This is a genomic window from Halomonas lysinitropha (assembly GCF_902500215.1).
In the GTDB taxonomy this organism is placed as follows: Bacteria; Pseudomonadota; Gammaproteobacteria; order Pseudomonadales; family Halomonadaceae; genus Halomonas; species Halomonas lysinitropha.
The window spans coordinates 171123-216315 of sequence record NZ_CABVOU010000014.1 but is presented as its reverse complement, the minus strand read 5'-3'; the positions used below and the strand labels follow the sequence as shown (position 1 = coordinate 216315).

General features: G+C 63.2%; 46 protein-coding genes and 2 pseudogenes (1 of these 48 running past the window's edge). 19 read left to right on the top strand and 29 right to left on the bottom strand.

Annotated features, from left to right (window positions below):
* Nucleotides 1-135: 135 nt before the first annotated feature.
* The 20 genes from HALO32_RS01085 to HALO32_RS00985 form a co-directional block, all read right to left on the bottom strand.
* Nucleotides 136-654: a DUF4823 domain-containing protein gene (locus HALO32_RS01085; RefSeq protein ID WP_151441926.1), complete on the bottom strand. Its 519-nt coding sequence runs from the start codon at nucleotides 652-654 to the stop codon at nucleotides 136-138.
* A gap of 669 nt (nucleotides 655-1323) precedes the next feature.
* Nucleotides 1324-1503, bottom strand: coding sequence for a hypothetical protein (locus HALO32_RS01075; RefSeq protein ID WP_192576405.1), 180 nt, complete (start codon nucleotides 1501-1503; stop codon nucleotides 1324-1326).
* Between the two features lie 93 nt (nucleotides 1504-1596).
* Nucleotides 1597-2856 carry a beta-ketoacyl-ACP synthase gene (locus HALO32_RS01070; protein WP_151441925.1) on the bottom strand — a complete coding sequence of 420 codons (1260 nt, stop codon included), beginning with the start codon at nucleotides 2854-2856 and terminating at the stop codon, nucleotides 1597-1599.
* Nucleotides 2856-3581, bottom strand: a complete 726-nt coding sequence (gene fabG, locus HALO32_RS01065) for a 3-oxoacyl-ACP reductase FabG (RefSeq protein ID WP_151441924.1) — start codon at nucleotides 3579-3581, stop codon at nucleotides 2856-2858. Before fabG ends, HALO32_RS01070 begins: the two co-directional genes overlap by 1 nt.
* Nucleotides 3578-4066, bottom strand: coding sequence for an ApeP family dehydratase (locus HALO32_RS01060; RefSeq protein WP_151441923.1), 489 nt, complete (start codon nucleotides 4064-4066; stop codon nucleotides 3578-3580). The genes fabG and HALO32_RS01060 overlap by 4 nt, the downstream gene beginning before the upstream one ends.
* Nucleotides 4063-5253 (bottom strand): beta-ketoacyl-ACP synthase, encoded by a 1191-nt coding sequence (locus tag HALO32_RS01055; RefSeq protein WP_151441922.1) that lies wholly within the window; start codon nucleotides 5251-5253, stop codon nucleotides 4063-4065. The genes HALO32_RS01060 and HALO32_RS01055 overlap by 4 nt, the downstream gene beginning before the upstream one ends.
* Nucleotides 5238-5807: a DUF3261 domain-containing protein gene (locus HALO32_RS01050; protein WP_151441921.1), complete on the bottom strand. Its 570-nt coding sequence runs from the start codon at nucleotides 5805-5807 to the stop codon at nucleotides 5238-5240. Before HALO32_RS01050 ends, HALO32_RS01055 begins: the two co-directional genes overlap by 16 nt.
* Nucleotides 5804-7096: an NAD(P)/FAD-dependent oxidoreductase gene (locus HALO32_RS01045; RefSeq protein WP_151441920.1), complete on the bottom strand. Its 1293-nt coding sequence runs from the start codon at nucleotides 7094-7096 to the stop codon at nucleotides 5804-5806. Before HALO32_RS01045 ends, HALO32_RS01050 begins: the two co-directional genes overlap by 4 nt.
* 13 nt (nucleotides 7097-7109) lie before the next feature.
* Nucleotides 7110-9416 carry an MMPL family transporter gene (locus HALO32_RS01040; RefSeq protein ID WP_151441919.1) on the bottom strand — a complete coding sequence of 769 codons (2307 nt, stop codon included), beginning with the start codon at nucleotides 9414-9416 and terminating at the stop codon, nucleotides 7110-7112.
* Nucleotides 9413-9970 carry a LolA family protein gene (locus tag HALO32_RS01035; RefSeq protein WP_151441918.1) on the bottom strand — a complete coding sequence of 186 codons (558 nt, stop codon included), beginning with the start codon at nucleotides 9968-9970 and terminating at the stop codon, nucleotides 9413-9415. The genes HALO32_RS01040 and HALO32_RS01035 overlap by 4 nt, the downstream gene beginning before the upstream one ends.
* Nucleotides 9970-10410: an acyl-CoA thioesterase gene (locus HALO32_RS01030; protein ID WP_151441917.1), complete on the bottom strand. Its 441-nt coding sequence runs from the start codon at nucleotides 10408-10410 to the stop codon at nucleotides 9970-9972. The genes HALO32_RS01035 and HALO32_RS01030 overlap by 1 nt, the downstream gene beginning before the upstream one ends.
* The gene (locus HALO32_RS01025; protein WP_151441916.1) at nucleotides 10400-11971 is read right to left on the bottom strand and encodes an HAL/PAL/TAL family ammonia-lyase; all 1572 of its coding nucleotides are present in this window, start codon (nucleotides 11969-11971) and stop codon (nucleotides 10400-10402) included. The genes HALO32_RS01030 and HALO32_RS01025 overlap by 11 nt, the downstream gene beginning before the upstream one ends.
* Entirely contained in the window at nucleotides 11955-12896 is a 942-nt protein-coding gene (locus tag HALO32_RS01020) for an LpxL/LpxP family acyltransferase (protein ID WP_151441915.1), read from the bottom strand. Before HALO32_RS01020 ends, HALO32_RS01025 begins: the two co-directional genes overlap by 17 nt.
* A complete protein-coding gene (locus HALO32_RS01015) occupies nucleotides 12893-13654 on the bottom strand; it encodes a glycosyltransferase family 2 protein (RefSeq protein WP_151441914.1) in 762 nt (253 codons plus the stop codon). Before HALO32_RS01015 ends, HALO32_RS01020 begins: the two co-directional genes overlap by 4 nt.
* Entirely contained in the window at nucleotides 13647-15347 is a 1701-nt protein-coding gene (locus HALO32_RS01010) for an AMP-binding protein (RefSeq protein ID WP_225809624.1), read from the bottom strand. The genes HALO32_RS01015 and HALO32_RS01010 overlap by 8 nt, the downstream gene beginning before the upstream one ends.
* Nucleotides 15344-15850 (bottom strand): COG4648 family protein, encoded by a 507-nt coding sequence (locus HALO32_RS01005; RefSeq protein WP_151441912.1) that lies wholly within the window; start codon nucleotides 15848-15850, stop codon nucleotides 15344-15346. Before HALO32_RS01005 ends, HALO32_RS01010 begins: the two co-directional genes overlap by 4 nt.
* 33 nt (nucleotides 15851-15883) lie before the next feature.
* On the bottom strand, nucleotides 15884-16147 hold the full coding sequence (locus tag HALO32_RS01000) for an acyl carrier protein (RefSeq protein ID WP_151441911.1): 264 nt from the start codon (nucleotides 16145-16147) through the stop codon (nucleotides 15884-15886).
* Nucleotides 16137-16409, bottom strand: a complete 273-nt coding sequence (locus HALO32_RS00995) for a phosphopantetheine-binding protein (RefSeq protein ID WP_151441910.1) — start codon at nucleotides 16407-16409, stop codon at nucleotides 16137-16139. The genes HALO32_RS01000 and HALO32_RS00995 overlap by 11 nt, the downstream gene beginning before the upstream one ends.
* Complete coding sequence (locus HALO32_RS00990) at nucleotides 16378-17169, bottom strand: lysophospholipid acyltransferase family protein (RefSeq protein ID WP_151441909.1); 792 nt, start codon at nucleotides 17167-17169, stop codon at nucleotides 16378-16380. The genes HALO32_RS00995 and HALO32_RS00990 overlap by 32 nt, the downstream gene beginning before the upstream one ends.
* Nucleotides 17166-17834: a beta-ketoacyl synthase chain length factor gene (locus HALO32_RS00985; protein ID WP_225809622.1), complete on the bottom strand. Its 669-nt coding sequence runs from the start codon at nucleotides 17832-17834 to the stop codon at nucleotides 17166-17168. Before HALO32_RS00985 ends, HALO32_RS00990 begins: the two co-directional genes overlap by 4 nt.
* Before the next feature lie 301 nt (nucleotides 17835-18135).
* Between HALO32_RS00985 and HALO32_RS00980 the strand changes: the two genes are divergently transcribed.
* On the top strand, nucleotides 18136-18798 hold the full coding sequence (locus HALO32_RS00980; RefSeq protein ID WP_151441907.1) for a YajG family lipoprotein: 663 nt from the start codon (nucleotides 18136-18138) through the stop codon (nucleotides 18796-18798).
* A 367-nt stretch (nucleotides 18799-19165) separates the two neighbouring features.
* Here HALO32_RS00980 and HALO32_RS00975 read toward each other — a convergent pair.
* The 3 genes and pseudogenes from HALO32_RS00975 to HALO32_RS00965 form a co-directional block, all read right to left on the bottom strand.
* Nucleotides 19166-20469, bottom strand: a pseudogene (locus HALO32_RS00975) (IS1380 family transposase).
* Nucleotides 20470-20556: 87 nt separating this feature from the next.
* On the bottom strand, nucleotides 20557-21507 hold the full coding sequence (locus HALO32_RS00970; protein ID WP_151441906.1) for an AEC family transporter: 951 nt from the start codon (nucleotides 21505-21507) through the stop codon (nucleotides 20557-20559).
* Nucleotides 21508-21534: 27 nt separating this feature from the next.
* The gene (locus HALO32_RS00965) at nucleotides 21535-22326 is read right to left on the bottom strand and encodes an IclR family transcriptional regulator domain-containing protein (protein WP_225809620.1); all 792 of its coding nucleotides are present in this window, start codon (nucleotides 22324-22326) and stop codon (nucleotides 21535-21537) included.
* 241 nt (nucleotides 22327-22567) lie between these two features.
* Between HALO32_RS00965 and HALO32_RS00960 the strand changes: the two are divergent.
* The 3 genes and pseudogenes from HALO32_RS00960 to HALO32_RS00950 all read left to right on the top strand — a co-directional run.
* Nucleotides 22568-22720: pseudogene (locus HALO32_RS00960) on the top strand (3-oxoadipyl-CoA thiolase); the annotation flags it as partial.
* 13 nt (nucleotides 22721-22733) lie between these two features.
* Nucleotides 22734-23522: an alpha/beta fold hydrolase gene (locus HALO32_RS00955; protein ID WP_151441905.1), complete on the top strand. Its 789-nt coding sequence runs from the start codon at nucleotides 22734-22736 to the stop codon at nucleotides 23520-23522.
* 77 nt (nucleotides 23523-23599) lie between these two features.
* Nucleotides 23600-24430: a BKACE family enzyme gene (locus HALO32_RS00950; protein WP_151441904.1), complete on the top strand. Its 831-nt coding sequence runs from the start codon at nucleotides 23600-23602 to the stop codon at nucleotides 24428-24430.
* Nucleotides 24431-24489: 59 nt separating this feature from the next.
* Here HALO32_RS00950 and HALO32_RS00945 read toward each other — a convergent pair whose 3' ends face one another.
* Genes HALO32_RS00945 through HALO32_RS00930 form a run of 4 tightly spaced genes read right to left on the bottom strand, consistent with a single transcriptional unit; the run spans nucleotide 24490 to nucleotide 28298 of the window.
* Nucleotides 24490-25230, bottom strand: coding sequence for a trimeric intracellular cation channel family protein (locus tag HALO32_RS00945; protein ID WP_151441903.1), 741 nt, complete (start codon nucleotides 25228-25230; stop codon nucleotides 24490-24492).
* Nucleotides 25231-25289: 59 nt separating this feature from the next.
* Nucleotides 25290-26615 (bottom strand): amidohydrolase, encoded by a 1326-nt coding sequence (locus HALO32_RS00940; RefSeq protein WP_225809618.1) that lies wholly within the window; start codon nucleotides 26613-26615, stop codon nucleotides 25290-25292.
* A gap of 17 nt (nucleotides 26616-26632) precedes the next feature.
* Nucleotides 26633-28093, bottom strand: a complete 1461-nt coding sequence (locus HALO32_RS00935) for a sodium:solute symporter family protein (protein ID WP_151441901.1) — start codon at nucleotides 28091-28093, stop codon at nucleotides 26633-26635.
* On the bottom strand, nucleotides 28086-28298 hold the full coding sequence (locus tag HALO32_RS00930; protein ID WP_151441900.1) for a hypothetical protein: 213 nt from the start codon (nucleotides 28296-28298) through the stop codon (nucleotides 28086-28088). Before HALO32_RS00930 ends, HALO32_RS00935 begins: the two co-directional genes overlap by 8 nt.
* 159 nt (nucleotides 28299-28457) lie before the next feature.
* On the opposite strand from HALO32_RS00930, the gene HALO32_RS00925 reads away from it, so the two are divergent.
* Nucleotides 28458-29348, top strand: a complete 891-nt coding sequence (locus HALO32_RS00925; protein ID WP_151441899.1) for a LysR family transcriptional regulator — start codon at nucleotides 28458-28460, stop codon at nucleotides 29346-29348.
* Between the two features lie 341 nt (nucleotides 29349-29689).
* On the opposite strand, the gene HALO32_RS00920 is transcribed toward HALO32_RS00925, so the two are convergent.
* Nucleotides 29690-30592 (bottom strand): LysR family transcriptional regulator, encoded by a 903-nt coding sequence (locus tag HALO32_RS00920; protein ID WP_151441898.1) that lies wholly within the window; start codon nucleotides 30590-30592, stop codon nucleotides 29690-29692.
* Nucleotides 30593-30696: 104 nt separating this feature from the next.
* On the opposite strand from HALO32_RS00920, the gene HALO32_RS00915 reads away from it, so the two are divergent.
* The 8 genes from HALO32_RS00915 to HALO32_RS00880 all read left to right on the top strand — a co-directional run bounded on the left by HALO32_RS00915 (nucleotide 30697) and on the right by HALO32_RS00880 (nucleotide 38417).
* Nucleotides 30697-31815, top strand: coding sequence for a muconate/chloromuconate family cycloisomerase (locus HALO32_RS00915; RefSeq protein ID WP_151441897.1), 1119 nt, complete (start codon nucleotides 30697-30699; stop codon nucleotides 31813-31815).
* A 68-nt stretch (nucleotides 31816-31883) separates the two neighbouring features.
* Nucleotides 31884-32174 carry a muconolactone Delta-isomerase gene (gene catC / locus HALO32_RS00910; protein ID WP_151441896.1) on the top strand — a complete coding sequence of 97 codons (291 nt, stop codon included), beginning with the start codon at nucleotides 31884-31886 and terminating at the stop codon, nucleotides 32172-32174.
* Between the two features lie 66 nt (nucleotides 32175-32240).
* On the top strand, nucleotides 32241-33215 hold the full coding sequence (gene catA / locus HALO32_RS00905) for a catechol 1,2-dioxygenase (RefSeq protein WP_151441895.1): 975 nt from the start codon (nucleotides 32241-32243) through the stop codon (nucleotides 33213-33215).
* Between the two features lie 80 nt (nucleotides 33216-33295).
* The gene (locus HALO32_RS00900) at nucleotides 33296-34675 is read left to right on the top strand and encodes a Rieske 2Fe-2S domain-containing protein (protein ID WP_151441894.1); all 1380 of its coding nucleotides are present in this window, start codon (nucleotides 33296-33298) and stop codon (nucleotides 34673-34675) included.
* Nucleotides 34676-34705: 30 nt separating this feature from the next.
* Nucleotides 34706-35194 carry a benzoate 1,2-dioxygenase small subunit gene (benB, locus tag HALO32_RS00895; RefSeq protein WP_151441893.1) on the top strand — a complete coding sequence of 163 codons (489 nt, stop codon included), beginning with the start codon at nucleotides 34706-34708 and terminating at the stop codon, nucleotides 35192-35194.
* A gap of 24 nt (nucleotides 35195-35218) precedes the next feature.
* Entirely contained in the window at nucleotides 35219-36262 is a 1044-nt protein-coding gene (gene benC, locus HALO32_RS00890; protein ID WP_151441892.1) for a benzoate 1,2-dioxygenase electron transfer component BenC, read from the top strand.
* Nucleotides 36259-37059 (top strand): benzoate diol dehydrogenase BenD, encoded by an 801-nt coding sequence (benD, locus tag HALO32_RS00885; RefSeq protein ID WP_151441891.1) that lies wholly within the window; start codon nucleotides 36259-36261, stop codon nucleotides 37057-37059. Before benC ends, benD begins: the two co-directional genes overlap by 4 nt.
* A gap of 98 nt (nucleotides 37060-37157) precedes the next feature.
* Nucleotides 37158-38417, top strand: a complete 1260-nt coding sequence (locus HALO32_RS00880) for a benzoate/H(+) symporter BenE family transporter (protein ID WP_151441890.1) — start codon at nucleotides 37158-37160, stop codon at nucleotides 38415-38417.
* Nucleotides 38418-38731: 314 nt separating this feature from the next.
* On the opposite strand, the gene HALO32_RS00875 is transcribed toward HALO32_RS00880, so the two are convergent.
* The gene (locus HALO32_RS00875) at nucleotides 38732-39631 is read right to left on the bottom strand and encodes a LysR family transcriptional regulator (RefSeq protein ID WP_151441889.1); all 900 of its coding nucleotides are present in this window, start codon (nucleotides 39629-39631) and stop codon (nucleotides 38732-38734) included.
* Between the two features lie 195 nt (nucleotides 39632-39826).
* Here HALO32_RS00875 and HALO32_RS00870 point away from each other — a divergent pair, with 195 nt between their 5' ends.
* The 6 genes from HALO32_RS00870 to HALO32_RS00845 all read left to right on the top strand — a co-directional run.
* A complete protein-coding gene (locus HALO32_RS00870; protein WP_151441888.1) occupies nucleotides 39827-40792 on the top strand; it encodes a TAXI family TRAP transporter solute-binding subunit in 966 nt (321 codons plus the stop codon).
* Nucleotides 40793-40813: 21 nt separating this feature from the next.
* Entirely contained in the window at nucleotides 40814-42709 is a 1896-nt protein-coding gene (locus HALO32_RS00865) for a TRAP transporter permease (RefSeq protein WP_151441887.1), read from the top strand.
* Nucleotides 42706-44109 carry an acyclic terpene utilization AtuA family protein gene (locus HALO32_RS00860; protein ID WP_151441886.1) on the top strand — a complete coding sequence of 468 codons (1404 nt, stop codon included), beginning with the start codon at nucleotides 42706-42708 and terminating at the stop codon, nucleotides 44107-44109. The genes HALO32_RS00865 and HALO32_RS00860 overlap by 4 nt, the downstream gene beginning before the upstream one ends.
* Nucleotides 44096-44446, top strand: coding sequence for an AtuA-related protein (locus HALO32_RS00855; RefSeq protein ID WP_225809617.1), 351 nt, complete (start codon nucleotides 44096-44098; stop codon nucleotides 44444-44446). The genes HALO32_RS00860 and HALO32_RS00855 overlap by 14 nt, the downstream gene beginning before the upstream one ends.
* A 9-nt stretch (nucleotides 44447-44455) precedes the next feature.
* Nucleotides 44456-44731, top strand: a complete 276-nt coding sequence (locus HALO32_RS18275) for a diguanylate cyclase domain-containing protein (protein ID WP_151441885.1) — start codon at nucleotides 44456-44458, stop codon at nucleotides 44729-44731.
* Nucleotides 44732-44894: 163 nt separating this feature from the next.
* Nucleotides 44895-45193, top strand: partial view of a phasin family protein gene (locus tag HALO32_RS00845; protein WP_151441884.1) — the 5' portion only. It continues 115 nt past the right edge of the window; the window shows 299 of its 414 coding nt (coding positions 1-299); its start codon is at nucleotides 44895-44897; the stop codon falls past the right edge of the window.

Genomic DNA, 45193 nt, shown 5'->3' with positions numbered 1-45193 from the left:
AGGGTGGTATAACCCGCATCGTCGCCACTCCGGCATCGGCCACCAATCACCACTCAACTACGAGAGGAGATTCTTTGGAGAACCGGTTTCTTATAAGCCACTACCTCTCCACTGAAACGGGATAACTCCATGTTGTCACTTGCTGTAAAGAGATCTGACATACGCGTTAATCGGCTCTGATAGAAGGTCTTGTGGATGGTCACCGCCAAGCGTGGCCCACTTGCTCTTTCCTGATATCGTAGTTGATGCGATCTCAGAGGTCACTTGGCTGCCGTAAACTGTAATTTTCACCTCGATACGGTCTGGTTTTCCTGACCACTCCGTGGCGCGATCTTCCCAATGTAGGATGTCAGGAATGACATGATAATCGTACGTAGCGGAATGCGCTTGAATCATGCAGTTTATGTCTTGGCACTCGGGAATAATGTCAGTTGTATTGACTACCTTCGAGAATGCTGAGCGGACGGCGGATGCCGTCATTCTGCCAGAGGATTGATACTCTTGTGACCCATAAAAACCGTTGGCAGGCATTGCTATAGAAACTGAGCCGTTTCTATCCAGCTTTGCATCAGGTTTTTTTATAGATTCTTGGTGGTAACTTGCTGCACATCCGGAGAGAAGGAAGAGAAATGTAACAGGAAAAATGAGCTTCATTGGGTTGTCCTTCCGGTTTTTGGGTATAATTTATATTGAGATTTTAGTTGGTTTCAGTCGCCATGAAACCATGGGGGCGAGGTTTTTGACAATGGAATATTAGGTTGTGAATTAATCTTGATATCCTCGGAATAGGTGCAAATGGACAGTGTCCAGACACTGTCATGCCATTGCCAGGCGTGGCTCCCTTCATCGGTAAGAAGACGAGAGAGTCGAGTCTCGAGTACACTGCCCGGCTGTCTTCCCGAGAGGCTGTCGAGTTTGAAAAGAGCTTCGTGCAATGTCCAGGCGCTATAGAAGATCTTCAATGGATCTGCCGACTGGAGGATAGCGTGCCGGACGTTTCTCTCCGGTAATAGATCAACGAGGTCAGATAGCTTATCGGCATGCCTCGTACGGGCGTGTTCGAGGTCGATACCGACCGGTACCGTGGCCAGTCCCGCCGCGACCAAGCCACGACTATGGCTCAGGCATGGGATCCAGGGTGAGGGCAGGGATGAGTGCCGAACCGCTCCTTGTCCTCTGGGCGACCAGTCGGCTTGGGCGCATTCGAAGCCGAGACGTGACGCGAGCTGAGATAATGCCTCGCGTCCTAGTTGAGACAAACATGCCCCACTGCTACCGGCAGGGGCCCTCGCGAGAAGAAGCTCTAGGTGAGCCATTATCTGCTCAACGCAGTGTTCCGACGTCGCAGCGCAGGGCGACACCGGCCATCAGCATGCCGGCATAGCACTCGTACTCGTCGCGGGAGACCATGGGTTTGCGCTTGTAGGAACTCTCGATGTGGATCACGGCATTGCCGCCCTCTGCCCTGACGCGCTCCCGCAAGCTGAGGAGTGCCGAGAGCATGACCCAACGTTTTTCATGGTTCGGTTCCTTCTTCGGTTGCTATGAGAAACCCGGCCGCAGGCTGCCGAACCGGACGTTGCAGACAAGATGGCCTCAGGTCCATTGACGGAAGATCAACGAGGTGTTGATCCCACCGAAGGCGAAGTTGTTGCTCATCACGTATTCGCAATCGATAGGTCGCATCTCGCCGCGGAGGTAGTCGAGCTCGGCGCAGGCAGGGTCGGGGCAGTAAAGATTGGCGGTTGCATGGAATCGCTTCTCACGCATCATCTCGATGGACACCCAGGCTTCCAGGGCGCCGCAAGCGCCCAGGGTGTGCCCAGTGAAGCTCTTGAAGGCACTGATCGGCATGTGCTTGCCGAATACCGCATGGGTGGCATGGCTCTCGGCGATATCGCCGCGATCGGTGGCCGTGCCATGGGCACTGACATAGCCGATCTGCTGAGGAGCCAGTCCGGCGTCGGCCAGCGCCAGGCGGATCGCCTGTTCCATCGTTTCGGCATCGGGCTGGGTGACATGGCGACCGTCGCTGTTGGTGCCGAAGCCGACCAGCTCAGCATGGATAGTCGCCCCACGGGCCTGGGCCTGCTCGAGCTCCTCCAGGATCAACGTGCCCGCACCCTCACCGATCACCAGCCCATCACGTTCGACATCGAAGGGGCGCGGTGACGTGTGCGGGGCGTCATTGCGGGTGCTGGTAGCGAACAGGGTATCGAAGACCGCGGCTTCGGAGGCCGAGAGCTCTTCGCAGCCGCCGGCGATCATCGCCTTCTGGCGACCGAAACGTATGGCTTCGAAGGCGTAGCCGATGCCTTGGCTACCCGAGGTGCAGGCGCTCGAGGTGGTATGGATACGTCCCCGTATGCCGAAGAAGACACCGATGTTGACCGGTGCCGTATGGGCCATCATGCGGATATAAGAATTGGCGTTAAGCCCGTCGGTAGACTTGTTGATCAGCATGTTGCCGAAATCAGCCACGGCATCGGGCTCCCCGGCCGAGGAGCCATAGGCGATGCCCAGGTCTCCGCTGGAGAGGAGTGGCGAATCGAGCAGCCCGGCATCCTCGAGGGCCAGCTCGCTGGCGCGTGTGGCCATCTGTGCTCCCCTCCCCATGCTGCGCAACACACGCCGGTGATAGTGCGATGGCAGAACGAAATCTTCGACGGGAGCGCCGAGACGGGTATTGAGCCCCTCGTAGATTGACCAGGCTTCGATAAGCTGGACGCCATTCTCTAGACGTTCGAGCCGTGAACGAATGCTGGGCCAGTCGTTTCCGATGGGTGAGAACCCCGCCATGCCGGTGACCACTACCCGCCGGCCGAGGCCGTCGTTACGAACACTCTTGCTCGACATCAGCACATCCCTCCGTTCACGGAAATAACCTGGCGGGTGATGTAGCTAGCATCGTCTGAGCACAGGAAACTTACAGTGGCAGCGACCTCTTCGCTGCTACCGGTGCGACGCATGGGAATCATCCGTAGGGCTTCCTCGGTGACCAGGTCATCGGTCATGTCGGTGTCGATAAGGCCCGGTGCCACGCAATTAACGGTGATTCGGCGCTTGGCCAGCTCAACAGCCAGGGCCTTGACCGCCCCGATCAGGCCGGCCTTGGCGGCACTGTAGTTGACCTGTCCCCGGTTTCCCATCAACCCCGAAACCGAGGACATCACCACTATGCGGCCCGGTTCACGGCGACGAACCATCGGCATGACCAGGGGCTTCAATACGTTGTAGAAGCCGTCCAGGTTCGTGTGAATGACGCTGTCCCAGTCTTCGTCGGACAGCGCAGGGAAGGCGCCGTCGGCCGTGATCCCCGCATTGCAGACTACGCCATAGTAGACCCCATGCTCTTCGATATCGGCCTCGATGGCCTGGCGGGCGGCCTGGCGGTCGGCGACGTCGAAACAGAGTACCCGTGCCGAACGCCCCATGGCTGTTATCTGCTCGGCAACGGCATCGGCGGCCTCGCGTCGGTGCCGACAGTGCAAGATGATATCGAAGCCGTCACGGGCCAGGCGCAGGGCGATAGCGCGACCGATGCCGCGGCTCGAGCCGGTGATCAGGATACTGGGGGTCATGGGCTCTCCCCTCGTTGGATGGCTTCCAATGCTTCCAGCGACTCGGGCTGGAAGACGTTGAGCGTGGTAGTGGCAAGTGATTGCCCGTGACTTCCTCGCAACTCACCGCAAAAGGCGCCGAGTCCGTTCTCGGCGAGAAAATCGAGAGAGACGTCAACCCGTACCGGTAGATCGAACGCGAACCATGGGGCCTCGCATCGGTAATGACGGGCGCCAAGCAAAAAACCGATGCGTGGCTCCTCGCCCTGGCCCACCGCCTGTACTCCAGCCCAGGCTGCGACGGCCTGGGCGAGCCACTCGAGGCCGACCCAGCCGGGAACCCCCTTGGCACCGGCGAACAGGTCATCAGGGCGCGGGGTGACCTCGGCGAGAAGGTGCTCGTCGCCGACCTCGAGCAATGTATCAAGCAGGCACATGCCGTGGCGGTGTGGCAAGAAGGGCGCGATATCGCAGGGTGGCGAGGGGGCCCTCAGGGGGTTGGTCATGAGCGGCGCTCCATCAGCAAGGCGACGTTATTGCCCCCGAAGGCAAAGGCGTTGCTCAGGGTGTGGGTGGCATCGCATGGCGTGGTGGTGGCGTAGGTCAGCGTTGGTAGTTCGGGATCGGTCTGGCCATCGTGAACCTGCGGGGGCAGACGGCCGGCATCCAGGGTCAACCAACAGAAAGCCGCTTCCAGGGCCCCGCAGGCCCCCAGGGTATGGCCGGTAAGGGCCTTGGTCGAGCTGCAGGGCAGGCGGTCTCCGAAGATGTGCGAGACGGCCAGGGCCTCCATGCTGTCGTTTTGGCGGGTCGCGGTGCCGTGTAGGTTGAGATAATCGATGGTGCTGGATGGGCATCGAGCCATGTCCAGAGCGGCCTGCATGGCGTCTGCGGCTCCCTGACCATCTGGCCGAGGGGCGGAAATATGGTAGGCGTCGCTGGTTTCGCCATAACCGGCGAGCTGAATACCGCCGGGCTCGGTGGTGACAAGAAAGAGGGCGGCGGCTTCGCCCAGGTTGATACCCGAGCGATTGACCGAAAATGGCTGGCAAGGCGAGTCGCTCAAGGCTTCGAGCGAGGCGAAGCCGTTGACAGTCAGGCTGCAGAGGCTGTCGGCACCACCACTGATGACTGCATCACAGGCGCCGGTCGCAAGTAACCGCTTGGCACTGATTAGGGCGCGGGCGCTCGACGTGCAGGCCGTGGACAACGTATACGCAGGCCCTTCAAGTCCCAGCCGTTCGGCAACGAATCGTGCCGGCGAGCCGATTTCGTGACGCTGGTAGTGAAACGACTCGGGCCAGCTACCGTGCTGCTGGCGGGCGCTCAGCGCGACTTCGGTCTCGCCGATTCCCGAGGTGCTGGTGCCCAGAACGACCCCGATGCGCGCATGGGGCCGACGCTCGCGAAAGGCATCGAGCGTCGGCAACAACCGCTCCAATGCCGCCGCCAGCAGTTGGTTGTTGCGCGAACGATGCTCGGCTGGCCAGGAACGGGTGCTCGGCAATGTCGTGGTCACGCGGCCCAAAGGCAACAGTCTCCCGGGGGTGAAAGTGTCGGCTCGCACCAGGGCCCGTTGGCCGCGGAACAGGGAATCGGCGATGGTGGCCAGGTCGTCTCCCAACGGGCAGACCAGTGCCGGTGGGGAAAGTCGACAGGGCAGTGTCTGCAAAGGTGTCAGTCGGTCGGGCATGCAGATTCGGTCCGGTTGGAGTCATCGCCAAGGGTCGCGACACGCAAGCGATAGCCGCTCTCGATGTCGTCGATGATGCGGCAGTCGCTGCTGCCCGTGATGCGTGCCATCATGCGGTCGCGATACTGGATGATGCGCCCATTGACATTCTCCCGGAGTGTCCAGCCGCTATCCCGGAATGCCTGCTCCAGGGCTGGTGCAGGCCACAGGCTCCACGCCAGGCGGTTGGCAAGCCACTTGGCCGTAAAAGGCGGTTCGAACTGGGCGCCAGGGAGGAAGCGAGGCCCCTGGACATCAACTACTAGGGTCAACAGCCGTTGACCCTGGGGGCTTAGCAGAGCCAGCTGCAATTCGCTTTGATCGTGGCGCAATACACCGAGCAGCTCATGGCGTTCGTCTTGGTTGATGAATGTCAGGTGTTGGGTCCGGGCATCGGTCGCGGGCAGGTCCGACAGCTCCGGCAAGGGTGCATGGACAGTTCGCGTGGCACAACCGGACAACAGTACCAGCCAGACAGCCAGGACACAGTGGATGACAATGCGCACTAAGGTCATAGATTGCGCTCAGCGAAAGTGGCGACGTTGTCAGGCTCGTCGGCACAGGCCTCGGCAAGGCTGTCGAGTCGACGGCGACTGGCGGTCACGAAGGGGTTGGCCGTGTCCCATGCATAGCCGGCCAGTATCGAGCTGATCATTGATCGGATACGTGGCGTCTGCCGTTCATTGAAGATGATGCGAGGGAGACGCCCATCGTACCAGGCATCGACGAACTCGCGGAAGGTGGCGATGCCGCGGCGCAGTGGCTGCTCGAACTCCGTGTCCCAGTCGACACCTTCACCGTTTAGCTGGCGTTCGATCAGCGGGGCTGCGCGTAATGCCGAGTCCAGGGCAATGGTGACCCCCGAGGAGAATACTGGATCGAGAAACTCACCTGCGTTACCCAGCAGTGCGAAGCCAGGGCCGTGAAGACGTTCGACGTCGGCGGAATACCCTTCCATACGTCCGGTATCGCGAACGGCCTCGGCCTTGGCTAGGAGTTCGGCGAGCCGCGGTTCAGCATGGATGAAATGCCAGAGCCGCTCGGAATCGTTGTTGCCGACGGCTTCGAGGACAGCTCGGTTTCCGACCACGCCGACCGAGGCCCGTCCGTCACGGAAAGGGATGAGCCAGTACCAGATGTCCGAGAGGTCAGGATGGATGCCGATCAGGATCTTCTCACGGTCATGTCGAGAGCAGTCGATGCGATCCTCGACATGAGTGAACAGGGCACAGCGCGGTTCCAGGCTGGAGGGCCGAGCGAGCCCGGCAAGCCTGGCCAGGACGCGACCGTAGCCGCTGGCATCGAGTACGAATCGGGCCTCGAGGGTGCTGCGTTCGCCCCGGGCGTCGGTTATCGTCAATCGAGGTCGTTCGACATCGGCGACGAAGGCGTCGACGGTGCTGCCAAATTCTACTTCGGCGCCTGAGTGTCGTGCCCCCTCGATCAGGCGCTGATCGAAATCGGCACGCTCGACCTGCCAGGTGGTACCGGGGCCGGGAGTGAACTTGTCGCGGAAATCGATGGCCGTGTCCCGCCCTCGCCAGGTAAAGGCAGCACCGTTCTTGACCTGGAAATTACCGCTCCGGGCGGCCTCGAGAAGCCCACAAGCCTCGAGATGTACCATGCACTGGGGCAGCAGGCTCTCGCCGATGGAAAAGCGGGGGAAATGGCTTCGCTCGATGACCCTTACGGCCATGCCACGTCGCGCTAGCCAGGCCGCAGCCGCGGCACCGGAAGGTCCGGCACCGATGATGGCGACGTCCGTGACGGTCTCTCCTTGCGGCACTGCCTGCCGTACTTCCATGAGATCGGTTCTCCTATCGGCCATCGCGTATGGTAGCTCTCGCTGGGTTGCCTCTCGTATCGGCCCTCGCGAAGGGCACCAGCGCCCATGTTGCCGCGAGGCCTACCAGGCAGGTCATGCCCAAGTAGTGCAATGCTGGGGTGGCACTGAATGCCAGCAGGCCAAATGCGAGCAGGCTTGAGGTGCATGACAGGCTGATCGCTAGCCACGCGGCAGGGCTTTCCGGATGTTCAGTACTAAAGATGCCGGCATCGAGCCCGATCCCCAGCACCAACAGCAACCCCAACAGGTGGAACAGGGTCAGGCCGACCCCAAGGGAAGCGAACAGCGCCAGGGTCACCACTATGGCTCCCACAGGAGGTAGCAGCACGCGCCAGGTGCGACTCCGATAGCGCCAACCGAAGAGTATTGTCAGTCCCGCGACCGCGGCGATCAGCCAGAGGGCGATGGTGTCGCGTAACGCTGCCAGGTGGGTGGAGAGCGCAGCCACCCGGTCGTGATAATGGATAAATGGCTTGTTGGCCAGCCGGGCCAGTTCTCGCTGGGCGACGGCATCGGCATCGCCCAGTACGACCAGCGACGCCGACCGACGGTCGCCGTCCACGTCTACCTGGCCGAGCCACAGCATGGTATCGGCACGGCCTAGCGGCATCTTCAACCACTCGTCGAGTGTCAGAAGGGGTACCGAGTCCAGGGATTCCAGGGCTGATTTCGCCAGGTGGTCGGGAAGGCCCGCGCGTTCGATCACTGGCGGCAGTGCTCGGGTATAGGCCTGGCGTACCCGCGAGAGGTTGGCTTGCTGGGTGGCTGGCGAGGGCACGGCACGGGCGAGATGGCGATAGCCTGCCAGATGGCCCTTTTCACGCAGCTCCACCAGCGGCGAGTCGAGGGCTTCAAGCCGTTCCAGCAACTCGTCTTCTTGGTCGGCCGTGACAACCAGGTATCGGCTGCCGGTGGGGCGCTGCAGCAGAGCTTGTACGCGTTGCTGCTCGGCGATCAGAGAAGCGGGAGAGGGGTTTAACTGGCGCAGGTCATCGCTGGTCGTCAGGCGCATGGCGATCACTGTCACGGCAGCGACACCGAGCAGGGTGAGCAAGCCCCAGCTCAGAAAAGCCCGCGATGGCACACGTAGCCGGTCGATGCATTCGGCCAGTCTTGCCGTGACAGGGTGTGACTGCGGTACGAAGTGGGGCAGCCACAGGCGCACGGTCAGCCAGGCGCCGAGCAGTCCCAGGGCAGCAAACGTTGCCATCTGGCGCAAGCCCGGCAGAGGTGTGGCGAGCTGTGCTAGATAAGCCGCCAGGCTCGATACCAGACCTAGCCAAAGCCCTGGCCAGAGCCTCGACAAGGAGCGATCGGGGTCGAGCTGGCGGGCACATTGGAGATGCAGGGCATAGTCGACGGCGACGCCGATCAGGCTGGCGCCAAAAGCGAGCGTCAACAAGTTGAGGGTGCCGAAGAGCGCCCAGGTCAGCGGTAGCGCGAACAGCACTCCGCAGGCCATCGGTAGCAGCAGGCTGAACAGCGTGACGCCACGTCGGAACACGAACCAGAACAGCAGCAATATACCCAGCAGGGCGCCCAGCCCGATGGTGGAGATCTCGCGCTTGGCTTGGCTGGCGCCGGATGCCGCGTGGAAGACCAGGCCCGCGCGTAGCAGTTGGGCGTCAGGATGAGCCGTTCGGAACTCATCCAGCGCCCCCACCAGCTGGCGTTGTAGTGTCATGTCATAAGGGCTGGCAGCCAATCGCCCCCCTACCAGGAACCAGTGGCCTTCTTCGTCGTCGACGGCTGGCAGGCCTTCGACGGGGCGGATTGGGCCGTCAAGCAGTCGGGACAGCCAGGCGTCGAGCAGACCGAAGGGGTCGCTGACTGGGTCAGCGCTCACGCCGGGGGCGAAGAGTCGTGACAGGGCCCGTTGCGTCCATGCCTCGTCGCCAGCGCTGGCCAGTGGTTCGGCCAGCAGGCGATAGCGGTAGTCTGACAAGGCTCGATCAGGACGCTCGATGGCACCATCGTCGAACTGTGCTACGGCATTGGAGTCGCGCAGGCGTCCCTTGAGATCGGCCACCAGTCGGGTGGGCTCCTCTCCCCTGACCAGCAGCACAAAGCTGTCCTCGAAGGCTTGCGTCAGGTGCTGCTCGGCCTGCTCGATCAGCAGAGACTCCCGTACCTCCGGCAATAGGGCGGTGACGCGGGTGTCCAGGGGTGCCGCCATGCGCAACTGGCTGACCAGAAGCAGGGCGGAACCCAGCAGAAGCAAGGCCCAGGCCCAGGCAGCGAGGCGTTCAACCTGCTTCGTCCGGGTCGGGTCGCTCACTGGGCGGCATTTCCTTCATCGAGGCCTTCGCAGTCGACCGGTGTCAGGGTCAGCTCCAGTCGGTCGCCGTCACGGAACGCGATAGCGAGCTGTTCGACGCGTTCACCTCCATGTACCACCAGCTGAGACAGATGCTCGCCGAGGGCCGAGTCTATGGGTGTCAGGTCGGCCCGCCACTCGTCCAGCTCACCACGGAGCTCTATGGTGAAGTGATGCTCCAGGGCTTGCCAGTCTCCCGATAGCAGGCCATTGAAGACGGGCAGGAGCACCTGGAAGTCTATCGGCAGGTCGTCGCTCTCTTCGCTTAGGTCTAGGCGATCTTCAACCGGTGCGGTGGTTTGCCAGACCAGGGCGTTGTCCTGACGTCGGAAATGTCCGCGGCTGTCGAGTCGGACCTCGAGGTCCGCGAGCCAGCGCGACTGTTTGAAGCTGGCGCACTGTGTTGAATGATCGGCCAGGCGTTCGGCGAGCGCATCGGGTTGCGGAGACGCCCACAGGGAAGGGCTAGTTGATAGGAGCAGGCCGAGACTGGCAATACCGAGTATCTGTCGCATCAGTGGTTGGCCTCCTGCCAGACGAGAAGTCTCTCGACTAGGGCCGGTGGTGACACCAGGCGCATCTCCTGGTCGTCCAGGCCCACTGCGACCTGCACGCTCCAGGCGCGGGTAAGGCGTCGACGTGTCCCGGCATCACGGATGGTGTAGTCGATCTTGAGGCGATGTTCCCATTCGCTCAAGCGGGCCTCGATGGCCAGTCGCTGGGCGAATACTGCGGGGGCAGCATAGCGCAGGCGCAGGTCGATCACTGGCCAGGCGAATCCCGACTCGCTCATCTGCGGGTAGTTGTAATCGATGGCATCGAGCAGTGCACAGCGCGCAATCTCCAGGTAACGGACGTAGTGGCCATGCCAGGCCACCTGCATCATGTCGATATCGTGAAAGGGAATCGTCAGCTCGGTTTCGGCACACGGCAAAGGGCGATCGTCAGGCGTCATACAGGCTCCAGTGGCGCTCGCGAATCAGGTCGCAGAGTGTGCGTAGCTCGGCTTCCAGAGCGCGGTCTTCGACCAACGGTGGAATGTGCGTGCGGCAGGCATCGAGAAACCCCGCTAGCTGCTTGGGTAGCGGAGCTGCGCCCGCCTGGCGACGACGTAGGTCGACACCCTGGCAGGCGGCATGCAGGGCGGCGGCAGCGACCTGCTCGACGAGTGTCAGAATCCGCAGGGCGTCACGCGCGGCGATGGTGCCCATGCTGACCTTGTCCTGGTTGTGACACTCCGTGGAGCGCGAGAAGACGCTGGCCGGCATGGTCAGCTTGAGCGCCTCGGCGGTCCACGCCGAGGCGCCGATCTGCACGGCCTTGTAGCCATGGTTGAGGGCAGCACGCGCCGGCTCGGCACCGCTCAGGTTGCTGGGCAGGCCGTGGTTGAAGCGGGTGTCGACCAGCAGCGCCAGCTGGCGGTCGAGCAAATCGGCCAGATTGGCGCTGGCCTGCTTGAGGCCGTCCATGGCGAAGGCAACATGGCCGCCGTAGAAATGGCCTCCGTGCATCACCTTGCCGGCTTCGGCGTCGAACAGGGGGTTGTCGTTGGCGCTGTTGAGCTCGGTCTCGAGAAACTGACGCCACCAGGGCAGGGAGTCTTCCACCACGCCGATCACGTGGGGCGCGCAGCGCGTCGAGTAGCGGTCTTGCAGGCGCGGCGAATTGCGTGGCGTACGGGGGGCATGCAGGTCCTCACGCAGCCTAGCAGCCACCTGATTCTGCCCAGGGTGTGGCTTGGCGGCGAACAGGTCGGCGTCGAAGTGGTAGGGGTTGCCGTCCAGCGAATAGACGGATAATGCGGTGATGCGCGTGGCGAGCCGTGCCAGGTAGGCGGTGCGAGCGAAGGCGAACACCCCCAGCGCAGTCATCACGGCGGTGCCGTTCATCAGCGCCAGGCCCTCCTTGGGCTTCAGGCGATAGGGTGCCAGACCGTGCTTAGCGAAGACCTCTGCGCTGGGGCGTCGCTTGCCATGTTCGAAAACCTCGCGCTCGCCGCATAGTGCTGCGGCGAGATAGGACAAGGGGGTCAGATCACCGCTGGCCCCTACCGACCCTTCCTCCGGGATGACCGGGACGATGTCATGTTCGAGCAGCCACACCAGGCGTTCGAGGAGCTCGACGCTGACCCCCGAGACACCTCGGCAAAGCGATACCAGGCGCACCATGACCACGGCGCGAGACGCCTCTACTGACAGGACTTCACCCAGGCCACAGCCATGGAAGGTGTACAACTGTCGTGGCAACTGCTCGAGGTCGGCGGCAGATACCTCTCGGGTGCAAGAGTCGCCGAAGCCCGTTGTGACGCCGTAGATCACACCTTCTTCCTCTAGCAGACGCTCGAGGAAAGCGTTGCCGCGGGCGATACGCGCGCGGAAGTCCGATGCCGTGGACAGCATGACCCGGCGCTGGCCTTCGGCTACCGACATAATGTCTTCGAGGGTGACGGGTGAGCCATCCAGTGTGAGGGGAGCGGAGGTAGAGGATTTACGGAGCGGGTCATGGAGTAAGGTCATGAAGGGATCCAGTGTCGTTCAGCCAGAACGGATAGAAATTGAACCATTGCAGCGGGTGGTCGCGAACCCGTTGGGCCAGTCGGTCAGCATGGCGCTGCATGGAATCGGCGATCCAGCTTTCGCGCTCCCGGCGACGCAAGTTGCGGGTGTCGTCGAAAGGTTCGAAGTCGATTATGAACGCCCCGTTCTCGCGAACGCAGGCCAGGGTATAAAGAGGGCAGCGCAGTAGGGCGGCCAGCAGGAACGGACCTTCGGGGAATAGGGCGGGGGCGCCGAGGAAATCGAGGCGACGACTGCGCTCACCGGACAGCGGGAGCCGGTCGGCGGCAATGACCACGAAGCCTCCTGCATCGAGGCGCTCGGCGAGACTCTGTGCAGTGGCCGGGGTGATCTCGCCCACCTCGAGCACATCTGGCCGGGGGCGACCCGTGACGTGTTCGAGCAGTATATTGAACTTGCGCGCATTGCGGGTGTGCATCATGACCGTCAGATCGAGGCCGGGGTGGCGGTCGGCCAGCGCATTGACCACATCGAGATTGCCGTGATGGGCGACCAGAATCAGGCCGCCCTGCCCGGCGTCGATGGCGTCGCTGAAACGTGCGATGCCGCTGCCGGTCAGTCGCGCGTCGGCGATATCACCGCTCCAGGCGGCGACCTTGTCCATCAAGGCGTCGGCGAAAGCCAGGAAGTGGCGATAGCTGAGCCATAGCCGCTTGCAAGGGTGCCGGGAAAGTTCGGGGTCGAGATGCAGCAGGTAGGCTTGGGAGGCGCGTCGAGCCGTGCCATGCAGCAGGAAGTACCACAGCATCACTGGCCACAGCAGCAGCCGAAAGGGCCAACTGCCCAGGTGTCGTTGCGTGGCTACCATCAGACGCATACCGGCAATGTTGCCGCGCTCTTCGATCCGCGCCCAGTGATGTCTCAAGACTTGGCCTTCCCGGCCAGTTTTCGCCAACGCCTGGCCAGCAGGCGAGGCAGGCGCAGCAGCAGCATGCCGCAGAACAGCCGGGCATGCATGGCGCTGATCTGGCGATTGTCGCGCCACAGCGCGAAGTGGCTCACGCCATCGCGTGGATAATGCACCCGCACGGGCTGGTTGCGCAGGGTGCCGCCAGCCCAGTGCCAGCGCACCAGGACCTCGGTATCGAAGGTCATGCGGTCACCGCACGAGTGCCTGGCCAGTAACCTGTTGAGGGACTCGACCGGATAGAGCCGGACACCGCACATCGAGTCGCGGATCTCCCCGGACAGGGTGTTGATCCACACCCAGACATGGGTCGCATAGCGGCCGTACAGGCGGGCACGAGGGACGCTGGCATCATAGCACGGGTAGCCAACCACCAGGGTCTCGGGCGTGTCACCGAGCCCGGCCAGAAATCCGGGCAGGTCCTCACTGGCATGTTGGCCATCGGCATCGACCTGCAGGGCATGGGTGTAGCCAAGCCGCTGGGCATCCTCAAGCCCGGCGCGAACCGCTGCACCCTTGCCGCAATTGGTATCCAGCCGCAGCATGTGATGACCCTTTGCGGCGAGGCGGTCGAGTACGGCTGCACACTCGGCGTGACTGCCATCGTCGACGAGTATTACCGGTAGCCCCAGGGCACTCACTTCAGCGCATACCGAGCCGATGGTGGCAGAATGGTCGTAGACCGGCACCAAGGCACAGGGACGAGGTTCATTCATGAGAAGCTCCGACTCCATCCTGATATCGCAGACGGACACGACCGGCGCAGTGCCTTCCCTCGCGGGAGATGAAGGCGAAGGCGATGCCATCCTCGCGCCGCGTCAGATCGAGCGAGAAGCGTATTCCGGGTTGCAACGGGCGCTGGAACTTCAGGCGCTCGAGACCCTGAAAGTCGCCCTGTTGGCCGAAACTCTCGCGGGCCAACTCGATGGCCCACTGCACCATGACCACTCCGGGCACCAACGGGTAATCCTCGAAATGGCCCTCGAGGTATGCCAGGCGTTCGGGGACTTCAAGGGTAAGGGTGCAGGTATCGGCGCCCGAGCTTAGCTCCCCCAGCCAGCGTGGTGCCCGTGTATCGTCGAGATCGGCGAAAAGTCGCCTGATCAGGCCTTGGTCGAGCTTGCCTTGGGGATTGCACGGTAGTACCTCGACGAAGCGCCAGTAGCGGGGAATGGCAACCGGCTCCAGGTGCTTCGATAGCCGTGCACGCAGGCGCTTGATCAGGTCGCGCCGGGCCTCGTGGCAGTGCGGAATGGCCTCGCTGATCAGGGCGATCACGACGCCTAATCGTCCATCACTGCGACCAAGATCGACACAGCGCGCCTCGGTGACTTCCGGGGTCTCGGCCAGGGTACGCTCGATGTGGGCCAGCGAGACGCGCTTGCCGGCGATCTTGACCAGCCGGTCTGCGCGGCCCAGCAGTGCGAAGCCGTTAGCAGCGGGAGCGACCCGGTCGGGTTGCTGCCACCAGGCGTCTGGGGTGTCGAGAAACGCAGAACGCAGCAGCAGGCGCTCGCCCTTGAAAGATAATCGTACCCCGGGCAGGGGGTCCCAGGTACTGCTCCGGGTCTGTCGTCGCTGAGCAATGCCGCCGGTCTCCGTGCTGCCGTAGATTTCGACCACAGGGGCGTGAAGGAGGTGCTCTGCCTGACGGGCATGCACCGCGGCGAGTGGTGCGCCGGAGGAGAATACCCGGCATGGCGCAAGGCGCTGCGCCCATGGCAGGTGGTCGGGGAGGCGTGACAAATGGGCCGGCGAACTCACCACCACCGATTTGCGTTCAGCACTGCCGGCTTCTTCGAGGCGGGCGGCAAGCACTTCGGGGTAGCGACTGGTATCGCCGCAGAATGGCACACCGGCACAGAGGGGGTGCAATATCCCGGTGAGCAGGCCGTAGATATGCTGGTGGCTGACCTGCGAGATCACGGCGGTGCCGGTCAGGGGCCACAGCTTGGCATGGGCGGCCAACTCCGCATCGAGCTGGTCGAAACGCTTGGCGAGGCTTATGGGATCACCCGTGGAACCGGAGGTATACAGCACTACGGCGGTAGATGAAGGCGAGAGTGCAAGGGGAGGCGGGATGTCCTGGCCCACAACCTCCGGCACATCGGGTGCGTCGGGGAGCGTACCCTCGACCTCGTTGGCCAACCTGGCCAGGGTTTCTGGGCGGTCATCGGCAGGCAATACCGCGACCCTGCCGCTTTCCCACAATGCTATCAGGGCGGAACAAAATTCACCGGGGTTGCGCTGGTAGAGTAGCCATTGTCCGCCGGGACGGCCGGCAAGCCAGCGGCGCCAGGCCCCGACACGTGCAGGCAGCGATGCCGGAGAGACCCAGTCGGACGGCAGTGCGCGAACGTGGGGCGCTGGCCGACGCCAGGGCGCCTGGCTCAGGGGAGTGAATGTCACGTCAAGGATCTCCGCAATCGCTGGCGCAGCAGCCATTCACTGCCGAACATCAGGCCAATCAGGCCATAACTGATGACGCCGTTGTACAGCGTCCATACGGCCAGGTCGGTGTGGAACACCGTCCAGGTGGCGATGGTGCCGTTGATTATGAAGAAGCCGCACCACGCCCAGGTGACGCGGCGGGTATAGCGAACGCCGGCAGCCGTCAGGTCGGGCTCGCGCAGGCGAGCCAGCCGCTCGACGATCGGCATGCCCTGAAATAAGCTGGCGAGGAAGATGGCCAGCATGATGGCATTCACGGCGACCGGATAGGCGCGCATGCCGAGTTCGGCATGACCCATGATCCCCGCAGCGAGCAAGAGCGCGGCGACGCCGAATGCCAGGCGTCGTGCCTGGGGAACTCGCCAGGCCAGCAGGCCGACGCCCATCACCAGCAGGGGCCAACTGCCCAACCTGTCGTGCAGGACGAATACCAGGATCGGCCAGCCCAACGCGGCGAGCATGCCAAGCCATTTTACTCCTCTCATCGGCATTACTCAGCGCTGGATCAAGCCCTCGACAGCCTTGACTACGTCGTCGATGGTGCGCACCGCCTTGAAATCGTCGGGGTTGATACGGCGCCCCGTGAACTGCTTGAGCTCGACCACCAGGTCCACGGCATCGATGCTGTCGATATCGAGATCCTCGTAGAGCCGGGCTTCAGGTTTGATGTCGTCCGCCTCGAGTTCGAACAATTCGATTAGTGTCTTGCGCACATGGGCGAAGACGTCAGCGTAACGGGTAGTGGTATCAATCGACACGGCGGGTCTCCACCAGAGCTTTCAGTGCATTCAAGCTGGAGAAATGGCGGCGGGTTTCCTCGGCTTCGGCATCCAGTTTGATGCCGAATCGTTTCTGCAGTGCCAGGCCGAGCTCAAGGGCATCGATGGAATCGAGGCCCAGCCCCTCACCGAACAGCGGAGCGTCGGGGTCTATATCGCCAAGGGCGACATCCTCGAGTTCCAGAGTCTCGATGATCAGGTGCTTGAGTTCAATCGACAGATCGTCGTGTGTTTCGCTCATGGTGAAGTTGTTCCAGTTCCCTGTTGAAGTGGTCGCTCAGACGACGTGTCAGTTGTCTGGCGAGCTGCCCGGTGGGCTGTTGGTTATCGTCATTGATGGGCAGGTCGTCGAGTACGCGCAGTTCCATCCGGACCCTGCTCGCCGGGATATGGTGCCAAGGCTCCCCCTTGGTCAGCGTGGTAGGCGTACAGCGTATCAGTACCGGCGTGATCGCTTTTCCCGTACGCAAGGCGATATTTGCCCCACCTCGCCTGAGCTTGATCGGACGTTGCGGCGTGGTGCGGGTACCCTCGGGAAAGAGAATCAGCGAATTACCTTTCCCAAGGCTCGCTCTTGCGGCCTCCAGTACCGCTTCGGGTTCGTCGTTGGTGATATAGCCTGCTGCACGGATCGGGCCGCGTGTGAAGGGGTTGCTGGCCAACCGCCCCTTGACGATGCAGTCGGCATGGGGCACGTGGGCCAGCAGGAAAATGACATCGATAAGTGATGGATGATTGGCTAATACCAGAAGTCCTGAGCGTTGCAGACGTTCCTGATGCTCGAAGCGATAATCAAGCACGCCGAGACCCTGCATCAGGGCGATGAAAGCCTGGAAGCAGCGCTGGATCAGGCATTTGGCCAGATACTGGCGTCGCTCCTTGTTGCGTACGGATACGTTCAACAAAGGGGCGGCTACCAGGCCGATGAACAGGCCGCCGATACCGAAGGCGATGAAGGAGAGAGCCTTGCCCACTCCGCGCCACCATCGATCCAGCTTCATTCGGCCCCCAACTGCCACCGATGCCGGCCATCGAGGAAAGGGGCGTCTCCGTTCAGCCAGGACATAACCTCGAGAGGAGTCGGATGAGCTGCGCCTACCGGATCAGAGGCCATCAACCGTCGTCCCCGGTCTAGCGTCAGTCGTATGCCGACGGCACAGGCGATGCCTGGGTGCTCTGTGTGTCCCTGATAGGCCGAAGGAAGCGGTGCCTCCGAGAGAACTGCAACGACGGCTCGGTGGCCTTCCACGAGATATCCCTTGGCCTCGTGCAAGATGGCGTCGAATTCGTCGCCACAGGCTCCCAGCGCTTGCATAGGGCGGTGATGCTTGCGGGAGATGGAGTGGACTCCCAGAACCGCATTGTGTACCGACATGGAAAAGCGTGTCGGGGAGATGGGTTCACCGCGCGCTAATGCTTCGAGCATCTCCAGCGTATGGGTTGTGTCGCCATGTCGGGAGGCGTGCACCAGCGGGAAATCCGCATTCGGGTCCAGGGCCTCGAGGATGTCACAAGTCGCGCGCCCAGCGTCATCGAGGCGGCGCCGCAACATCGCGGGCAAGGTGCTGCCCAGTTGAGCTGAGATGCGATGGCTGGGGGCAGGGTTGTGCACTTCCTCATCCGCAATCCACCCTCGCCAGTCTTCGAGATGTAAGGAGAAGGGCATTATTATCATCTCGGCCTGGGTACAAGGGCTGCAATGTTAACTTAGTTGCGCAGAAAACCCAAAATCATACATTATATGATCTATGTATAGATTTTGCATAACATAGAGAATCATTTCGCACAAACTTTTGTGCCTTGGCGTGTGAATAAGCTGTTTAATATCTGCGAAATCTGATATAAGCACGGTGCTGGTGACTGACCGGATTGAAAGTTGATTTTCAGGAAAGTTTTTGGAGTTTAAAAACCTGAATGATCCTCAAGCGGTTGGTGTCTTTATAAACTAATAAGGTGAGGGATTTTTCTTGAAGCGCCATATACACGTAGTGATTCTTGTGATTGCCTTTCTCGTCTCACTTTCCGGTTGTGCTACAAGCCGAAGTGAAATCACAGTGGCGGTGCCGGAAGCTAGCTCAGAATATTACAATAGCATCGGGAAAGATGTGGTGATAGGGAAGGTGATCGACCGGCGAACCTTTGAGGAATCTCCTCGGGATCCAAGTATTCCATCGCTTGGATCTGGAGGTGTTAGCCAGGCCACGGATGAGGTCAAAGCTAGGGCGGTGGGTCGGAAGCGCAACAGCTATGGCAAGGCGCTAGGTGACATCCTTCTGCAAGGGGGGCAGACAGTGGAAGAAGTCGTACGCAGCAGCCTCGCCCTCGCCCTGCAGGAGGCAGGCTACAATGTGCTCAATGACCTGGCTGAACTCGGAGAAGATGCTTTGGTTATGGATGTGTATATCGATGAATTCTGGGCCTGGTTTAATCCCGGTTTCTGGGCTATTACGCTGAATACTCGAATTACTACTGACTTGAAATTGCGTTCAGGTGGGTCCACTGAGCTCGTCACTATCCATGCGAAAGAGCGCCGCCAAATGGCTACCGAAAGCGCTTGGATAGAGATGATCGAAAAAGCGCTCCAAGACTATAGACAAGAGGTTAAAGTAGCTGCGCCAAGCTTTCTTTGAGAGGTTGATAAACGCAGGAAATTGATGCTGACCGCCTAATCCAAAAATTGTATAAAGCATACAAAAAACTGCTGAAATCGTTTATAATTCAAGCTCCTACACAAGAACTAACCGCATCAGCCGCCATGACAAAATGGGCTCTATTGACACATTCGTGGGTAGCCCGGCCAGCAGGCCAGTGCTAGCGGATAATGTCCTAGCCCGGATATTGCACCAGTGCCGCGAGCTTGGCCAGCTGCGTGAGCAGGCCAGCCTCTTACCTTGGTGTGACCGGGAATTCGTCGCTTTTTGATCGATTTCCCAGATTCGAGACGCACTTCCCCCTACCCCCGTTGTTTATGGTGTGCCGGGGACAGCACCGTTTCGCCTATCTTGGCACCAGTTTCCGGGTCAGTTTCATGAAGAGATCCTGGTCGGGATAGTGGCTGCTTAGCATCAGTCGGACCCGCCGGGTATTGCGGATCACCACACCACCGATTTTCAGTAGCTTCAGGCGCAGGGTAGTGACTTGGGCCGTGGCATAGGCAGTGCGCTTCAGGTAAACCCGACGCAGCCGCTCCAGCAGCACGTAGGCCAACCCGGCCAGCAGCAGCTGGTACTGATTCGGCCACCATTCATGACAGCTGGTGCGGTCCGAGAACAGCCACTGCTGCTCCTTGATGCGGTTCTCCATATCCCCGCGCGGGCAATAGCGGCTGTCGTAGAGCCACTGGGGGCTGCCTGCAGCTTGGTCACCACGTATCGGGTATTGAAGCCTCGGTGACTGGTCTCGGCCTTGACCACTACCTTGCGTCGTGGGCGCTTTCAGCTGTGGGCGGCATAATCGATGCGCCCGAAGTGGCGCTGCTTGGTGCGCTTGGCCTCCCAGCGGATGGCCGACTCGTAGCAAATGTCCAACGACATCGTCTCAAGGCGGCTGTTGGTGGCCAGGCCGACGATGTACTCGACGCCATGGCGCTCACACCAATCGAGAATCAGCGGTCGGCAGAAGCCACTATCGCCACGGAAAACGATCTTCACCTCGGGCCAGGCCTGGCGCAGCCGCCGGACCAGCAACGCCAGGGTGGTGGGCGGCGTCGCGATAGGCCGGGCGCAGGTAGCTGACCAGCAACTGCTGGCCACAGAAGACGTAGAGCGGCAGGAAGCAGTACCCGTCGTAGAACCCGGAGAAATGTCGGCCGAGTTGCTCGCCATGCACCGGATCGTCGGTGGCGTCGAAGTCCAGGATCAGCCGCTTCGTCGGCGGTCGGCGGAAGGAGCGGATGAACTGCCCGACGATCTCTTCCTGGATGGCCACCGCCCACTGGCGACTGGCCTGCTGCTCGAAGCGACACAGAGTCGACTGGCTGGCCAGCACGCCGTCGGTATCGACGGCGGTCTGCAGGGCGATGTCGCGTCGTAGGGCATGATGATCGTTGAGGTCTTCATAGCCAAGGCGAGACCGAACACGCGCTGTCGAAGCATGGTTTCAGCCCGGTGTTGACAACGACGAGAGGCCCGGGCGTCATCCAGTCGGCGTGCAATGGCGCGCGTCAGTCCCATCTCGCTATCCAGTTGGCGGAGCATCAAGGCGCCGCCATCGGAGGTGATTTCGCCCCCGTCGAAACCGGCGGTGACCTGGCGGTCTTTACAGCGTGGAAAGGAGGCGGTCGGCGTGATACATTTTGTCATGGCGGCTGTCTCGGTAGATTCTTGTGTAAGATCTTGAATTATAACCGATTTACAGCCGCTTTTTTCATGTCTGGTGCAATATGCGGGCTAGACCGGCAACAAACCGACCAGCGTCAGCAGCCAGATCGTTAGGCTTATTGTAACGAACGAGGCGAGCGTGCTGACCATCAGGCCCGCAGCACTGGTGTCGCCCTGGCCATACTGCTTACCGAACAGCGGATAGACACTGATCATGGGGGCGCAGGCGAACAGCATGGCGCCGGCGATCAGCATCGGATCCGGGTCGGGCAGCAGCAGGAAGGCGCCCAGCACGACCAGCGGGTGCAGCAGGAGCTTGCCCAGCACCACCTGTCCGATATCCATGGCCATGCCCCGCACCTTGAGGCCATGCAGCATGCCGCCGATGGTGAACAGTGCCGCGGGACCCGCCGCGTCGGCGAGCATGCTGACGGCCCGGGCCAGGGGGGCCGGCAGGCTCAGCCCGGTCAGGGCGAGGAGCATGCCGATCAACAGGCCGATCAGTACCGGGTTGCGTGTCAGGCGGGCGAGGGTCTGGCGCGCCATCTGCCCGACGCCGTTGCCGTTCTGACGGCTGGCCTCGGCCAGTATTAGCGCCGTGGGGATGATGAACAGCGTCTCCACCACCATGTTCAGCGCCATGAAGATGGCCGCCGGCGGGCCGATCGCCATCAGGGCGACCGGGTAGCCGATGAAGCCGCTGTTGGAGGCCGACATGCCCAAGGCGTGGATGGCACCGGCATCGAGGCGCTTGCCGCGCAACCCCATGGAGAGCGCCAGCCCCAGCAGGAAGGTCGCTAGCGACCCCAGGCCGTATGCCAGCAGGTAGGTCGGGTTGAAGACCTCCGCCAGCGAGTGCTCGGTCAGGGCGCGGATGATCAGCGAGGGGAGCGCCAGGTACATGACGAAGGTACCCACCCCCTGCATGTTGTCGTGACTCAATAGGCCGGTGCGAGCCGCGGTGAAGCCGGCACCGATCACCAGGAAGATCGGCAGCGTGATCGAAAGTATCTCTATCACTTCGCCGTCCTTGGGGTGGTAGATGGATCAGCTGACGCTGGCGCGGATCTGTCGGGCCTTCTCCTGCAGCAGTGGCAGGTACTGGCGCATCAGGGTGTCGAAGTCGACCCGGGCGGCATTGGTGCTGATGTTGATCGCGCCCAGCAGTCGGCCGTTGGCATCGAAGGCCGGCACGGCCACCGAGCGCAATCCGGAATCCAACTCCTGGTCGGCGATGGCGAAGCCTTGCTGACGCACCTCGAGGATGCAGCGCTTGAGCTCGGCCTTGTCGGTGATGGTCTTGTCGGTATGCGGCTCGAGGACCACCCGCGCCAGGAAGGCGTCGAGCTCGGCCTCCGGCAACTGGGCCAGCAGCACTCGCCCCATGGAGGTGTGGGCCGCCGGCAGGCGCGTGCCCACCGAGAGGGTGATGGCCATCAGCCGGTGGCGCGACGAGGAGCGCGCCACATAGGTGACGTCGTCGCCGTCCAGCACGCCCAGCGACGAGGATTCGCCACACTCAGTGGTAATGTCCTCGAGGATCTGCTGGATGACGCTGCGGTAGTTGTTGGCGGAGAGGAAGGCATAGCCGAGGTTCAGCACCTTGGGGGCCAGCTCGAAGTGGCGCTGCTGCTTGCGGACATAGCCCAGCGCATGCAGGGTCAGCAGGAAGCGTCGCGCCCGGGCACGGTTCATGCCGGTGCGCGACGCCACCTCACTGAGCGTCATGCGCGGGTGGGCCTCGTCGAAGGCCTGGATGACCTCGAGGCCGCTGGCCAGGGCGGTGACGAAGTCACGATCGTCGGGCGTCAGCGCTTCGTCCATTCCGTCGTCTGGCATCAGCTTTCCCTCCTCGAATTCTTCATCTCCCCGATACTCTATCACAATGTCGTATAACGAATATTAGTTCGTTATACGGCTTTTTATGAGCAATCCTCTCGTCCCGGGAATTTGACGGTAGGTTGTAAACGAGGTAATTTGTTCGTATAGCAAAGTTGTGTTCGTAATACGAACATGATGGAAGGCGTCTTAAAACGATGTCCCATGGTCGAGTTCCTGAGTCTGCATTAGGCGGTCGAGCGCTATCGCCTTGGGCCACACGCTGGGTATGGCCGGTGCCCACCTGCTGCTGACCGCCGCCTATAAGCTGCAGACGAGCGGCAAGCGCTACGCCCCGTGCACCATGTGCGTGGGCGTGGGACAGGGCATCGCGACACTGATCGAAAAGGTTTGAAGGAGAGATCGACATGGCATTTTTAAATATCCATGACCGCAGCGTGGCCTATCGCCTGCTCGGGGCCGAGGCCAACCCACTGGTGATGCTGGCCCACCCGCTGGGCATGAGCCAGGCGGTATGGGACGACATGTTGCCGGCGCTGCTACCGCGCTATCGCGTGGTGACCTGGGACCTGCCCGGCCATGGCGCGAGCCAGGCCTGGGGCGAGGGGGTGATTACCCCGGCCGATTTGGCCGCCGAGGCCTTGGCACTGGCCAACCACGCCGGTGCCGGCCGCTTCCACTTCGTCGGCACCTCCATCGGCGGGGTGGTGGGCCAGCAGCTGGTCAGCAAGCACGGCGAGCAGCTGCTCTCCGCCACCCTGACCAACACCGGGGCGGTGATCGGTAACGCCGAGCTGTGGAATACCCGCGCCGGACGTGTGCGTGAGGAAGGCCTGGCGGCGATGTCCGAGGAGATCGTGCCGCGCTGGTTCGCCCCGGCCTGCTTCGAGGCCGAGCCGGCCCTCAAAACGGGCTGGTGCACCCAGATGGGCCGCGGCGACGATGAGTCCTATGCGCTGCTGTGCGAGATGCTGGGTCGCGATACCTTCACGGGGAAGCTCTCGGGGAAGGGCGTCAAGGTCCAGCTATTCGGCGGCAGCGAGGACATGGCGACCCCGCCGGCGACCCTGGAGGCCCTGGCGGCCGAGTGCGACGGCGCGCCGCTCGAGATTTTCGTGGATGTCGGCCACGTGCCCTCCGTCGAGGTGCCGGGTCTGTTCGCCGAGAAGCTGCTGAACGTGATCGATCAGGCGTAGATCTTTCGCCTGGTTCCAAAACAGAAATAACTCAACCTGTCGCGCCATGAACAGCCATGGCCGGAAACGAGGTCACCATGTCTAACCCCTGCATCATTTGCGTCGCCATCACCGGCAGCCTGCCGCGAAAGGAAAACAACCCTGCCGTCCCCATCACCATCGAGGAGCAGGTCGAGAGCACCCAGGCGGCCTTCGAGGCCGGCGCTACTATCGCCCACTGCCATGTGCGCAATGACGACCAGACGCCCAGCTCTGATCCGGAGAAGTTCGGTCGCCTACTTGAGGGCCTGAACAAGCACTGCCCGGGCATGATCATTCAGCTCTCTACCGGCGGTCGCTCGGGTGCGGGGGAGGAGCGCGGCGGGATGCTGCCGCTCAAGCCTGACATGGCCAGTCTCTCGGTGGGCTCCAACAACTTTCCCAATCGCGTCTACGAGAACCCGCCAAAGTTGGTGGATTGGCTCGCCGACGAAATGCTCAAGTACGATATCAAGCCCGAGATCGAGGCCTTCGACCTGTCGCATATACACCAGGCAGTGGCCCTCTCGAAACAGGACAAGCTCAAGTCGCCGCTCTACGTGCAGTTCGTGATGGGCGTGCAGAACGCCATGCCGGCGGACAAGCCAACCTTCGACTTCTATATCGAGACGCTCAAGCGTCTGGCGCCCGATGCCCAGTGGTGCGGGGCGGGCATTGGCCCCAACCAGTACCTGCTCAACGAGTGGTCTATCGCCGCGGGCGGTCATACCCGTACCGGCCTCGAGGACAACGTGCGTCTCGACCGCGACAGCCTGGCGCCCTCCAACGCGGCCCTGGTGGAGCGCACCGTGGCACTGTGCGAGAAGTACGAGCGTCCGGTGGCGACCTGGCAGCAGGCACGCGAGATTCTCGGCCTTGGTGCTCGTTGAAGCTCCTCAAACCGAGATAGGCGTGGCGCCGGTTCAGTCTCGCCGGCGTCTGTCCGGATTCACCGGTGCTTGGTTCGCTTACCCGGCGCAATAATCCGCACCCTGGCCTTTTGACGCCGTGGCTGAGCGGTCGTGTCGGGCCTCAGTTCCTCACATGCGCGATCCTGCTTCCGAGGAGCGACCGGGATGGTCACCCAGGCAAAGACCGGCAGCGCCAGGTGCCAGTGGATGGCGCTGAGGCGAATCGTGAGGGTCACGGTGATCGCCAGCGTAATCGCCAGGGGGTGACTAGCCCAGAGCATGAGGAACGCATAGGTGCAGCCACCGGCGATGGAGGCCGTGGCATAGATTTCTTGGCGCAGTACCATCGGCACACGGCGGGCGAGGATGTCACGCACCATGCCGCCTGCCACCCCGGTAAGCAGCCCCATCAGTACGGCCACGATGTTGGGGTGGCCCAGCAGCAGGGCCTTGTGGGCACCGATCACGGTGAAGAGCGCCAGCCCGAAGGCATCCAGCACCGGAAGCAGCCCTCGCGAGAGTCGATGGATGTGGCGAAAGCCCACAAGCGACAGACTCACTGTGGCGAGGATCACCCAGAGGTAGCTGGGCTCGTTGATCCAGAAGACGGGACGCACCCCGAGCAGCAGATCGCGCAGGGTGCCCCCACCTATGCCGGTAGCCGCCGCCAGCACCAGCATACCGAAGGGATCCATGCTCGAGCGGCAAGCGAGCACCACGCCCGAGAGCGCGAAAACCACCACGCCAGCCAGATCCAGGTAGTAAATCCACCCTGCCACTTCGCTCCCCCTACCATGAGTCCCATCTTTCCCGGAGTCGGCTCCCGACCTTTCTTGGGCTAGGCGCCTGAGGATCCGTCGTATTCGCCACCCAGCCACGCCAGTGCGCCCACCGCCATGGCCTCGATGCCGGTGCGCAGGGTTACCGAGTTGCCCGGGAAGTAATACGGCGAGTGAGGCATCTCTAGGTGGCGCATCTTCTCCGCCACGCTCTGGCCGGGTGTCTCCGCCCAGCGTGACGCCGGCGTCGCGCCGATAAACCAGTAGACATAGGGGATATCCTCGCCACCGAAGCCTCCTGCCTCGGCATTGCCGAAGTAGGGAAAGTCCTCGCTGCCGTTGAGTCGTGGCATGCCATAGAGATGGGCCTCACCGAAGTGCTTACCATGGGCATGGCGCACCTGCTCTACCGCCGCGGGGTCGTTGTGCAGGGCGAGGGTCTCGTTGAGCACCCGGAACTCCGGGGGCTTCGGGGCGCGGCCAGCCTCGCACTCGGCACGCACGATGCGCTCGATGGCTTCCACCACCTGGCGGTGTAGGGCGTTGTCGAAGCTGCGGATGTTGATCTCGAGCTCGGCCGAGTGGGGGATGATGTTGGCCTGGGTGCCGGCGTGCAGCTTGCCGACGGTGACCACCACGGTCTCCTCCGGCGGCACCTCTCGGGCGACGATGGTCTGCAGGCGGGTGACCACATGGGCGGCGATCACCACCGGGTCCACCGTCTGCGCCGGCATAGAGCCGTGGCCACCGGCGCCGTGGATGGTCACGGCCAGGTTGGTGCAGGCCGCCATGGTGCCGCCGGCACGATGCCCCACGGTGCCCGCCAGGGCGGGCATGTTGTGCTGGCCGAGGATCACATCCGGTCGAGCGAAGCGCGTGTAGAGGCCATCCTCCAGCATCGCCTGGGCCCCGCCGAAGATCTCCTCGGCGGGCTGGCAGACCAGCATCAGGGTGCCGGACCACTGCTCCTTGAGTGCGGTCATCACGGCGGCGGCCCCCACCACGCAGCTGCTGTGCAGGTCGTGACCGCAAGCATGCATCAGCGGCACCGTGCCACTCTCGGTCTCTGCCGTGCGCGTGCTGGCGTAGTCCAGGCCGGTGTCTTCCTTGATCGGCAGGGCATCCATGTCACCACGCAGCATCACCGTGGGGCCCTCGCCGTTCTCGAGCAGGGCCACCACGCCGGTGCCGCCCACGCCACGGCTCACCTCGAGGCCGAGAAGTTCCAGCGCCTCGGCGAGCCGCGCGCTGGTCTCGTGCTCCTGGAAGGGCAACTCGGGATGCTGGTGAAGCTGGCGGTAGAGCGACTGAACCCTCTCGAAGGCCTCATCGGCCTGGGCGGCGATCGCTTCTTTCAGGTCAGGATCTTGAGCGTGCATGGTCATGAGAGTCTCCGTATCCATCAAGAAGGTTGTTGGGCCGCGGCCGGCTTCGGGGAAGCCGGTTGGCTGAACTGCTGGCTGACGGCAACGACAAGGAGGTTGAGCAGGATCGCCCAGACTCCAGCATGCCAGCCCAGCGGGGAGCTCCAGATGAACTCCATCAGCAGATAGGCCAGGCTGCCGACTAGGGCACCGAGCATTACGCTGGCGCGGCGCAGGCGCGGAAAGAACAGTGCGCCGATCACCATGGGGAACAGCTGGACGAGCAGGCCATAGGCCCCGAGCAGCAGCATGACCAGCGAGGCGGGATTGATCAGCGCAAAGAGATAGGCGATCAGCGACAGCCCTAGAACGCTCCAGCGGGTGACCGACACCGTGGCCTTCTCGCTGGCCTCCTTCATGACCGTGGGCCCGAAGACATCGCGTACCAGTACCACAGCCGCGGTATGGGCCAGGTTGGCGCCGGTGGACATGGCCGCCGCCAGCGCACCGGAGAGCATCAGGCCGATGACCCAGGGCGAGAAGTTGGCCACATCCATCACCATCTTGAGCAGTACGGTGTCGGCACGTGCCAGAGGCTCTTCGGCGAACACCAGGATGCCGGCGAAGCCGATGAACAGCAGCGGGACCAGCAGGGTGGCGTAGAGCGGATAGAAGACGCTGACCTTGCGCAGGGACTCGCCGCTGTCTGCCGAATAGAACTTCATGAACAGGTGCGGCCACATGGCGCCGCCGAAGGCGCTGACCAGCACGGCGGTACTGAAGTAGCCCCAGCTCATGTTGGTGGCACCCGGCATGGTGAGGTATTCGGGCGCCGTCTGCTGAAGCTGAGCGAACATTTCGCCGACGCCGCCATAGAGGCGTTCGGGAATGGTGAGGCCGAGGAACCAGGCGATGGCGATCATCATGATGCCCTGCATCAGGTTGGTCCAGCCGATGCCGCTCAGGCCGCTGGCGAACACATAGGCGGCCACCACCAGAAAAGCCAGCAGGGCACCGAGCCAGAAGGGCACCAGGCCGTCGGTGGCCGCCTGGAACAGCAGGCCGGCCCCGGCGATCTGGATGGTCAGGTAGGGCACCAAGGCCAGCACACCGATGACGCCGGCCAGGATGCCGAGCGGCTTGCTGCGGTAGCGGTCGGCGATCATATCGCCTTGGGTAAGATAACCCCGCTCGCGTCCCAGCTTCGCCACCCGCGGGCCCAAGGCCCAGATAGTGATCGGCACCAGCGAGAGGTAGGCGAGGATATAGAAGCCCGGCGAGCCATGCTGATAGGCCCAGCCTGGGGCGCCGAGGAAGGCGAAGGCTGAGAAGATCTCCGCGCCGAGGATGAAGAAGAGGATCACCACGCCGACATGGCGGCCGCCGGCGACATAACCCTCCAGGCTGGAGCTTTCCTGGTTGCGCGCCCGCAGGCCGACCCACAGCACCGCGGCGAGATAGGCCAGCGTGATGCCGACCACGATCATGGAATCACTCATGGCGGCCACCTCCGTGACGTACGACGAAGGCGATCCACATGCCGGCGAAGAGCACCAGCATCCACAGGATGTACCAGAAAAACAGGAAGGGCAGGCCCAGCACAATGGGCTCTATGCGATTGGCGATCAGGGCGCCGGGCCAGATCATGGCCAGGGTGCACAACGTGAAGTGCAGTCCCGTCAGCAGGTGATAGGTCTTGTTCATGGGGAGTCATCCAACTCGCACACAGCGAGACTTGTTATGGGTTGTCCCTGGACTATGAAACGCCTTGCTCGATAGAAAAAATATAGGTTTAGTATTGCTGGTATGCCGTATTGATATGGATAGGGTCGAAGACTTCCTTTTTCTACCGGTGAGGCGACCATGGAATTTCGCCAACTCAGCTATTTCATTGCCGTTGCGGAGACAGGCTCCATCTCCGCGGCCAGCCGCCGGGTGCACATCGCCCAGCCGGCGCTGACCCGGCAGGTTCGACTATTGGAGGAGGACCTGGGCACTCGATTGCTGGAGCGTCATGCCCGTGGGGTCAGCCTGACGGTGGCCGGCAAGGCGCTCTACGACGAGGCCGTTCAGTTGCTCGACAGGCGCACCCGGATTCGAACGCGACTCTCGGCACTGGGCCAGGGGCTGATCGGTAAGGTCAGCCTGGGGGTAACGGTGACCCACCTTTGGGTGCCGGAAGTGGCCAAACTGCTGAGGCGCTATCGCGATCGCTATACCCAGGTCGCCTTCGAGGTCTTCCCGCTGCTGTCGGGGCCCCAGCTAGAGCGGTTGCGGGAGGGTAGCCTGGATGCCGGCATCCTCTACCTGGACAGTGCCGAACAGCCAGGTCTCGAGACCCGCCTGCTGCAGCACGATCACCTGATGCTCGCCGTGCCCGAAGCCTCGCAGTGGGCGACAGAGCCACCGCGCCGCCTGAGCGAGCTGAAGGATGCCGACTTCGTGTGGGGCTTTCGCAGCGTCTCACCGGTCTACTACGACCGTGTGATGGCCCACTTCGCCCGCCTCGAGTTCGCGCCGCGGGTGGTGCAGTACGGCGCCGACAACATCACCATCCTGAGCATGGTGGCGGCCGGCCTGGGTATCGCCATCGTGCCCTCGGCCAGCAGTGCCCACCCCATGCCGGGCGTTCGCTTCCTGCTCCTGGACGAACTCACCTCCTGCGACATGCCGCTGTGGATGGCCTGGCGGTCGAGCAACGACTCGCCGGCACTTCACAACCTGATCAATCTGGTCAATGAGATATTCAGGTGACGGGGCATACTTCCCTCGACCTTGAGGGCCAGGCTGGTTTTTCTGGTTATCGACGAAGATGAATGATGCGATTTGCCTGCACTTCCTCTTGCGCCCGTTGCTCACGCTGTCCGTGGTGCTGCTGGCCGCCGTCGAGTCGTGCTAGTTGACTGACGACCTGCCCGAGTATGGTACGTCGCTGTTTTCGAGAGCTTCTCACCCAACGCTTTCGCTTTGCGGAGGGGACGCATCGGCGTGCATATCGGCCAGCTGCGGTTGGTCAAGACCTCGGTTCTCGGCTCTCGAATCGAGGCTCTTCCTCAGACTACGGGGACGAAGGTATAGCGCTTGGCACCGGCGCCTCATGGATAGCGCCCGCTGCGGCGGTTCTCCACGAGCACCTCGAGGATAGCGTTGGCGTCGCGCATGATCGGCGAGGGCTCTTCGCCTCGGCGTCGGCTGCACAGCACCGGAGACGTCAAGGTCTTGTCGGCCAGGTAGACGAAGCTCACGCCGTCGCGGCGGACGCGCTTTACCTGCTCCGGTACCAGGCTGATGCCGATCTCCGAGGCCACTAGACCCAGCGCTGTTTGCAGTTCGTTGGCTTCCTGTACCACCTCTACCTTGAGCCCCTGGCGGCGGAACATGCCCAGCATGATATCGGCCATGCTGGGGCGTGGTTTAGCGGGGAACAGGATCAGCGGGTAGCGGGCCAGCTCCACCAGGGTCGGTGTAGTGCTCTCCAGAGGGTGACCACAGGGCACGGCTGCCATGATTGGCTCATCGAACAGCACCTCCTGCTCCACTTCCGGATCATCGATGCGCATTCGTCCGAATCCCATGTCGATCCGACCCGCCTTCAGCGCCTGGATCTGTTGCACCGTCGTCAGCTCCGCCAGGCTCAGCTCGACATTATCCTTTTGTCGTAAGTCGCGGACCAGCAGAGGTAACTGCCCGTAGAACACTGACGGCACGAAACCGATGCCGAACATGACGCGCTTGCTGCGTGCCATGCGCCGAGTGGACTCCAGAGTGGCGTCCAGCTTCTCCAGTATCTGGATGGCATGCTGGTGGAAGAACTGACCCGTCGGAGTCAGGCGTAACCCTCGGGAGCCGCGTTCGAACAGCTCCGCCCCGACTTCTCTCTCCAATTGCTTGATCTGCCTAGATAAAGGGGGCTGTGACATGTGTAGCCGCTCGGCGGCAGATGTCATATTCAACTCTTCGGCGACCACGCAGAAGTACCTGAGATGGCGTAGCTCCATGATACCTCCAGGGTATGGCAGGGCACCCAAACAATATTGGTTGGGATTGCCAGGAGCAATCAGACTTCCCACCAATTACCCGATTGCCAACCCCTGGAGCCCCAATGTCATCGGTTATCGAAACCATCGAGACGCTGCTGGTCGACCTGCCGACCATCCGTCCCCACAAGCTCTCCATGACCACCATGGCCTGCCAGACGATGGTGATCGTACGCATGCGTCACTCCGATGGAGTCGAGGGCCTCGGCGAGGGGACCACCATCGGCGGACTGGCCTACGGCCCCGAGAGTCCCGAGAGCATCAAGCGCAACATCGATACCTACCTGGCACCGCTGCTGATCGGCCAGCCCTCGAACAACATCAATGTGCTGCGTGCCCGCATGAACCACCATGCCCGGGGGAATGCCATTGCCAAGTCAGCGCTGGAAACCGCCCTGCTGGACGCCCAGGGCAAGCGCCTGGGCCTGTCCGTGGCCGAGTTGCTGGGCGGCACTTGCCATTCTCGGCTGCCGGTGCTCTGGACCCTGGCCAGCGGGAATACCGACAAGGACATCGACGAGGCATTGCTGCGTCTGGAGCAGCGTAGCCATTGCGACTTCAAGCTGAAGATTGGCGCCAACCCGGTGGACCAGGACGTGCGTCACGTGGCCGCGATCAAGGAGGCACTGGGCGACCGGGCAAGCGTCCGGGTCGACGTCAACCAGGCCTGGGACGAGTCTACCGCTGTTCGCGGTATCCAGGCCCTGCAGGACGCCGGCATCGCGCTGATCGAGCAGGCCATCCCGGCCCGCGAGCAGGCCGGCCTGATCCGCCTGTCGCAGCGCTTCGAGGTGCCGATGCTGGCCGACGAGGCGGTGCAGGACGCCCGCGACGGGCTCGACCTGGTGTGCGGCGGCTTCAGCGGTGCCTTCGCCCTGAAGATCGCCAAGTCCGGTGGCCTGCAGGGGGCGCTCGAACTGGCCCACCTGGCCAAGGCCGCCGGTGTCGGCCTCTACGGCGGCACCCTGCTCGAGGGCTCCATCGGTACCGCGGCCTCCCTTCACGCCTGGGCGACCCTGCCCGAGATGGCCTGGGGCACCGAAATGTTCGGTCCCCTGCTGCTCAAGGACGACATCGTCGCCGAGCCGCTGAACTACCACGAGTTCGGTGTCGACCTGCCCCAGGGGGCGGGGCTCGGCATCATCCTGGATGAGGACAAGCTGGCGCACTATGCGCGCAAGTAATGCACGCAAGTAAGGCACGCAAGTCAGTCGTTATCGGGCAAGTCCCGAGTAAAGAGGAGGAGAACGTCATGCTGTTTCAAGTGGAAATGACCGTCAAGCTGCCGCCGTCCATGCCGGCCGAACAGGCTGCCGAGATCAAGGCGAACGAGAAGGCCTACGCACAGGAGCTGCAGCGCTCCGGAAAATGGCGCCACCTGTGGCGCGTGGCTGGCAGCTACTCGAATGTCAGCATCTTCGACGTCGAGGATAACGCCGAGCTGCAGGAGCTGGTCAGCAACCTGCCGCTCTTTCCCTACATGGAGATCAGCGTCAAGCCGCTGTGTCGCCACCCGTCCTCCATCCGCGAGGACGACGCCTGAGTCACGGATGAAGCACGCCAGTTCCCGTTCACGGGACTTCACCAGAGAAAGAATGAGGACAAGACCATGACCGTGAAGATATTCGACACTCCCGAGGTTCAGGACTTCCTGAACACCGTCGCCGGCTTCGACCAGGCCGGTGGCAACGAGCGCGCCAAGCAGATCATGCACCGCCTGCTTTCCGACCTCTTCCGCCTGATGGATGACTATGACGTCAGCGCCGAAGAGTTCTGGTCCGCCGTCAGCGTACTCAACGCGCTGGGCAACGGCACCCAGTTCGGCCTGCTGGCCCCGGGGCTGGGCTTCGACCACTACCTGGATCTTCGCATGGACGCCGCCGATCGCGAGCGCGGCCTGACCGGTGGTACCCCACGCACCATCGAGGGCCCGCTCTATGTGGCCGGTGCCCCGGAGGCCGAGGGCTTCGCGCGCATGGACGACGGTCAGGACCAGGACGGCGAGGCCATGTGGCTGACCGGCCAGGTGCGCGACGTCGACGGCAACCCCGTCGCCGGCGCCAAGGTCGAGATCTGGCACGCCAACTCCAAGGGCGGCTACTCCTTCTTCGACCCGACACAGTCGGATTACAACCTGCGCCGCACCATCTTTACCGATAGTGAAGGGCGCTACACCGCGCGCAGCATCATCCCCTCCGGCTACGGCTGCCCGCCGGACAGCCCGACCCAGCAGGTACTCGACCTGCTCGGCCGTCACGGCCAGCGCCCGGCGCACATCCACTACTTCATCTCCGCCCCGGGCCACAAGCACCTGACCACCCAGATCAATTTGGCCGGCGACCCCTACACCTTCGACGACTTCGCCTTTGCCACCCGCGAGGAGCTGGTGGTGCCGGCTGAACGCATCGAGGACCCGGATGAGATCGCCAACCGCGGCATGGACGGTCCCTTCTCCGCGGTGGTGTTCGACGTCGAGCTGGCCAGGACCGACGATCCCGAGCTACAGCATCGCCACGCCCGCCCGCGGGCCAAGGAAGACGAGCAGGACCAGCACAGCCAGCTGGCCGGCACCGCCAAGGTCTGAATGGCACCCCATCCCTTGATGCCGGCGGGCACCCTCTGGGCCCGCCGGACCCAGACGACAACAACGCGAGGATCTGGATCATGACCACCCAGCTTGACCAACTCGAACAACGCGTCCGCGGCGCCGTCGTCGACGACGTCGACAACGGCATCTTCCGCTGCCACCGCAGCATGTTCACCGACCCGGCCTTCTTCGACCTGGAGATGAAACACATCTTCGAGGGCAACTGGCTGTTCCTGGCCCACGAGAGCCAGATCAGCGAGCCGGGCGACTACTACACCGTGACCATGGGCCGCCAGCCGGTGGTCATCACCCGCGACAAGGCTGGCGAGCTGCACGGCCTGATCAACGCCTGCGCCCACCGTGGCGCCACCCTGTGCCGTCGCAAGCAGGGCAACAAGGGCACCTTCACCTGCCCCTTCCACGGCTGGACCTTCAAGAACGACGGCACGCTGCTCAAGGCCAAGAACGAGAAGAACGGCGCCTACCCGGAAGGCTTCAAGCAGGAAGGCTCCCACGACCTCAAGCGCCTGCCGCGCTTCGCCAACTACAAGGGCTTCCTGTTCGGCAGCCTGAGCGATGACGTCCAGCCGCTCGAGGAGTACCTGGGCGAGACGATGAAGGTCATCGACAACATCGTCGATCAGGCGCCGGAAGGCCTGGAGATCCTGCGCGGCACCTCGTCGTACACCTACAACGGCAACTGGAAGCTGCAGGCCGAGAACGGTGCCGACGGCTACCACGTCAGCTCCGTGCACTGGAACTACGCCTCGACCATGGAGCGTCGCAACTACGACGCCGGCGGCACCAAGGCGGTGGACGCCGACGGCTGGTCGAAGAGCCAGGGCGGCTTCTACTCCTACGAGAATGGCCACATGATGCTGTGGACCCGGCTGCTCAACCCCGAGGTGCGCCCGGTCTACACCCGCAAGGACGAGATCGAAGCCGAACTCGGCGAAGCCCGGGCCGACTCCATCGTCAACCAGACCCGCAACCTCTGCCTCTACCCCAACGTCTACCTGATGGACCAGTTTTCCACGCAGATCCGCGTGCTGCGCCCGCTGTCCGTCGACAAGACCGAAGTCACCATCTACTGCTTCGCCCCCAAGGGCGAGTCCGCGGAGAACCGCCGCGTGCGCATCCGCCAGTACGAGGACTTCTTCAACGTCTCGGGCATGGGCACGCCGGACGACCTCGAGGAATTTCGCGCCTGCCAGGACGGCTACAACGGCGCGAATGCCGAGTGGAACGACCTCTCCCGCGGCGCCAAGCAGTGGATCGAGGGCGCCGACGACAACGCCCAGGCGATCGGCATGAAGCCGCTGATGAGTGGTGCCTCCCCGGAAGACGAGGGCCTCTACGTGCTGCACCACCAGCACTGGGTCGAGGAGATGCTGCGCGCCATCGACAAGGAACGCAGCCAGTTTATCGCCACCGAACGTGCGACCGAGAGTGCCTAAGCGCGCCCGACCGAGAAGGGGAGAACAGACATGAGTATCAGCTATCACGCTATCCAGGCCTTCCTGTACCGCGAGGCACGCCTGCTCGACGACCGCCAGTGGGACGAATGGCTGGAGTGCTACCGCCAGGACGCCGAGTTCTGGATGCCGGCCTGGGACGACGACGACGAGCTGACCCGCGACCCGCAGTCCGAGATCTCGTTGATCTACTACCCGAACCGCGAAGGGCTCGAGGACCGGGTCTACCGGATCAAGACCGAGCGCAGCGGGGCGAGCACGCCGGAGCCGCGCACCACCCACCAGATCACCAACCTCGAAATCCTCGAGGAGGACGGTGACCGGGTGGAACTGCGCTTCAACTGGCACACCCTGAGCCATCGCTACAAGAAGACCGACAGCTACTTCGGCAGCGCCTTCTACACCCTGGACGTGTCGGGAGAGACGCCGCTGATCACCAGAAAAGTCGTGCAACTCAACAACGACTACATCCACCAGGTCATCGACATCTATCACATCTGACCGGGTGCGGGAGGAGATTCGACCATGAGCTATACCATTGCCCTCAACTTCGAGGATGGCGTCAGCCGTTTCATCGGCTGCAAGGAAGGGGAAACGGTCCTCGACGCCGCCTACCGGCAGAAGGTCAACCTGCCGATGGACTGCTCCGACGGCGTCTGCGGTACCTGCAAGGGACACTGTGAACAGGGCGACTTCGATTTGGGCGACGAGTATCTGGAGGAAGCGCTCTCCGACGAGGAAGCCGCCGAAGGCCAGGTGCTGACCTGCCAGATGGTGCCGTCCTCGGACTGCGTTATCCAGATCCCGGTGGATTCCACACTCTGCAAGACCCAGGTTGGCAGGCTTGAGGGCACCCTGGCCGTGGTCGAGGAACTTTCTGAGGACAGCATCGAACTGGGCGTGGACCTGGACGACGAGGCTGCGTTGGCCTTCCTGCCGGGGCAGTACATCCATATCGATGTGCCCGGCACCGAGGAGCACCGCTCCTATTCCTTCAGCTCGAAGCCTGGCGAACGGCGTGCGACCTTTCTGATCCGCAATATCCCCAATGGGGTGATGAGCGGCTATCTGACCGAGCGCGCCGAGGTTGGTGACCGGCTGGCTCTCACCGGTCCGATGGGCAGCTTTTACCTGCGCGAGATCACCCGTCCGGTGCTGATGTTGGCCGGTGGTACCGGCCTGGCCCCCTTCCTTTCCATGCTGGAATTGCTGGTCCAGAAGCGGGCAGAAGGGACGACATCCGAGCAGCCGATTCATCTGATTTACGGCGTCAACAAGGACGACCACCTGGTCAAGGTCGACGCCCTGGAGCATTTCGCGGCGGAGCTGCCGAACTTCACCTACTCCACCGTGGTGGTGGATGAGACAAGCGAGCATCCGCGCAAGGGCTATGTGACCCATCACATGGATGCCGAGGTGATGCACGACGGCGATATCGACGTCTACCTGTGCGGGCCGCCCCCGATGGTCGATGCCGTGCTCAAGCACTTCGACAAGGAAGGCATTGTGCCGCAGAGCTTCCACTACGAGAAGTTCACCCCCAACCAGGCACCGGGAGAGGCGACATGACGTCACAACGCTTCGACGGCTCACGTTTTACGGGGCGGGTGATGGTGATCACCGGCGCAGCCCAGGGCATCGGCCAGCGGGTCGCCGAGCGGGCCGCCGCCGAAGGTGCCCGCCTGGCCCTGGTGGATCGTGCCGACCTCGTCCATGAGGTGGTGGCGGGGCTTGCCGAGCAGGGCGTGGACGCCATCGCCCTGCAAGCCGACCTCGAGACCTGGGAGGGGGCCGAGCAGGTGATGGCCCGCACGGTGGAGCACTTCGGTCGGATCGACATCCTGATCAACAACGTGGGCGGCGCGATCAACTTCAAGCCGTTCACCGAGTTTACTCAGGCCGAGATCGCCGCCGAGGTTCAGCGCTCGCTGATGCCCACCCTGTGGTGCTGCCGGGCGGTGCTGCCGACCCTGGTGGCGCAAGGCGGAGGCGTGATCGTCAACGTCTCCTCGGTGGCGACCCGAGGTATCCACCGGATCCCGTACTCGGCGGCCAAGGGTGGCGTCAATGCGCTGACCGAGTCCCTGGCCTTCGAATACGCCGAGCACGGTATACGCGTGACGGCCGCCGGCATTGGCGGGACTGAGGCGCCGCCGCGGAAGATCTCCCGCGGTACCCCGGAACCTCGCAACGAGACGGAGCAAGCCTGGTTCCAGGCGCATATCGATCAGACCAAGCAGAGCTGCCTGATGAAACGCTACGGCACCCTGGACGAGATGGCTGCGCCGATCCTGTTCCTGGCCTCTGACGAGGCGAACTACATCACCGGCAGCGTGCTGCCGGTGGGCGGCGGCGACCAGGGCTGAATCCTGCGCCAGGGCGGCCTCCGTGCCGCCGGCTCGCCTTGCCTCCTGACCATCCGTGGCTTCCGACAGCAACGACAACAAGCCCCCTGGAGCACAGAATGAGACACCTCGAGAAAGGCGCTGGCCTCGCGTCAGCGCCGCGGGACTTCCTGCGCGACCTTAATGCCGACAATCTCAGCGCCGGCGTGGTCGCCGGCATCTTCGGCCTCAGCGCCGGCATCATCCATATCAGCGCCGGCACCGCGGCGGGGCTGCCCAAGGATTTCACCCTGCTGTGGGTGATCAGCTACCTCTTCATCAACGGCCTGTTCGGCCTGATCCTGCCGGCCTATTACCGTCTTCCCCTGCCGGTGGCCAACTCCATTCCCGGCGCCTTGCTGTTCGCCGCCATCGTCCCCGTGGTGGGGCTCAACGAGGCCCTGGGGGCGACGCTGATGGCGGGCGCCATCTCGGTGGTGGTGGCCCTGGCCGGCTGGATGAGCCTGGTGATGCGACTGATCCCCATGCCGATCGTCATGGGCATGGTGGCCGGCGTGCTGCTCAAGTTCGGCACCAACATGGTGATGCCCCTGCAGAACGCCCTGATACCGGCGGTGGTGATGATCCTGGCCTTCTTCCTCTCGGCGCGCTTCCTGCGTCGGATACCTCCGCTGGTGGCCACTCTGGTGATGGGCGTGCTCTACATGGCGCTCTCCGGGGCTGACTTCTCAAGCGTGGAGTTCTCCTTCCGCATGCCCGAGTTCATCGTGCCGGCCTTCTCCATGGACGCCTTCCTGGCCTACGGCCTACCGCTGGCACTGATTTTGGTGGGCATGGAAACGCCCGCCGGCGTTGGGCTGGTCAAGGGCATGGGCTACAAGGAGGCGCCGGCCAATGCCATCACCTTCGTCGGCGGCATCGGCACCATGGTGTCGGCCTTCTTCAATCTCCACAGCACCTGCATCGCCGCGCCGATGACCGGCATCTGCTCTTCCCCCGAAGCGGGAATCCATGACAAGCGCTGGGTGGCAGCGGTGATCGTCGGTATCATCTTCGTGGTCTGCGCACCCTTCTACGGCTTCGTGTTCAGCCTGATCGAGGCGATGCCGAGCTACTTCATCGCCATCATCGCAGGCCTGGCGTTGCTGCGGGTGATCAGCTCGGCGATGCATATCACCTTCTCCGGCAAGCATGAGGTAGGGGCGATGTTCTCCTTCTTGATCGCGGTGTCGGGTCTGCAGATCTTCGGCATCGGTGCTTCCTTCTGGGCGCTGATCCTTGGGGCGCTGATCTCGATGCTGGTTGAGTTCCGGGACTTCGACTTCTCCCAGGAGCGCGAGGCCCTGCGCAAGCGCTTCCCGGCAAAGAGTGCCGGCTGACCGGTAACGCCGGCGCTCAGGCGTCGGCGCGCTGGCATGACTTTTTTCCTCCTTGGCCCGTGTCTGCTTTGGCAGCACGGGCCCTTTTAGTCCGGTCATTACTTCGGTTCCGCCGTACCTGGCTCTTATCCTTTCGTAGCAATCTTTGCCCTCTGGAGAGTTGAGTCGATGACCAGGAAGTGGCCCCTGCCTTGGGGTGATCCTACCCAGCATTGGTGGACACCGATCTGAGCGATCATTGGGGACCCGGCAGTGAGGCAACAAGGTTTTACCTTGGACTCTCTTCAGCGGACCCGCACACAAGACGCACTAGTTCAGGCGTCCGTTATACGGGCGGCTTCGATGATCATCTCGCGAAGGGCCACCGCAGCGGTGGAGAGAGCATGCCGGCGGCGCTGGACGATGCCGAGGGGGCGACTCACGTCGGGAGATTCCAGCGGTCGGTAGTCGATGCCGTGGCCGGCGATCTGGCGGAAGCTGAGCTTCGGCAGGACGCTGATGCCCACCCCGGCCGCCACCATGCGCCCCACGGTGGCGATCTGGCTGGCATCGCAGATGATATCGAGTGGCTGACCCACCTCGGCCATGATGCGGTCGATATCCTGCCGCGAGCTGGAGAGCCGGTTGATGCCGATGAAAGGATGGCCGGCCAGTTGGTGCCAGGTGACCTGGGGTCGTTCAAGCAGCGGGTGACCCAGTGGGCAGACGGCCACGTAGCGATCCTCCAGTACCGGCTCGAAAGCGAGATCCTCGGAATCGATGGGCGGCACCGAGAGCCCCAGGTCGGCACGCCCTTCGCGCACCATCGTGTTCACCTGCTCGGCGAGCACGTCGTGCAGGGCAAAGTTGATACGTGGATAGCGGGCGTGGAAGGCGGCGATGACGCCCGGCAGCAGGCCGGCGGCCAGGGTAGGCAGTGCCGCGACCGTGACCTTGCCGCGCTTCTTCGAGAACAGCTCGTCAAGATCCTCGAAGGCATCGGTCCAGTCATGCAGCAGGCGGATTGCCACCGGCAGGAAGGCTTCGCCCTCCGGGGTGAGGGTGAGCTGGCGGGTGCTGCGCGAGAACAGGGCACCGCCCACCGTCTCCTCCAGTTTACGCAGGGCTATCGAGATAGCCGGCTGGGAGAGGTGGATGCGCTCGCTGGCCTCGGCCAGGCTGCGCGACTGTGCCACCGCGACGAAGGCGTCGAGCTGTCGGATGCTAGGGTTCATTTAGAAAGTAAAACAGAATTTAAAAACAATTCAATGTACAAAATTTAGATCGGCAACCACGCTGCATCGAGTGGCGCTCTTGCGACGCACCTTCCTGAAGCGCTGCCGGGTGGATCGTGCACCGTCACGAGACGCTGTTTCACCTCATGATTTATCACAACAACAAGCCCGCGACCGGGCCAGGAGCCAACCACCATGAAAACGCTGCTTACCGCCGTGGCCGCCAGTGCCGCACTTCTCGCCGCCGCTTCCGCCCCCGCCCAGGAGCGCCTGCTGATCGGCTCGACCTCCAGCTCGTCGAGCCACTACGGTTACTTCGTGGCGGTCAATCAGATCATCAACAGCGAGCTCGAAGGCGTCAGCTCCTCCGTCGCCGAGACCGGTGCCACCGTCGATAACCTGCGCCGGCTCAGCCGCGACCAGATGGACATGGGGCTGGTGACCACCAACACCGGCTATCACGCCTACGCCGGCCAGGGCGATTTCGAGGAGCGTCCGGTGGATACGCGACTGCTGTGGGTCTACACCGTGGCGCCGCAGAACGTGGTGATGCGGGAGGATGCCGGGGTCGAGAGCATGCAGGAACTGGACGGGGTGCGCCTCAACCCGGGCATCACCGGCTCGGCTACCGAGAGCACCACCGAGGCGGTCATGAAGACCCTGGGAATCACCCCCGACTACGTGCGTGGCTCGACCACCGACGTGGTCGACTCCATCAAGGACGGGCGGATCGCCGGCTACGTGAAGTCCGGCGTGGGCAATCGCCTGGACGGTTCGACCATGGATATCGCCACCTTCACGCCGATCAATGTGCTGTCGCTCACTGACGAGCAGGCCGATACCCTGCGCAGCGAGATGCCTGATATCGCGGTCGTGGACATTCCCGAGGGCGCCGCCGACGGCATCCCGGCCTTCACCACCTGGGCCTTCGGCGTGGCCGTTCACGCGCATCCGGACATGGATGAAGAGACCGCCTACCAGATCGTCAAGGCGGTGATGGAGAATCCCGAGCCCCAGGCCAACGCCTTCTCGGCGATCAAGGATGCCGACATGGCGCAGATGACCCTCGATGTCGGGACCGTCCCGCTGCATGCCGGCGCCGCACGCTACTTCGAAGAGCAGGGTATGGAAATCCCGGATGCTCTGCAGCCCGCCGAATAACGGCCGTCGAAGGAGCTTTCCGTGCGCGAGCATCTGACCCGGGGGCTGGCCCTCACGCTGGGTGGGCTGATTCTGTACACCGCCGCCACTGGCCCCTTCGAGAGCTTGATCCAGCGCAGCATCTTCCTTGCGCTGGTGATCCTGCTGGGGCTGACGGTCTATCCGCTGGGGGCCGGCAAGCGCTGGCGTCCCCTGGGCATCGCCCTCGATCTCGTCCTGGCGGTGGGTGCCGTGCTCGCCTGTGGCTACGTGGCGATGAATGCCGAGCGCATCCTGGTGGAGCTGCCCTGGGCATCGACCCGCGACATGCTCTTCACCGGGGTGCTGCTGGTGGCGATCCTCGAGCTGTCGCGGCGCGCCATCGGCCTGATCTTTCCGCTGCTGGTGGTGGCCGGCCTGGGCTATGCCTGGTTCGGCGCCGCCATTCCCGGCCCGCTGGGGCACCGCGGCTTCGACCTGGTCTACATCACCGAGACCATCTACCTCGGTGATCTCGGGGTCTGGGGCATGCTGGTGGGCGTGGCCGCGACCACCATTGCTGCCTTCGTGCTGTTCGGCAGCCTGTTGCTGCACACGGGCGGCGGTCAGACCTTCATGGATCTGGCACTGCGCATCAGCGGCCGTTCGCCAGGCGGGGCCGCCAAGGTGGCCACGGTCGCCTCGGGGCTCTTCGGCATGGTCAGTGGCAGCGCGGTGGCCAACGTGGCCACCACCGGCAACTTCACCATTCCCATGATGAAGCGGCTTGACTACCCACGGCCCTTTGCCGCCGCCGTGGAGGCCGTGGCCTCGACGGGTGGTCAGATCGCGCCGCCTATCCTCGGTGCGGCGGCCTTCATCATGGCCGAGATCCTCGGCGAGAGTTACCTGCGCATCGCCCTGGCGGCGCTGCTGCCGGCGATCCTGTTCTACCTGGGGGTCTTCCTGACCATCCATCTGGTCGCGCAGCGGCGCAACCTGCGTGTGGTGCCGGCCGATGAGTTGCCCGGCTGGCGCGACGTGCTGCGCCCCGAGCGCATCGTGCCGATCCTCGCGGCACTGGGCGGGCTCTTCTTCGGCGTGCTCAACGGGCGTTCCATCCAGCTTTCGGCCTTCTACGGCATCATGATGACGGTGTTCACCTTCGTGCCCTTTGCCCTGCTGGCAAGAACGCCATTAGAGGAGATCCTCGGCAAGCTGCTGTCGGGCTTGATGGATGCCGGCAGAGGCATGGTGATCATCGGCGTGCTGCTGGCCGGGGCGCAGATCCTGGTGGCGATGATCGGCATGACCGGTATCGGCGTGACGCTCGCCAGCCTGATCGTCAACGTCGGCGGCGAGTCGCTGTTCCTGGTGGCGGGCATCGTGGGCGGCGTGTGCTTGATCCTGGGCATGGGCATTCCCACGACTGCGGCCTACGTGCTGGTGGCCTCGGTGCTGGCACCGGCGCTGACCACCATCGGCGTGGAGCCGCTCATCGCGCATCTCTTCGTGTTCTACTTCGCAACCCTCTCGGTCATCACTCCGCCGGTGTGCGTGGCGGTGTTTGTCGCCTCGGGTATCGCCGGCACCAACTGGCTACCGGCGGCCGGTGAGGCCGTGCGCCTGGCGGCGGCGATCTACGTCATTCCCTTTCTGCTGCTGATCTATCCGGCGCTGGCCGGCTTCAGTGGGGCGGTTGATATCGCGCTGGCGATCTGTCAGGGCGTGGTCTTCGTGATCGCCTTCGCCTCGCTGATGTCACGCGTGGCGATAACCGGCAACCGTGCCCTGGATATCATCGGTCTGATCGTGGTGATCGGCCTGGCACTGACGCCGGGCTGGCTGACGACGGTAGCGGCACTGCTGGCACTGGCGGGGATGTATGCGCTGCGACGGCGTCGGTCGATATCTGCTGGCCCCTCGCGCGATATGTCCGCCAAGGAGACATCCCCATGACCTTTCTGCTGGGCAGCGGTGCCGGGTTTTCCGGTGACCGCACCGATGCGGCGATTCCCGTGGTGGCCGAGCTGATCCGCCGTGGCCAGCCCGCCGCGCTGCTCTTCGAGACCCTGGGGGAACGAACCCTGGCCGCCGCCCACCGGGCACGGCATGACGATCCCGACGCCGGCTTCGAGCCGCTGCTCGACGAACTGCTGGAGCCTGTGCTCGATGACTGCCTGGCCAATGGCATCGCTATCCTCGGCAACTTCGGTGCCGCCAACCCGGCAGGCGCCTGCGAACGGGTCCGCGCGCTTGCCCAGGGGGCAGGGCGAGCCGATATCCGCATCGGTCACGTGCAGGGCGACGATATCCGCTCGCGCCTCTCCCGTATCGATCTGCAGCGCTGGGAGGGGGAGAGCGGCGAGATGCCGGGTGAGGAGGCGCTGATCTCGGCCAACGTCTACCTCGGCGCTGCGCCCCTGGTCGAGGCGCTGGCCCTGGGTGCCGAGGTGGTCGTGACCGGTCGCGTGGCCGACCCGTCGCTGTTCCTGGCCCCGCTGATGCACTACTTCAGCTGGGCCTGGGACGATTGGGACCGCCTGGCGGCGGGCACGATGGCAGGGCACCTGGGCGAGTGCGGGTCCCAGGTGAGCGGCGGCTACTTCGCCGACCCTGGCTTGAAGGACGTGCCCGACCTGGCCACGGTGGGCTATCCCATCATCGAGGTGGAAGAGGACGGCAGCCTTGTGGTGACCAAGCCGCCCGGCACTGGCGGCTGCGTGACCGAGCACACGGTGAAGGAGCAGTTGCTGTACGAGGTCCACGACCCGGGCGGCTACCTGACGCCGGACGTGATCGTGGATCTCTCCGGCGTCAGGGTTTACGAGATCGGTCCCGACCGGGTCGCGGTCAGCGGCATCCGCGGCAGGCCGGCGCCGGAGCGGCTCAAGACCACCGTGTGCTACGCGGGCGGTTGGCAGGGAGAAGCCGAGATCTCCTACGCCGGCCCCAATGCGTTCGCCAGAGCGCAGCTGGCGGCCGAGGTGCTTCGCGAACGGCTCACCTTTCGCGCGCCCCCCGAGTTACGCTCGCGGTTCGACATCATCGGGCACACCAGCGTCTTCGACAGCGATACCGGCGACCTGCAGCGGCAGACGGCAGGGCAGGAGAGCGGCGATTACCGACTGCGGCTCGCCGTGGGGCACGCCGAGCGGCGCTGGGTGGAACGCGCGACTCAAGAGCTGCTGGCGCTCTACTGCGCCGGCCCGGCCGGCGGGGGCGGGGTGCGCCGTCAGTTCCAGCGACGGATCTGCACGGCCTCCTACCTGGTCCAGCGCAGCGACGTCGAGGCCTTCGCCACCCTGTATGGCACCCCGATGAATGACGACAGGAGTCACGACCATGGCGCCCAGTGATGATGTGAAGATGATGTCGCTGCACCGCCTGGCGCATGCCCGTGCCGGCGACAAGGGCGAGCGGCTTAACCTGGCGCTGTTCGCCTATGACCCACGTCATTACGATATCCTGCTCGCTCAGATCACCGAGGATCGGTTGCAGGCGCTGTTCGCCCACCGCGGCGTCAGCCGGGTGCGGCGCTATCCGCTGCCGGGTCTCGCCGGCATGAACCTGGTGCTCGACGATGTGCTGCAGGGCGGGGTCAATGGGGCGCTGAACCTGGACGGTCACGGCAAGACGCTCTCCTTTCTGTTGCTCGGCATGGCGATCGCCGTGCCGGCGACGCTCGAGGGATGAACGGAACGGATGTCGGGCTCAAGGACGGACTTACGCCTCTTCCTGTTTCGCGGTGTTCTCATTTTGCCCGGCCTTGGTCGGGGCGATGTCGTCACGGATCTTTCCGTTGCGGAAGGCCACGCCATGGCTCGGTTATCGGGATCAATGGCGACGGCTAGTGTGGGGGTGGCCTCCTATCCCGAACACGGCGCCTTGGTCGAAGCACTTCTCGACCGGGCTGACAATGCCATGTATGTCAGCAAGGCTTCGGGCGGCAATCGCGTTTCGGGCCAGGCAGTGGCCTGAGCTCAGGCATCGTCGCAAAGAAGAGTGAGGAGGGATCCCATGGCGGCCTTTCCTGCCGGGTGCTCATTACTGGAATTATGTTGCACTGCACAAAAATCCCTGTTAGTGTGCACAACATCAGAGCGGGGATCTCCCGTTCGTTCAGAACCCGGAGGTTCTTCAGATGAGCAACTTTAACTTCGACACCAAGCAGTTCGAGACCATGATGTTCGGCCCGGCGCGTGCTTACGCTGCCCTGTCCGTCGACTTCACCGAGAAGCTGGTCAACGCTCAGCTTGACGCCGCCAAGTCCTATACCGACACCAACCTGTCGCAGCTGCGCAGCCTGATGGAAGTCAAGGATGCCGAAGGCCTCAAGAGCTACATGGAAGGCCAGCAGCAGGTCGCTACGGAACTGACCGAGCGCCTGAAGGCAGACACCGAGAAGGTTGTCGCCCTGCAGCAGGACTTCGCCAAGGATAG

Bases quoted from the DNA above. Each gene is read 5' to 3' on its own strand.
- HALO32_RS01085 (WP_151441926.1), bottom strand. From the start codon at position 654: ATGAAGCTCATTTTTCCTGTTACATTTCTCTTCCTTCTCTCCGGATGT.
- HALO32_RS01075 (WP_192576405.1), bottom strand. From the start codon at position 1,503: ATGCTCTCGGCACTCCTCAGCTTGCGGGAGCGCGTCAGGGCAGAGGGC.
- HALO32_RS01070 (WP_151441925.1), bottom strand. From the start codon at position 2,856: ATGTCGAGCAAGAGTGTTCGTAACGACGGCCTCGGCCGGCGGGTAGTG.
- fabG (WP_151441924.1), bottom strand. From the start codon at position 3,581: ATGACCCCCAGTATCCTGATCACCGGCTCGAGCCGCGGCATCGGTCGC.
- HALO32_RS01060 (WP_151441923.1), bottom strand. From the start codon at position 4,066: ATGACCAACCCCCTGAGGGCCCCCTCGCCACCCTGCGATATCGCGCCC.
- HALO32_RS01055 (WP_151441922.1), bottom strand. From the start codon at position 5,253: ATGCCCGACCGACTGACACCTTTGCAGACACTGCCCTGTCGACTTTCC.
- HALO32_RS01050 (WP_151441921.1), bottom strand. From the start codon at position 5,807: ATGACCTTAGTGCGCATTGTCATCCACTGTGTCCTGGCTGTCTGGCTG.
- HALO32_RS01045 (WP_151441920.1), bottom strand. From the start codon at position 7,096: ATGGAAGTACGGCAGGCAGTGCCGCAAGGAGAGACCGTCACGGACGTC.
- HALO32_RS01035 (WP_151441918.1), bottom strand. From the start codon at position 9,970: ATGCGACAGATACTCGGTATTGCCAGTCTCGGCCTGCTCCTATCAACT.
- HALO32_RS01030 (WP_151441917.1), bottom strand. From the start codon at position 10,410: ATGACGCCTGACGATCGCCCTTTGCCGTGTGCCGAAACCGAGCTGACG.
- HALO32_RS01025 (WP_151441916.1), bottom strand. From the start codon at position 11,971: ATGACCTTACTCCATGACCCGCTCCGTAAATCCTCTACCTCCGCTCCC.
- HALO32_RS01015 (WP_151441914.1), bottom strand. From the start codon at position 13,654: ATGAATGAACCTCGTCCCTGTGCCTTGGTGCCGGTCTACGACCATTCT.
- HALO32_RS01005 (WP_151441912.1), bottom strand. From the start codon at position 15,850: ATGCTCGCCGCGTTGGGCTGGCCGATCCTGGTATTCGTCCTGCACGAC.
- HALO32_RS00995 (WP_151441910.1), bottom strand. From the start codon at position 16,409: ATGAGCGAAACACACGACGATCTGTCGATTGAACTCAAGCACCTGATC.
- HALO32_RS00990 (WP_151441909.1), bottom strand. From the start codon at position 17,169: ATGAAGCTGGATCGATGGTGGCGCGGAGTGGGCAAGGCTCTCTCCTTC.
- HALO32_RS00985 (WP_225809622.1), bottom strand. From the start codon at position 17,834: ATGCCCTTCTCCTTACATCTCGAAGACTGGCGAGGGTGGATTGCGGAT.
- HALO32_RS00965 (WP_225809620.1), bottom strand. From the start codon at position 22,326: ATGCCAGACGACGGAATGGACGAAGCGCTGACGCCCGACGATCGTGAC.
- HALO32_RS00955 (WP_151441905.1), top strand. From the start codon at position 22,734: ATGGCATTTTTAAATATCCATGACCGCAGCGTGGCCTATCGCCTGCTC.
- HALO32_RS00950 (WP_151441904.1), top strand. From the start codon at position 23,600: ATGTCTAACCCCTGCATCATTTGCGTCGCCATCACCGGCAGCCTGCCG.
- HALO32_RS00940 (WP_225809618.1), bottom strand. From the start codon at position 26,615: ATGACCATGCACGCTCAAGATCCTGACCTGAAAGAAGCGATCGCCGCC.
- HALO32_RS00935 (WP_151441901.1), bottom strand. From the start codon at position 28,093: ATGAGTGATTCCATGATCGTGGTCGGCATCACGCTGGCCTATCTCGCC.
- HALO32_RS00930 (WP_151441900.1), bottom strand. From the start codon at position 28,298: ATGAACAAGACCTATCACCTGCTGACGGGACTGCACTTCACGTTGTGC.
- HALO32_RS00925 (WP_151441899.1), top strand. From the start codon at position 28,458: ATGGAATTTCGCCAACTCAGCTATTTCATTGCCGTTGCGGAGACAGGC.
- HALO32_RS00920 (WP_151441898.1), bottom strand. From the start codon at position 30,592: ATGGAGCTACGCCATCTCAGGTACTTCTGCGTGGTCGCCGAAGAGTTG.
- HALO32_RS00915 (WP_151441897.1), top strand. From the start codon at position 30,697: ATGTCATCGGTTATCGAAACCATCGAGACGCTGCTGGTCGACCTGCCG.
- catC (WP_151441896.1), top strand. From the start codon at position 31,884: ATGCTGTTTCAAGTGGAAATGACCGTCAAGCTGCCGCCGTCCATGCCG.
- catA (WP_151441895.1), top strand. From the start codon at position 32,241: ATGACCGTGAAGATATTCGACACTCCCGAGGTTCAGGACTTCCTGAAC.
- HALO32_RS00900 (WP_151441894.1), top strand. From the start codon at position 33,296: ATGACCACCCAGCTTGACCAACTCGAACAACGCGTCCGCGGCGCCGTC.
- benB (WP_151441893.1), top strand. From the start codon at position 34,706: ATGAGTATCAGCTATCACGCTATCCAGGCCTTCCTGTACCGCGAGGCA.
- benC (WP_151441892.1), top strand. From the start codon at position 35,219: ATGAGCTATACCATTGCCCTCAACTTCGAGGATGGCGTCAGCCGTTTC.
- benD (WP_151441891.1), top strand. From the start codon at position 36,259: ATGACGTCACAACGCTTCGACGGCTCACGTTTTACGGGGCGGGTGATG.
- HALO32_RS00880 (WP_151441890.1), top strand. From the start codon at position 37,158: ATGAGACACCTCGAGAAAGGCGCTGGCCTCGCGTCAGCGCCGCGGGAC.
- HALO32_RS00875 (WP_151441889.1), bottom strand. From the start codon at position 39,631: ATGAACCCTAGCATCCGACAGCTCGACGCCTTCGTCGCGGTGGCACAG.
- HALO32_RS00870 (WP_151441888.1), top strand. From the start codon at position 39,827: ATGAAAACGCTGCTTACCGCCGTGGCCGCCAGTGCCGCACTTCTCGCC.
- HALO32_RS00860 (WP_151441886.1), top strand. From the start codon at position 42,706: ATGACCTTTCTGCTGGGCAGCGGTGCCGGGTTTTCCGGTGACCGCACC.
- HALO32_RS00855 (WP_225809617.1), top strand. From the start codon at position 44,096: ATGGCGCCCAGTGATGATGTGAAGATGATGTCGCTGCACCGCCTGGCG.
- HALO32_RS18275 (WP_151441885.1), top strand. From the start codon at position 44,456: ATGTCGGGCTCAAGGACGGACTTACGCCTCTTCCTGTTTCGCGGTGTT.